Raw genomic sequence first — 56,445 nt, forward strand, 5'->3', positions numbered from 1 at the left:
TCGCGCTTGCTGCGGACGTTGTAAAGCTTCGCCCTGACGGTGACGTCGTCGCGCGGCGTCCAAAGGGCGTCCAGTTCCGTCCATGCATCCCGATAGCGGATGAGGCCGTCATCGACGTTGTAGTTCTTGCGCCGCAGCTCGTCCGCCTGCCGCCCTTCGATCAGGGGCGTGCCGAAGTAGCGCATCGGCTTCTGGCGGCCCTGGGCGTGGCTCAAGGTCAGGCGGAGGTCGCGCGTGGCGTCCCATTGCAGCGCGCCCGACACGGTCAGGTCGCGCGACTCGCCCCGGTCCACCCAATTGTCGCTGCGGCTTCCGCTCAGGTCGAAGCGATACGCCAGCTTGTCGGTCAGCGCGCCGCTGCTGTCGAAGGCGAAGCGCCCGGTGCGCTCCGTGCCGGCCGTCAATTGCAACTCGTTTTCCACCGGCCCCTGCCGGGGCCGCCTGGGAATCACGTTGACGACGCCGCCGATGGCCCCGTCGCCATACACCACCGACGCGGGCCCGCGCAGCACCTCTATGCGTTCGACCGACCATGTGTCGAACGGAAAGGTGACGCCCACCCCGCCGTACTGCCGCATGCCGTCATACAGGCGCATGACGGACGTGCTGTCGGTGAAGCCGCGCGAAGAAAGCGCGGACCCGCCGTTGCCCGGATGCCCCATTGCGCTGATCCCGCCCGACCGGGTGATGGCGTCGAGCACGCTTGCGTCCCCGCGCTCGTCCAGCTGCTCGCGGCGGATGATGTCGAGGCTGGCGGGTGTTTCCCGCGGGGACAGATTCAGATTCGAACCGGTGGAGGCCGGCGTGTCGAGGACGGCGGCCGGCCGGCTCTTGATGATGATGGCCGGCAAGGTCGCTGGGCCGCCCTGTACAGCGGGGCCGTCCTGTGCTTGCGGCGCGGCCGCGCCGAATGCCAGCATGGAAACGGCGATGCGCGAAGACACGGCCACGCGGCCGCGCCCCCGACGCTGCGGCGCCGCCGCGCCGATACGTAGGAAGTTCATGTTGATTCCGTGAAGAAGTCGTAGCGGTGCGCGCAGCCCCGAGGCTCCGCGCGAGTCGTGAGGAATCAAGCAGAAAGGGGCGGCGCCCTGCAGGGAGGCGTCTTCCAGACCCGGGATTCGCATGCGCTTTCAGCGCCCAGGGCGTGGAAGCGCGGTGGCGGGAGGTCGGCCGCCAGGATGGCGACGGCGCTGGAGGGAATGCCGCAGGGGTGAAAGCAGAGCAGGCAATGGCCCGCGTGGAGCCCGTCGCCGTCGGGCTCGGTGGCCGGATCCCCATTCTGGTCCAGCGCGACGAGCTTCCCGCCCTCGGCGGTGCAAAGATGCGCCCAGACCACCTGCGACGCGTCGCCCGCCCCGATCGCTTTGGCGGTGGGGGCAAGCACGGCAAACAGGAACGCAATCAGCAAACACCAGCTGGTGCGTCGGATGGACAGGCGGGAGGCCATGAAAAAAGTGGCTGTCAACGCGGCAAGGTGGGCGGGACACTATGTATGGACAAAATCTTAGCACGCAGGCAGGATGCCGCAGATATATGCATTTCGCATATGCCCCCCACCCTTACCCTGATTCGAATATGAAAAAAACCTCCTGGACCCCACCTTCAGACCCCTTGTTCCCCATGCAATGGCATTTGCACAACACGGGAACGTTCCCGGGCAGCGTCGCCGGGTTCGACATCAACGTGCTGCCGGTATGGCCCGATTACACCGGGCGGGGCGTCATCGTCGGCATCATGGACGACGGCATGGACGAAACGCACCCCGACCTCGTGCACAACTACCGGCGGGACCTGTCCTGGGACGTCGCGCTCGACATCCCCGGCGCGGCGGTGCGCCAGCCCGGCGACGAGCATGGCGTCGCCGTGACGGGCCTGGTGGCGGCCAGCGCCAACAACGGCATCGGCGGTGTCGGGGTCGCCTGGGATGCGCAGATCGCCGCGTATCGAAGCCTGCTGCTGCTCACCGATACCGAGCCCCTGCTTTCCTTTACACGCGCCGCGGCGAAGATGATCGACGGCGGCATTTCCGTGTCGGTGAACAGCTGGGGGGCGATGCGCTGGCCGTTCGACAAGCATGCGCAGCAGGCCGCATACTGGGAACCCGCCCGCGCCATGGCCGAGGACGGGCGCGACGGCCTTGGCATCGTCACGTTCTTCGCCGCCGGCAACGACAGGCTGGACAAGTTCAACACCAACTACGACCCCACGGACAATATTCCATGGGCCATCATCGTCGCGGCCTCGAACCAAAGGGGCGACATTGCCGTGTATTCCACGCCCGGCGCATCGGTTCTCGTCACCGCCCCGGGCTCGGAGCCCAGCGCCATGGTCACCACCGACAGGCAAGGCACCGACGGCTATAACAAGGCGTCCGGAACCGCGGGCGACTACACCGACCGGGGCGATTCTTTTTTCAACGGAACCTCCGCAGCCACCCCCGTGGCGGGCGGCGTGGCCGCACTGATGCTGCAGGCCAACCCGCGGCTGGGATACCGCGACGTCCAGGAAATCCTGGCCTATTCATCCAAACGCGCCGACTTCCTGGACCGCGGCCTCGATGCCGCATTCAACGGCGCCCGCGACTGGAACGGCGGCGCCCTGCTCGGCAGCCATGACTTCGGCTTCGGCCACCTCGACGCGCACGCGGCCGTGCGCCTGGCCGAAAGCTGGAACAAAACCAGCACCTACGCCAACCTGCTGCTGGAACAGGGCTCCGTGGCGCAACATTCCCTGACCATCGAAGCAGGCCAGGTCCAGCAGGCCAGCGCCTATTTCGCACGCGACCACCGGGTCGAGCAAGTCACCGTCACGGTGGACATCGAGGCCCCCAGGCTGCAACACGTCGTCCTCGAGCTCGTTTCGCCCGACGGCACGGTCAGCACCCTGATCAACCGGCCGCCGGTCTATGTGCCCGACGATGACGACGACGGCAGCGTGCCGGACCCTGAATTGCCCGCCGCGCTGAACTACACTCTGAACACGGTCCGCAATTGGGGCGAAGACCTGAACGGCGAATGGACGCTGCGCATACGCAACGATGCCGGCGGCGAGACGGTGCGCCTGAAAGACTGGTCCATACTGGCCTACACCGCCGGCCAGACGACCGGGGGCAGCCAGATTTTCACTGACGAATTCGCCCGGTTCGCCGAACTTCAGTCGGGCCGCGCCACCCTGGACCCGTCCAACGGCACCACCCTCAACGCGGCGGCGGTGACCAGCGACGTCCGTTTCGACTTGACGACCGGCATCTCGTGGCTGGGCGACGCCGACCTGAAGCTGGCCGATCCGTCCGGCTTCCGGGGCCTGACGTCCGGCGACGGCGACGACATCCTCATCGGCAACGGGCTGGACAACATTCTGATGGCGGGCCGCGGCAACAATCACATAGACGGCGCCGCGGGCGTGGACGTCGTCCGTCTGATCGGCGCAAAATCGGACTTCAGCATCGCCCGGCACGAGAACGCCATCTCGCTGCAAAGCCTCGCCTTGTCCGGCGGCGGCACCGACGTGCTCTACAACGTCGAGCTGCTGCACTTCGCCGACCAGGTGGTGCTGAGCAAGCAGCCGTCGAACCTCGGCCCCGATCTGTTCGATGAAACCGGCTATCTGGAGCAAAACCCCGACGTGGCCGCCGCGGTGTGGGCCGGCCATCTCTCCAGCGGAGCCGAGCATTATCGCCAGTGGGGCGCGAGCGAGGGCCGCAGTCCCAATGCCTTGTTCAATGAAAAATGGTATCTGGCCCAGAATCCCGACGTGGCGGGCGCGCTCGCACTGGGGTGGCTGCATAGCGGCTATCAGCATTACCAGGAATACGGCTGGACGGAAGGCAGGGCGCCGTCCGCCTGGATGGACGGGGCGGGCTATCTGGCGAAATACACCGACGTGGCGGAGGCGCGATTGGATCCGCTGGCGCACTATCTGCTGTATGGCGTCAACGAGGGGCGCACGATTGCCGCGCTCGATGCGGGGCTGTGGGGGGTCTGATTTCGCAAGGGGACCGTCTCGCCGAAACTGGATGAAGGACACCATCGCATTTAACCCAGGTCAAGCATTCGACATTCCAGCCTAGTTTTTCCTTGAAACACTATATGTAGTGTATTAGAGTTCGCAAAACACCATATATAGTTGATCGGAAAAACTAACCATGACACATGTCGCAGTCAAATCGTCCATAGAGGAATACCTGAGCAGAGCCGACTGGCGCGTCAACGCCAACGCCAACCAAGGCTATTCCCTGGGCGGCCTCATCCTGAACGTCTCCGGAAAAGTCATCGCCAACTACTGGCTCGACCACGTCTACCCGCCCGCCGTCGGCGCTGCGCATCGCAACGCCGACCTCCACATCCACGACCTGGACATGCTTTCCGGCTACTGCGCCGGCTGGTCCCTGCGCACCCTCCTCAACGAAGGCCTGAACGGCGTGCCCGGCAAAGTCGAATCCGGCCCGCCCCGCCACATGTCCAGCGCCATCGGCCAGATCGTCAACTTCCTGGGAACCATGCAGAACGAATGGGCGGGCGCCCAGGCGTTCAGCTCCTTCGACACCTACATGGCGCCCTTCATCCGCAAAGACCGCCTGAGCGAACGGGAAGTGCGCCAGTACATGCAGGAACTGATCTACAACCTGAACGTGCCCTCGCGCTGGGGCACGCAAACGCCGTTCACCAACCTCACCTTCGACTGGGTCTGCCCCGAAGACCTGCGCGACCAGGTGCCGGTCATCGCCGGCGAAGAAATGCCCTTCACCTATGGCGAGCTGCAGGCCGAAATGGACATGATCAACCGGGCCTACATCGAAGTGATGATGGCCGGCGACGCCAAGGGGCGGGTCTTCACCTTTCCGATCCCCACCTACAACATCACCGAAGACTTCGACTGGCACAGCCCCAACGCCGAGCTCCTGTTCGAAATGACCGCGCGCTACGGACTGCCCTATTTCCAGAACTTCATCAATTCCGAACTCAAGCCCAATATGATCCGCTCTATGTGCTGCCGGCTGCAGCTGGATCTGCGCGAGCTGCTCAAGCGGGGCAACGGCCTGTTCGGCTCCGCGGAACAAACGGGCTCGCTGGGCGTCGTCACCGTCAACTGCGCCCGCCTGGGCTATCTGCACGCCGGAGACGAAGCCGCCCTGTTCGCCCGGCTGGACGAATTGCTGTGCCTGGGGCGCGACAGCCTGGAGCTCAAGCGCAGCCTCATCCAGCAGCTGATCGACGACGGCCTGTTCCCCTATACCCGGCGCTACCTGGGCACCTTGCGCAACCATTTTTCCACGCTGGGCGTGAACGGCATCAACGAGATGATCCGCAACTTCACGGCCGGCGAGCACGACGTCACGACCGAATGGGGCCACCGTTTCGCCCTGCGCCTGCTCGACCACGTGCGCGACCGGATCACCCGCTTCCAGCAGGAAACCGGCCACATGTACAACCTGGAGGCCACGCCCGCCGAAGGCACGACCTACCGCTTCGCCAAGGAAGACCGCAAGCGCTACCCCGACATCCTGCAGGCCGGGACGGCCGACATGCCCTACTACACCAACTCGTCCCAATTGCCGGTGGGCTTCACCGACGATCCCTTCGAAGCCCTGGAACGCCAGGACGCGCTGCAGTGCAAGTACACCGGCGGAACCGTGCTGCATCTTTACATGACCGAGCCGCTGTCCAGCGCCGATGCCTGCCGCAGCCTGGTCAGGCGCGCGCTGGGCAATTTCCGGCTGCCCTACATCACGGTGACGCCCACTTTTTCCATCTGCCCCGTGCATGGCTACCTGGGCGGCAGCCATCCGTTCTGCCCCAAATGCGACGATGAAATCCTGGCGCGCAAGCAGAAAGCCGCCCGCGCCGAGCGCGCCGCCGCGCTGGCCGCCTGAGCCCGGCCGCCTCACTTTTTTCAACCAACCTCTTCGACAAGGAGTCAACACCATGATGACCGAATCCAGCCAGCAAGCCATTGCTCTCGCCGACGACGAACGCCAGCCCTGCGAAATCTGGACCCGCGTGATGGGCTACCACCGTCCGGTTTCGTCTTTCAACATCGGCAAGAAGGGTGAATTCCACGAGCGCCGGTATTTCTCCGAGCGCGCGGCCTCTTCCAGCCCGAAAGCCACGGCCGAGCCGGCGCTCGCATGAGCCGTCTCCCCGTCAAGCTGAAAGTGGGCGGCATCACGCCGTTCACGGCCACCGATTACCCCGGCAAGCTTGCCGCCGTCGTCTTCGTGCAGGGCTGCCCCTGGCGTTGCGGATACTGCCACAACCCGCACCTGCAGGTCCGCACGCCGCATAGCCCGATCGCCTGGGCGGACGTGACGGGGCTGCTCGAACGCAGGGCGGGGCTGATCGATGCCGTGGTCTTCAGCGGCGGGGAACCGACCATGGATCCGGGGCTCGAGCCCGCCATCCGCGAAGTGCGCGGGCTGGGCTTCCTGGTCGGACTGCATAGCGGCGGCACGCATCCGGCGCGCTTGCGCGAGGTGCTGCCGCTGCTGGACTGGGTGGGCCTGGACATCAAGGCCGACGCCGGCGACTATGAACGCATCACGCAAGTGGCAGGCAGCGGCGCGTCCGCGTTCGACAGCCTGCGGGCCGTGCTGGACAGCGGCGTGCGCCATGAATGCCGCACGACCATCCATCCCGCGCTGCATAGCGAAGGCCAGTTGCGCGCGCTCGCGCGCCGCCTGGCCCGAGCCGGGGTAAGGCATTACGCCTTGCAGGTGTTCCGCGCCACCGGTTGCGACGACGCGGCGCTGAACCGCGCGCCCACCTCCGGCTATCCAGGCCCGGCGCTGGTGGAAGAGCTGGCCGCGCTGTTTCCGTCCTTCACCTTGCGCCAAGGCGGCTGAGCCGTCCAGGCGCCGCGGCCGCCGCTCGATGTTTGCATCATGCCGCTTGATTTATGTGCCTTAGGCAATTAATAATATGCCTCAGGCACATAAATTCACCTGACCCATCATGCAATCCAGCGCTCTCCACGCCCGCGCCGAAGCCGTCCGCCGCTTCAACCGCTACTACACGCGCCAGATCGGCGTGCTGCATGAGCACCTCCTGAACAGCAAGTTCTCGCTCACCGAAGTGCGCATTCTCTACGAGCTCGCGCACCGCAGCGGGTTGACGGCCGCGGACCTGTGCCGCGAGCTCGGCCTGAACGCCGGCTATCTGAGCCGGGTGGTCGCCGGCTTCCAGAAAAAGGGCCTGCTCGTGAAGACACGCTCGCCGACGGATGCGCGCACTTTTCAGCTGGAATTGACCGGCCAGGGGCGCGCCACCTTCGCTCCTTTGAACGACGCCTCCCGCCACGAGGTCATCGCAATGCTGGAGCGCCTGTCGGAACCCGCGCAACAGCAGCTGGTGGACGCCATGGACCAGATCCGGCAATTGCTGGGCGGCTCCAGCGCCAATTACCTGCTGCGCGATCCGCGGCCGGGCGACATGGGCTGGATCGTCCATCGGCACGGCGCGCTGTATGCGCAGGAATATGGCTGGAACATGGAATTCGAGGCCCTGGTCGCCGAAATCGTCGCCAAGTACGTAAAAGAGCACGACCCGGCGGGCGAACGATGCTGGATCGCCGAGAAAGACGGCAAGGTCGTGGGCTCGGCGTTCGTCGTCAGGCATGACGCGGAAACCGCCAAGCTGCGGCTGCTCTATGTCGAAGCCGCCGCGCGCGGCCTGGGCATCGGGCGCCGGCTCGTGGACGAATGCCTGCGTTTCGCCCGGCAGGCCGGCTACACGCGGATGGTGCTGTGGACCAACAGCGTGCTGGTCGATGCCCGCCGCATCTATGAGCGCGCGGGCTTCCGCCTCATCGAGGAAGCGCCGCACCACAGCTTCGGCAAGGATCTGGTCGGCGAAACCTGGGCGCGCGATCTGTGACCGGCCATCGTTCGGCGACGCTGGCCGCCGCGATCACCGGCGTGCTGGTCGGCGCGGCCATGGTGTCCACCCGCGTGGTGTCCCCCGACGCCTCGCCGGCCACCCTCGCCTTCCTGCGCTATTCCATAGGGCTGTGCGTGCTCGGCGCGCCGGTCCTGCTGCTGTCGCGCACGCGCTTCCCGCTCAAGGACGCGGCCGCCATCTCCGCCATCGGAATATTCCAGTTCGCGGTGCTGATCGTGCTGCTCAACTATGCGCTGGAAACCCTGTCCGCCGCCATCTGCTCGCTGGTTTTCTCCACCATGCCTCTGTTCACCATGTGCCTGGCCATCGCCCTGGGGCACGAGGCATTCCGCCTCGGCAAGCTGGGCGGGCTGGTGCTGGCGATCTGCGGCGTCGGCTTCCTGCTGTATTCCTCGACGTCCGCCGCCGGCGCCCAGGCAAGCGATCCGGCGGCGCTGGCCGCATTGATCGGCGCGACGGCGATAGGCGCCGTTTGCAGCATTCTTTATCGTCCTTACCTGCGGCGCTATCCGGCCCTGCCGACCAGTTCGCTGGCGATGTGCGCGGCGGTGGTCTTCCTGACCGGCCTTTGCCTCGCGACCGGCGAGCCGCTGGCGCCGTCGCTGTCCACCGTCCAGTGGCTGAACGTGGGCTTCATCGGCCTGTCCAGCGGGCTGGGCTATTTCTGCTGGCTTTGGGCGCTGGCCAAGATCGACGCCAGCCAGGTGGTCGCCTTCCAGGCGCTGGGCCCGGTCACCGCCGCCGCCATAGAACTGGCGCTGTCGCGGCAACCGCCGTCATGGCAGCTGCCGGTCTCCATCGCGCTGGTGGGTTCGGGGCTGCTGCTGGCCTGCCTGCGGCCCGCCGGCGCGCCGCGCGCCCCCGCCGCCTCCGGTGGACAAGGCCATCAGCGCCAGCACGGCCAGCACGGAAACGGCGGACGACAGCCACAATGACTGCACGCCGAACGCATCGAGGCAGACGCCGAAAAGCCATGGCGCCAGTGCCTGCGCGATGCGCGCGGGAACCATGAGCACGCCCTGGCGCCTGCCATAGCCGGCCGGGCCGAATATCACCAGGGGCAGCGTGCCCTTGGCGATGGTCAGAACACCGTTGCCCGCGCCATGCAGCACCCCGAAGATCGCCGCCGCGGGCGCGCCGATGGCGCCGAAGGCGAGCGCGCCGATCGGGTGCAAAGACGCGGCGATGCGGGCGGAAATCAAAGGGTGCAGCTTGCGCAGCAGCCCGAACTCCAGCAGCCGCGCCGCCACCTGGGCTGGGCCGATGAGCGCGCCCACCATGACCGCGGTGGCCAGGCTTGCCCCGCCCTCCTGCAGTAGCCGGGGCAAATGCGCGGCCATCGCCGTGCTGATGAACCAGGTCGCCGCGAACACGAAAGAAAGCGCGCAGGACGCCCAGAAATGGCGGCTTTCAGGCACCGTTGCCGGGACGTCCTCCAAGACGCCGTCCGCCGGCGCTGCCGCGTCGGCGGCGCCTGGCGTCGCCGGGCTGGGCAGGCTCAGATTCAATGCCAGTCCGACCGTCAGATGCAGCGCCGCCCAGACGAAACAGGCATTGCGCCAGCCGACCTGCAGTTCCAGATAGCTCGACAGCGGCCAGCCGACCGTGCTGGCGAAGCCCGCGATCAGCGTGATGCCGGTGATGACCCCGCGCGACCGGGTCCCGTAGAGCGCCACCAGCGCCGAAAACGCGGCGTCGTACAGCCCGCAGCCCATTCCAACGCCAATGACCAGCCAGGCCGCCAGCATGCCCGCCGGCCCGTCGGCCAGGCCCAGACCCGCCAGCCCCAGCGCAAAGACGACGCTGGACGCCGCCAGGACGGACCGGCCCGCGGAACGGTCGATGAGGCGCCCGGCATACGGGCCCAGCATGGCGGAAACGATGAGGGCCGCGCTGAACGCGGCGAACACCATGGCCACGGACACGCCGATGTCGCGCGCCATGGACTCGGCCAGCATGGCCGGCAGGTAATAGGACGAAGCCCAGGCCAAGGTTTGCGCGATTCCCAACCTGATTGCGACACCGACATTGGGTTCAGCGGTCATTCTTTTCTTCTTCCGGGCCGAGGGTTCAGACCCATTGGGTCTGACCCCATATCCAGCCTACGTGATTGTTACGGCGCCTTGACCTCATCCCGCATCGGCTGCGGCGGCACATGGGTTTGCCATACTGATATGGACGTTCACCGACTTCCGTATTTTACGCAAGCCCCACGCCGGGCACCAAATAGACCTGTCGACCCAGACGTCGATCGAATCGGACGCCTTTTATTTTCATGTCACGTTTACCAAGACCTTGCGGCAAGACGGCAGCCTGGTCGCAAAAAAGACCTGGACGGACCACATCCCACGAAGGTATCAGCAAGCCATAGCGTGTCAACGCCGGCCCGTCCCCCGCGGGTCAGGCCGGCATGGCGCTTGACCGGCCTACCAGTATCCCCTACGCTGCAGAAAATTACACAATAAGTTTTCGCAAGTCATTATTTGCGCAGTCTGCGCGGCACATGATCAACCAGCAGAAAAAAACCGAACCAAAAAGGAGAAGACAATGGACAAAGAGGCAATACACGAGCCTAGCCTTTACAAGCTTATTATTCTTGTTGCCTGCATTGTGGTTGCAATGTTCTTTGCGACTGCGCTGGTGGCGCTTGTATTCATGCCAAACCAGCTCATTGCTGGCATGCTGTTTGAAGATATAGCGTTTCTTCTGCCTCTGGCCTTATCCACCCTATGTAGCGCAAGCGTCTTAGCCTGGTATGTTCAATCACATAGGTGCAGGTCCAAGAGGTAACGAGAAACACTGACTGCTGAACGACAAACATGCCAGGAAGCGCCGGCCGTGATGGCCGGCACCTTATCATGGCGTCACGAGCTGGATCTCTATGCTCTGGTAGTACGCTGCGAGGTTGGCCATGTCGTCGTCACTGAGTCCGGCAGCCATTAGGTTCATCACCTCGTTCTCGCGCGCCTTGGATTTGAAATCCTTCAGCGCTTTCACCAGGTACATTTCGTTCTGGCCGGCAAGATTGGGTGCGTCGGGAGCCGTTGCAATCCCTTTGGCGCCGTGACACACCGCACATTGCATGGACTTGGCCCGCCCGGCCTCGATATCCGCGCTCCACGAAGGCGCGACCAGGCCGACCAGGCCAAGAGCAACAACAAGCGAAACCAAGCCGCCCCGCCTGGGAGCGAACCCGCCATCGTCGCTCCCAGCCAGCCGCCGGATGCTGCTACTTCCCTTCATACGCGACCCGATAAATGGCGCCCACCATGTCATCCGAGATCAGCATGGAGCCGTCAGGCAAAAAGGCGACGTCGACGGGACGGCCGAGATACTCGTTCTTGTCGCTCAACCAGCCTTCCGCAAAGATCTCCGCTACGCTCGATGCTTGCTTCTAGAGCATTCTTCGTAAAGAGGCTGAATCGCCGTCCACTATTTGGCCGAGTGACAAAAGACGTTGAAGCGTGGCAAGTCGGCGGATATCAGTCTGTACAGCCCACGACCCTACGCGGTCCGGGCAGTTGGGTGTCCACGGAGGTGTTGCCCGCGAACTTTCGTATCTTCTCGGCCAGTTCCTGCGTCGGTTTCTCGTAACCGTAGCAGTACGGGGGCGTCGGAGCCGATTCGGGGCGGTAGTCCTGCAACACTGGCTTCGCATCGCCAAGATACAGGTTGTCTTTCAAGCGCAGAAAGGCCTTGTAGTCGCGGGTATAGCCATAATGGGACTTCAATTTCTCGTAGGCCCCACGATCGGATTCGCCGTTGGCCAGCGCACTGCGTTCGGGCGCGATGGGGATATAGCGGCAGTAATTCACGTCGATGCCGTGCACCGTGGGAAAGAACTTGGGCTCTGCGCACTTGCGCTGGGAATCGTTGTTGAAGATGTTTCCTTCGACCAGGGCTTTGGCCTCCAGGCTGAAGCTCATGCCGTAGAAATCCCAGTTCTCCAATAGGTTGTTGAACAAGTGGAAGGTGCCGAACTGCGCCCGGGGATTGCGCTGCACGGTGTTGAAGAAATAGTTGTGGTGCAGCGTGACGCGCGCGATCGAATCGCGCTCATAGTTGTGAAACAGGTTCTTCGAGGTAATGTTGTTCAGCAGCATGACCTTGTTTGAGTTGTGGAACTTGGTCCACGAGATCGTCACGTCGGTCGAACCGTTCTTCACATTGAGCAGGCGGTCGGACATCCGCGACAGGTCCAGGTGGTGAACCCACACGTCGCGGCTGCCGTTGGCCACATTCACGGCTTGCGTGATCCGGGTCAGACGCCCATCTATCGTCAGATGCGTCAGGATGACGTTCCGGCTTCCATATACGCCCAGCCCGTCATCGATCAAGGCCACCCGCTTGCCGCGTCCGTCTATTGTCGTGTTGGACGGCACGCGCAACTGCGAATCCAGGACGACGGTCATGTCGGAGGCGAAGCGTATCCACGTCGGCCCTTTGCGGGCCTGCTCCAGTGCCGCGCGCAGCGTGCCGGGCCCCGCGTCCTGGTCCGAGGTCACTTCAACGAACTTCCCGCCCAGCCCGCCCGTGGCCTCGGCGCCATAGCCTTCGCGCTGTTGCAGCAGCGCGGCAACGAACGGGCAGTGTTCATCCGGCGCCGCGCAGCGCTCGCCGGCCGCCGCCGAGCCGCCATACAGCGCGGCCAGTACCAGCAGCCAGTTCAACATTTTCTTTCGCGCAAACATCGAAGCCGCCCGCTATTGTTGCGCGGAGCGATCCGCGGACGTCACGTGGCGCCAGATCCCGCCGCTCAGGCGCAGGTTCTCCGGCTCGCTGGCCAAGTGTTCCCGAAGCCGTTCAAAATACGCCTTCTGCCAGCGCTGCGAATGGGCTTGCGCATCCTCGCCCGGATTGGCCGCGGGCAGCATTTCGAGCGTATAGGCCACATGGCCGTTCTCCCAGCGGGGCGCGTAGAAGACCGACGGCACGCCCAAGCGATACGCCAGATGGGACGCGAAGGCCGAGTATGTCACTTCCTGTCCTTCGAAGGTCGTGCGCGGCGCAGCCGGGTTGGCTGCGCCATCGACCGCCAGGCACAGTACATAGCCTGAGTTGATCGCGCGCATGCAGGCCTTGGCGACCTGGGCCTCGGTCTGGTCGGCGGTGGAAATCAGCGCCGCCGAATAGCTGGTCTGGGCAATGCTGGGCGCCGTTGCCAGCCAGCGCGAAGGAATGCCCAATAGTTCCAGGGCCATCAATCCGGCGTACATGGGGCCCACGTGCGCGGTGGCGACCACCACACCGCGCCCGGCCGCCAGCAGCGGCGCAAAGAAGCGCTCGCCGGTATCCAGTTCGCCCAGTAGCTGCATGGCCTCTTCGGCGCGCTCCTCGCGGCATTCGAGCCAGTCGAAGAGCAGATGATCGACCATATGTCCCCAGCGCGCCCGGCGCTCCCAGGTCGCGCGATCGATGGATGTGTCGCCGCGCAGCGACCAGGCCCAGTCCAGGCGCGCCTGCGGAATGGGAGCGGTATCCAGCCTTTCTTCCATGCGGGCCAGGGCTTCCTGGAAGGTGTCTGGAAGCTTCACGCTGCGCGTCGCGATGTATCGCGTGAACAGCGCCTCGGCCTCTTCCTTGCGGCCCGCCTGCGACAGCGCGCCGATGGCGGCCCGCTGCCACAGCGGCTTGTCCGGGGACTTTTCGACCAGTGTCATCAACTGATCCGCCGCAGCCTCATACTGCAGGGTGTAGCGCAGCGCGCGGGCATACAGGACACGCGTCTGCTCCAGTTCCGGCGCCAGCTCGATGGCCCGCGCCAGCGGCGCCACCGATTCCTTGTAGCGGCCGGCGCGCAGCAGCGTTTCCCCATAAAGCGTCAACAACCTCACGTCGTCCGGCGCCGCCTGCAACCCGGCGTCGAAATGCGCCAGCGCGTGCACCTTGCGATCTTCCTCGGTGCCGCGCCGTAGATGTGCACGCCCAAGTACCGAGCGCAGCGCCGCGCCGTCATGGCCCGCGCGCAGCGCGGCGTCGCCAAGCCGGATCGCCGCCCCGCTGCGGCCATCCTCCAATAGCGCTCGGACAGCGGTCGTCGCCACGCGTTCGTTCGGCAACTTGTCCGGATCCAGCGCCGCCGCGATGCCCGCCGCCTCGGCCACATCACCGTTGCGCATGAAAGCCGTCATCCACGAGTATGCTTCGCCCGGCTCGCTTTGAGCGACGGCGAGGGTGTTGCGGGCAAGGTCGGCCGCCTCGGCGCCTCGTCCCGCCTGCACGCGCAACTGAATCCGCGCGGCATGCAAGACCGCGTTGCCAGGCTCGATGCCGGCGGCGGCGTCCGCCTCGGCAATCGCTTTACTCCACTGCTGCGTGCGGCCGTAAAGACTGGCGAGCAGGCGGCGCTCTTCGACGCGCGAGGGATAAACGGCAATGAGCACGCCCAGCGCGGCGATGGCGGGTTCGAAGCGGCCCTCTCGGATGAAGGGTGAAACCAGCAATCGCCGGACATCGCGCCAGCCGTCCTCTGCTTGCCGCAACGCCGGTTCGAGCGCGGCCATATCGCGCTCGGGGTGGGCCGCAGCGCGGATCTGACCGATGATTTCCCGCAAGCGGACGGCGGCGCTCTGCGCGTCGGCGCCGGCCGGGGGCAGGCGGCTTTCGATAGCCGTGTCATCCATGACGCAATCCTCTCAATAAAGCCATCGCCACACGAGCGATGAACATGAGCACAAAGCCCAGCGCCAGCGCCTGCAACAGCAGGACGGTCATGCGCGGGCTGCTTGGCCGGTCCGTGGGCACCGGTTGCGCGATGATGGACAGATAGCGCTGCAAGCGCAAAGCGTCGGTCATTGCCTGTTGGTACGACTGCTGCGCCAGGGTCAGATTTGAATCCGCAAACACCTGGGCATTGCGCAGTGCCTCGTATGATTTGAGCTGCTTGGCTTCCCCATTGTTGTCCCGACTCAAACGATGGCGCACGGACGCGAGCCGCTTTTTTACCGCGGCAACTTGCTGCTCGGCGGGCTTGAGCATGAAGTGCTCTTTGTTGTCCAGGGCCCGGATCTTGTCCAGTCTAAGCTGCGCGGTGCTGAGCTCCCCTTCCAACTGGCTGGACAGATTCAACAGCATCGACACCGTGGCAGTGGGGTCGATGTTTCCATGCTCCGTGCGCCATACCGCCAGCGCGTCCCGGGCCGCGAGCGCCTTCTGCTCAGCCAGCCTGACCGTCTCTTCGCTCACCTTCAGCTTGTCGGCTACGCCCTTCTCGTTCATGGAGCTGACAAATTCCTCGGCCAGGCCGATCAGCGCCCTGGATAGCGTGGCCACGTCTTCGGACGAAAATGCGCTGACCTGCAGCACATCGATCTGCTCCAAGGCGTTAAACGAGACCTGCACCGACCTCTGGTAGGCCCGATACAGGTCGTCCTCGCTGGAATCTTCGGAAAGCCGGTTGAACGGATCCCATCCGGTATTGGTCAGATAGCGGCGCAGGCCAACCTTTTTGTCGAGCTGCTGCATGCTGTCGCGCGACTTCAAGAAGTCGGCGACCGCCCACCCGTCCACGAACCCGCCCAGCATGCCGCCCGAGTTTCCAGTGGTGAGCAGGCTGGCCGCCGCCCCGGCGCCGCCTTGCTGGCCGGACGCCGACTGCACGAAGAATCGCGACTCCGCCTCATAGCGCGGCGCGGCGATGAAACACGCGTAGACCAGGGCGAGCGCCACCGGCGCGAGGACGATAAGCACGTTGACCCAGCGATGGCGGCGGCGCTCGCGCAGCGCCGCCTGCCGCTCGCGGCGACGGCGTTCGATCTCCGACCCGCCGTCAGAACCCGAGCTGGCCTTCGTCGAAGCCGCCTCCGAGGTCGTCGTCGCGTGTGCCGGAGTCGCTGCGTGATCGCCGCGGGGGATATCGTCCGAGGCACTGGTCGAGGTCGTCGTCGATGCGAAGCGTGCTTCGTTCATAGATCAAGCCTTTAAAGCAATAGTCCGCCAACTGATTCTGGCGGTAACTAGAAAAAATGAGTGTCCGGCTCACCAGCCGTTCTTCGAACAGGGCAAGCCAGAGCCGGGTGAAACGGCAGGGCTCGAAGGGAATGCTCCCTTCAATCACGTAGACATCGAACGCCGGCGCCAGCGCCAGCGCGAAGGAAAACTCCTGCCGCGCGTAGAGCGGCCAATGCTCCATGGGCTTGCCCAGGGATCTGGGATCACTGACCAGGTCCGCGACCAGCTCGTGCGTTGCATCGGCGTCAAGTTCGTACATCTCACTGACGAAATCGATTGCGCTCAGGCCGGTCGCCTTGCCCCGGATAAAACCTTGCCGCCCAATAGCCCACGAGACGTTGCCATCGTGCTTGACGAAGCCCTGGCGCGGCGGGCGCAGGCAGCACAGCACGTCCACCAACTGGCGATGCATTTCCGGCGCGGCCGACAGCAAGGCATAGCGCCCGACCGGAATATCGAGATTGGCATTGGCCAGCAGTGCCTGCCTGCTGCCAAACGCATAAGGTTCGTCGGTAACGCCTATGAGTTGAATCATCTTTCTAGGGTCTGTTAACACGGCAAGGAGCCCCGCATGCGCCCCGGTTCACATCGGCTGGACATTGGGACGGGCCAGGCGCTCGGCCATCAGGGCGACCACCATCAGGAACACCAGCGAGGTCAGGAAATAGCCCAGGCTGGCATCGTGCGACTCGTACGCCTGGAAGTAAGCCGAACGCAGCAGTTGCATGCCATGCGCAAAGGGCGACCAGAGCATCCACGGACGCAAATGCTCCGGCAACTGCTCCGATACGAAAAAGACGGCTGCGAAGATTTGCAGGAAGCGTTCGATAATCGGCGCGAGCCGGAGAAAGAAGTGCCAGAAGGTCGCGATCGACCCGAACAGCACCCCCGTCGCAGCGCCGCAACACCCCATCAGCACGACGAAAAGAATGGAGCCGGCCCAGCTTATCGGCAAGGTGATGAGTCCTAGCGCGTGGCCTGCGCTGATCAACACCGCGAACACCACCAGATATACCGACACATAAATAAGCGACTGCACCAGGGCGCACATCAATGGCGTGACGCCCTGGAAGTTCAATAGGCCGCGGGCCGACACGTAGGCCGTGCTGCTCCGGAAGGTGATCTGCCGGAACATGATCCAGGTCGTCGCGCCCAGCAGCGAGAACGTCTGCACATCCATGCCCAGGATGTAATGGGTGCCCATCAGGATATACAGCGACGAAATCAAGGTCAGCAGCACCACGGGGCCGACCAGCGCCCACACCAGCGCGATGCGGCTCTCGCCATGCATCACGCGCAATTGGTAGATGAACATCGCCATCAGCGTGCGCCCGACGGGCCGGATCTTGCCGGCCATGTCCGGTGGGTGCCCCTCGTGCAGGACGCGCAGGCGGTCCCTCAGAATCGCCAGGTCGCTCGCTTCGTCCCGCGCCACCTCGATTTCCAGCGCAATGTCGTTGCGCGACGCATGGCGCCGCGCTTCGCGCGCCTCGTCCTGCCTGCGTCGCTCCGCGCGCCGCGCATGCGCCGCGGCCAGGCGTTCGTCCTCGGCCACCAGCTTGGCAGGCATGTAGCCGGGCGCGAACACCGCGACGCCGGCGCGGATGTCTTGTTCGAGGAGGCGCACGATGATGCGCAGGCGACGCCGGGAAAAATCGGCCAGGTTTTCGTCGACCGCGCTGCGCGCGATCTCCGCCTCCAGCTCCGCCTGCACCGCTTCGTACACCGCCCGCCGGGCCGCCACGGAGTCGTGCGGCTCTCCTTGCAAGCGGGCGAGCAGGGGCCTGAACAGCACGGCCGGCGTGGTCCTGGCTTCGAACAACGCGGCCGGATCCAGCCGCCAGTCGGTGACGCCGGATCCTACCGTGTAATTGCTGTCTTTCCGGCGCGATCGCCAGCCTTTGATCCGATCCTCGTTACTCATTGACACGCTATGGGGCTTGGAGCGAACTTGAGCCTGGATCGCTGCCGATGGCCTTCGTGGCGCTGAAGCCCGCACTCATTGTGACGCGGAACGCAGACAGGATCTTCTGCACCTGCGTGAACGGCGCGTCCGAAATGTAGATCGCCTGGCCTTCCCCCACCGCGAATTCGCGCGCCAGCGCCACCTGTTCCGGACGGGTCAGGTCGAACTGGTAGACCACGGGCAGCATGTCCGGCTTGCCTTCCACGCCGGCTTTCGCGGGCGTGAACAGGAACACGGAACGCGGATCCGCCAGCTTGTCGTCCAGCCCTCTGGCATCGGCCAGTGCATCCAGTACGCTGTAATTGCGCTTGCTGATGGCCACGCGCCCTTGGGTCCCGGCCGCGCCCAGCACAGTCAGGAACTCCTTGGCGTCATAGGCGGTAATGACATCGCCGGACCGCAGCAGGATGTCGTTGTTCTGGTTGCGATAGATGTCGGACAACCTCACCGACGCCACCTGCTTGTCGCGGCGCAGGCTGACGATCATTTGCTCGGGATTCTCTTGTACCGGCGCCGCCTGCGCCAGCGCGCTGCTCAGCCGCTGGGCCGTCTGCGTGATGGGATACATGCCGGGCTTGGTCAGGTTGCCCTGCACCGTCACCATGTGACCGCGCTCGGAGGCGGCACGCGTCACGCTGACGTCGGCGCCGACCACCAGCTTGCTCAGGCGCTTCAGCAGAGAGTCATGCAGCTGCGCAAGAGTCAGGCCTTCGGCCCGGACCTTGCCGATGATGGGCAAGGTGATATGGCCCGAGCGGTCGACTTCATGGTTGCCCAGGTCGCTCGCGCCGGATGGGTCCGCCGCGAACACGCCCAGGCCACCGCGCTCCCAGACCTTTACGTTGATGCCGTCGCCGGGCAGCAAGCGGTCGAATCCCGCTTGCGTCAGGTCGCGGTAGCGCTGGGGAAAATCGGCCACCTCGGGCACTCGGCTCTGTTCTGCTAGTTCACGCGTAACAGGCATCACGATGACGTCCTTGTCATCGTGAGCCGCCGTCATTTCCCTGAGCATGGGGCCGGAGCGCGGGAGTTGGCAACCCGAGAGCACCAGTGCGGCAAGCAGCACCATGGCAAGGGTCGTGTGGCGCCGCGGGTTCAGACCCGGCACGTTCATTTGCATAAGATCCTTTAGGGCCTGTTAACGCTAAAAGGCCCTAGCTTCAGCAACTTAAAAAAAGCAATCGCCAATCACGCTTGCTTCAGGCGCATGGGCGCGAGATCGATGCGATCGTCGTTCTCGGATACGGCAGGCATGCACAGACTCAGAAACTTGGAGAGCATTGCCTCAAGCGAAAACAGCTTCTGCGCCCGCTGGCGGCTATGCGCCTTCAAGTCTTCGCTACTGCGCACCTTATCCACCATGGACGTCACCTTCTCGCACGCCTCGTGCAGATCCGGATGATCGACGTCGCTGAGCAGGTGGCCCGTCTCGTTCTCCACGAAGCACTCTCCCGCGCCGCCGGCTGGCGTCGAGATCACCGGAACCCCAAGCAGCTGAGCCTCGATGAGCACGTTGGGCAAGCCCTCGTAGCGCGACAGCAGCACGCTGGCGTCCATCTGCGAATACCAATAGCCGACATGGTTGGACAAGCCCACCAGCAACAGCCGATCGGTCACGTCCAGCTCTTGCGCTAGCGCCTCGATGTTCTCGCGCAGGCGTCCGTCGCCCACGATGACAAAGCGCGCCTGCGGGCGCTCCTTGAGGTACAGCGCGGCCAGCTTGATCCATAGCTGCGGTCGCTTGTCCGGTTCCAGCCGGAATACGCCGCCGATCGTTTCCGTGGCATCGTCCGTGCTCGCGTGGAAAGCCTTCCACTTTTCCTTGTCGGCGGCCGACGCGTCGGTCGCCAGGTCGGGCACGCCGTTGTACAGGATGTGAAAGCGTGTGAGCGGAATGCCCAGCCAATCCGAGTATGCTTCCGCGGCCTTGCGGCTGTTGCTGACGAAGACCACGCCCGGCACCTGGGCCAGGGCCTGGTACAACTCGGGATACTCTGCGCGGAAGCGATCCTTGCGGATGTTCGGCGGCAAGCCGCGAAACACCAGGTGGATGGTCGGCGCACCCGCCAGCAACGCCGCCAGCGCGCCGAACAGGCAAGTGCCGTCCTGCCACAAGCTCACCACGTCGAACGGGTTGGCCCGCAGCACCGGCGCCAGGCGCGTCACGCCGTAGTGGACGGGCGGGGGCAATTGTTCCAGCAAACGGGCCAGATCCTCTTCAGGAACGGTCTGGTGAGCCACCGAGACGGCCGGCAAGCGGTTGATCTCCGTGACCGGAATCTGCGCCTTGATCAGGACTGGGAGGAAGAAATCGTCCTGTTTCTTGGGCGAACCCGTCGGCTCGGTGTGCTGCTTGACCAGCACTTCTACCTTCTTGGGCCGCATGAGTATGTCGGGAGGCCGCTGGTCGGGAGACTCGGCCATGCGGGTGAGTTCGCCGGCCAGGCGCGTCAATTGCCGTTCGGCGCCGCCGGGGCCCAGGCTGCCGGTGACCAGCGCCACGGAGACTGACTGGTCCGGCGCGGGTTCGGCGATCTTCCGGTCGCGAAAGTGCAGGATCGCATGTTTCATGGACACGATCCGAACGTCCTTGCCCGCCAGTGCCTCTTCGGACTCGAAGCGCTGGTAGAAGGCGTAGTCGCTTGCCAGCCGCTCGGCGAGTTCCGCCGCCTTGCTGCCGGGCGCCAGGTGCTTGGCCACCGGCGCAATCGCGTCGAACGCGTCAATCAGCAGGCCGCGCTTGCGCAGGCGCTTGGCAAACTCGACACGCATGTTTCGATCCGTATATTGCGAGATCAACCGGCGGAACAAGGCATCGGACTGCTCGTACGCACGGATGTCGCTCAGGAGCTTCGCCCGGGCGAACAAGCGGTCGGCGTCATTCTCGGACTCGGGCAGATGGTGATCGACCAGAGACATGGCCTCTTCGACGCGCCGTTCCTTCACGAGGCGCGTGGCGCAATAGCGGACGATCTGCAGATCCTCCGGGCATTCCTGCAGCAGGGTGGCCCATTGCTCGGCCATGCCCTCGTTCAGCCCCGCCGACTCCTGCAATCGAAGCAGAAGGAAGCGAACCTTCGAGTCCTCCAGGTGATCCCCGGCCAGTACCTTCGCCCGAGTCAGGTTCTCCTGTGCAACTTGAACCCGCCCCGACTCCGCAACGATTTCTTCCAATTGCGCTTGAACCTGTTGAAGATCGGACGTGGCGTCCACTCGCTCGGCATTCAGTGGCGGACTCATGCCGCCTTTCTCCGGTTGAGCTTCTCGATCCAAACCATGCAGCGCTCGATGTAATGGCCGAACTGCGCCGGGTTCTCGGAACTTTCCTGCAGCTTTTTCCAGTACCCCAAGGCCTGCTCGAAGCGGTGCAGGCGCATGGCGCCTACGGCGGCCAGGCGCAGGCCGATGGGATCATGAGGCACGAGCTTGACGATGCGCTCGCCCAGGGCCAGGCGCTCGGTCGTGCTCGACGGCTCAAGCGCGCGCGCTTCGGCGTACAGGTAGGCCAGGATGCGCCGCTTCTCGTGGTCGATCTCCGCCATCTCGGGCCACGATTGGGCGACGCGGTCCAGCAAGTTCCAGGCGGCCTGATGGTCCCCCTCAGACAGAATCTGGCGGGCGCCGCGGATCGCACGCGGTCCCAGCCTGCCTAGCTGGCGCTCCGCTTCGTCACGTGCGTTCTGGTCGGCGGAAGAATGGGCGAGCACGTCCTTGTAGGCGTCGATGGCTTCGCCGAACCAGCCGCCGTTGAACGCGGCCCGCGCGAAGTAGAGCTTGGCGCTGAACGGCGCGGAATCGCCGGCCGCCGCGTGCTCCAGATGCAGCATCGCGGTCTTCTTGTCCCCCAGCGCGTCTGCGGCGCGGCCGCGCATGGCGTGCAGTTCGGGGAAGTCCACGTTGGTGTCGATGGCCAGGTTGGTCAGGTCGATCACTTCCTTGTGATTGCCGCCCACCATCGCGGCGCGAACGCCCAGGCGCATCGCGCGTTCAAACGCTCGCTGCGCCCGCGCGCCGGCCAGCGCGTCGGGATTGAGCAGACGGTGCGCGCAGATGCGCTCGGCCGCATCGCGCAGGCGCCCGTCCTCCAGCGCGCGGTTGCCTTCCTCGGCCCAAGTCGAAGACTGTTCCTTCAGCCATGCGCCGATTTCCTCCTGCTCGCTTCTGATCAGGCCGCAAGACACCGCCAGCGTTGCCGCGGCCATGATGCATCCTCGCCACGAGGCTTCCTTGACCAGCTCCAGGATGTCAGCGTCCTCCAGGGAGGGATGCTCCGAGGCGAGGCTACGCAGCGCGTCCCGGTCGCCCGCCAACAGCCGATCACGCCACAGCACCGCGAAGCCGCGGCCATAAGCGGGGAGCGCCGCACGGACTTCATGGACCCAACGGATGGCAGCCACCATGTCGCCGGCCTCTTGCAGCAGCGACAGCACTGTGTCGGCTGCTTCCACCGCCGCCGCGTCCTGCGGCGAAGAGATGCGGAACAACTGCTTCCAGCTGCCCAGGCTTTCGTCTATGTAGCCCAGATGGCCCGCGGACACCGCCGCGATCCGGACGATTTCCGGCGTCTCGATCTCGTCGCCGAGCAGGCCGGCCGCCAACGAGTATGCCTCGTCATGGCGGCCCAGCTTGAACATGTTTCGCATCAAGACGTGCTCGGCCTTGCTGCCCGATGCCAAGACGCCGTCCATGTCGCCCAGCAGCGCCAGCGAGCCCTCGTGATCCCCCAGCTCTTCCTGGATCCGCGCGAGCAGCAGCAGGTGATCGGGCAGCCCAGGGTAGCGGCGAAGCACTTCGCGCACGCGGCAAGAGGCCTCGCGCAGCTCACCGGAATCCCATAGCTTTTCGATACGGTCGGCGCTCTCGTCGGCGGCAAGCTTTGGCACGACAGGTTGCGGGGTGGAGGTGCCCATCCGCGGGCGCATGAAGTTCTTATACCAGTCCGTGTACAGACGCTCGGCGAAGAGCGTGGTGTAGTGCGTCAGGTCGAGCCCGCCGTTCTCCATCGCCTCGGCTTGGCCAAGCTTGTTCATCAGCGGCGTCGGATCGTAGCAAGGCACGCCGATACGCTGGGCGGCTGCGGTAACGGCAGCAATCAGTTGCGCCCTCTGCCCGATCGTCACGTTGTCCGGGGTCGTGGCGTTGACGTGCGTGACGAACACCACCTTTTCCTCGTCCAGCAGTTCGACGAGCTGGCGCATTTCCTGCTCGATCTCCTCGTCCGTCTGATCGCGCTTTACGATGCGGGCAAGCAAGTCACGGTCGTCCGTGTTAAGGCTCTTGAAGACCGGATCCTGGTCCAGCATGGCGCGGCGCTCGGCAAGCGACTTGGCGTCGGCCATGGACCAGAACTGGCGGGTACGCGCCCGATCGGCGAAAAACTCGCTGAAGTAGCGGCCCAGATAGTTGGACTGGATGGGAAAGCCGTCGATGGTCACGAGTTTGCGCGAAGACAGCTCGACCATGTACAGGTCGGCCGGTTCATGCGTGCCGCGCCGAGCCTGTTCGCCATTCGAAGGCCGGAAGATCAGGCGCTGGACGTCGGCGGGAATGTCGGCCTGGCCGAACATGAATCGCGCCTGCTGAAGCGCTTCGGCGGCCGTGTGCACGAAACCGTAGTTGCGGCCTAGTTGCAGCTTGATCGGGTAGCGTCCCAGCGCATCGCGCAGCGGCGTATGGATGCGGCAGGTTCCTATCGGACCGATGGTAAAAACAGTCATTCAGGGTCTCTCCTGTGGTGATGGATAAGGAGCGTGAACTTAGAGGGTCCAGTACAAGAGGTCGGCCGGGAGCCGTTTCGCGTCCAGGACGGACTTCAAGTCGCACACCATGCCGTCGGTCTTGACCAAATGCGGCAGGTCTTCCCAGATGGAGTCCATGGTTTCGCCGTGCGGCACAGCCAGGATCAAGACGTCCATGTGACGGAACTGCTCACGCCCGACGAGCGTGATGCCGTACTCGTGCTCCATCTGGTCCGGATCGACCATCGGGTCGCAAGCGACCGGGGTGATGCCGTATTCGCCCAGTGCGTTGTAGAGATCGACGATCTTCGAATTTCGGATGTCGGGGACGTTCTCCTTGAACGTCATGCCCAGGATGCCAACGCGGGTCGACGCGCTCAGGCGGCCATTGCGCGCCAGCGTCTGCACCAGGCGCGAGGCGACGTGCGAGGCCATGCCGTCGTTGATGCGCCGGCCCGACAGGATGACTTCGGGGTGATAGCCTAGTTCCTGGGCTTTGGACGTCAGATAGTACGGATCCACGCCAATGCAGTGGCCGCCCACCAGGCCCGGCGTGAACTTCAGGAAGTTCCATTTGGTGCCGGCGGCCGCCAGGACCTCCGAAGTGCGGATGCCGACCAGATCGCAGATCTTCGACATCTCGTTCATGAGGGCGATATTGATGTCGCGCTGCGTGTTCTCCAGCACTTTTGCCGCCTCGGCCACCTTGATGGAGGAAGCACGGTGCACGCCCGCCTCAATGATTTGCTCGTAGACACCGGCGATGACTTCCAACGATTCCGCATCCTGCCCGGAGACGATCTTGACGATTTTCTCGAGCGGATGCTCGCGGTCGCCCGGATTGATCCGTTCCGGGCTGTAGCCCAGCTTGAAGTCGATGCCGCAGCGCAGGCCGGATGCCTTTTCAAGCTCCGGGCCGCAGATTTCTTCCGTGGCACCAGGGTGAACGGTCGATTCGAATACCACGATGCAGCCCGGACTCAGCACAGAGCCTATCGACCGGCAAGCCCGGACCAGCAGGGAAAAATCGGGATTGTTCTTGTCATCGACGGGCGTCGGGACGGCCACCACGAAAAAATCGCAGCCCTGAAGTTCCGACAGCTCGTCGGTGAACTGCATGGGCGACGCAAGCAGTACATCGCGCTCGATCTCGCCGGTCCAGTCATCGCCCTCTTTCAGCCGTGCGATCCTCCGCTTGTCCACATCGAAGCCGATGACATCAAAGCGCCTGGAAAGCGCCGCTGCCACGGGCAGGCCGACATATCCAAGGCCACACACTGCGATTCTCTTTACTACTACCACTTGGGACCCTCACTGTTTTCGTCGTGTCGCAGACACTAAAATGATTTCGGCCCGGTACAGAGTCACATCTCTCGGTACCGGGCCGTTGAATCCTAGAGGGTTCGCACAGCAAACTTATTTCGGGAAATTTCCATTGCTGTTGAAATACATCACGACATCAACTGATCCCTAGAAGCGCGATCTATAAAGGTTTACATCCATGACATACATAGCAACATGAAGCCTGGCCATCTGGCTTAGGCTGGCAGCACCGGGGGACAGTGGCGCATGTTCGGCATCTGGAGCCCCGCTTCGCCAGAGGCTTGCCGCAGAGCTCACCGTTGAGTCTCCAGGTGGCTCGAGTTCGTAGACTTTAAGCTGCGGATTGCCATTCTGATAGCATCGAAATGGCATAGTCGATATGCATTAATCGTATGGTTACATCTACTTCCCAGTGTGTGCTTCGGCCATCATGACGCGTACACGTGCCACGCTTCCCGAGGGCAGTCGGATCACGGACTGCATCGATCTGGGCGTGATTGCCAAGGCTTTTCCGCTGCAGCGAGTGCATCGGGTGCTTGTCGCCACGGACAAGGTCAATTTGCGTCAATGCGATCTGCCCGCGCATATGGTCGTCTGCTACGCGATCGCCTTGGCACTCTACATGCAGTCGTCTTACCGTGAGGTCTTGCAATGTCTGCTCGAAGGGTTGCAGTGGCTAAGGGACTCGGCGCTCACGGTGCGAGTGGCGCAGCTCTATTTCAACAATGCAGTAGGGGAGTAAGGCGTCCCACCATGGGTCTCCCAATCCTCATATGGAACGCGTTATCCGGCTGACCGCTCTAGGTAGGGTTGAGTCACTGATCTTCGGATAGATTTCAATCGGCTAAGTTCATAAACATCGCCATAAAAACCAAAATTCCCAAACTTGGAATACTCATCTAAAGAAAAAAAACGGTTGTAGGGCGCATCAAAATTATCTTTACGTGGTTTTACGAGTTCCAAACTGAGTGACGGAAATTCCAAACTCAATGAAAATCGACAGTTAAAAGGCCGCAGGCCAAAAGACCGCCGTTTCGCGAAATCCCCCCGGCAAATGTAACAAACACACCCTCCCCCCTTGAAGAATAAAACTTCGTCCTTATAATTAGCACTCGAAGGGGATGAGTGCTAACAACCGTCCCCCTGCCTTTTTTTGATTAATCCAATATTGAACAGGAGTTCCTCCATGGCACTGCGTCCTTTGCACGATCGCGTGATCGTCAAGCGTCTGGACAACGAGCGCACCACCGCCTCGGGTATCGTCATCCCTGATAGCGCCGCTGAAAAACCCGATCAGGGCGAAGTCGTGGCCGTCGGCCCCGGCAAGAAGACCGAAGACGGCAAAGTACTGCCTGTAGACCTCAAGGTGGGCGACAAGGTTCTGTTCGGCAAGTATGCCGGCCAGGCCGTCAAAGTCGACGGCGAAGAACTGCTCGTCATCCGTGAAGACGAAATCCTGGCCGTGGTCCAGTAATCAGACACCGAATCAATCAAGGAATTAGACAATGGCTGCTAAACAAGTACTGTTCGGCGATGACGCCCGCGTGCGCATCGTCCGTGGCGTAAACATCCTCGCCAACGCTGTTAAAACCACGCTGGGCCCCAAGGGCCGCAACGTCGTGCTCGATCGCTCCTTCGGCGCCCCCACCGTCACCAAGGACGGCGTGTCGGTTGCCAAGGAAATCGAACTGAAGGACAAGTTTGAAAACATCGGCGCCCAGCTGGTCAAGGAAGTCGCCTCCAAGACTTCCGACAACGCCGGCGACGGCACCACCACCGCCACCGTCCTGGCCCAGGCCATCGTCGAAGAAGGCCTGAAGTACGTGGCCGCCGGCATCAACCCCATGGACCTGAAGCGCGGCATCGACAAAGCGGTCGGCGTCGCCGTCGAAGAGTTGAAGAAACTGTCCAAGCCTTGCACCACCAGCAAGGAAATCGCCCAGGTCGGCTCCATCTCCGCCAACAGCGATTCCTCCATCGGTGAAATCATCGCCAACGCCATGGACAAGGTCGGCAAGGAAGGCGTCATCACCGTCGAAGACGGCAAGTCGCTGGACAATGAACTGGACGTCGTCGAAGGCATGCAGTTCGACCGCGGCTACCTGTCGCCCTACTTCATCAACAATCCGGACAAGCAAGTCGCCGTCCTGGACGATCCGTACATCCTGATTTTCGACAAGAAGATCAGCAACATCCGCGACCTGCTGCCCGTGCTGGAGCAAGTCGCCAAGTCCAGCCGCCCCTTGCTGATCGTGGCTGAAGACGTCGAAGGCGAAGCCCTGGCTACCCTGGTGGTCAACAACATCCGCGGCATCCTGAAGACGACCGCCGTCAAGGCCCCCGGCTTCGGCGACCGCCGCAAGGCCATGCTGGAAGACATCGCCATCCTGACCGGCGGCGTGGTCATCTCCGAAGAAACCGGCATGTCGCTCGAAAAAGCCACCCTGGACGACCTGGGCCAGGCCAAGCGCATCGAAGTCGGCAAGGAAAACACCACGATCATCGACGGCGCCGGCGACAGCAAGTCGATCGAAGCGCGCGTCAAGCAGATCCGCGTCCAGATCGAAGAAGCCACTTCCGACTACGACCGTGAAAAGCTGCAAGAGCGCGTGGCCAAGCTGGCCGGCGGTGTTGCCGTGATCCGCGTCGGCGCCGCGACCGAAGTCGAAATGAAGGAAAAGAAAGCACGCGTCGAAGACGCGCTGCACGCCACCCGCGCCGCGGTGGAAGAAGGCATCGTCCCCGGCGGCGGTGTTGCGCTGATCCGCGCCAAGATCGCCGTCCAGGCCGTCAAGGGCGACAACGTCGATCAAGAAGCCGGCATCAAGCTGATCCTGCGCGCGATCGAAGCCCCGCTGCGCACCATCGTCGCCAACGCCGGCGACGAGCCCAGCGTCGTGGTCAACAACGTGGCGAACGGCAAGGGCAACTATGGCTACAACGCCGCCACCGGCGAGTACGGCGACCTGGTCGAACAAGGCGTCCTGGATCCCACCAAGGTGACCCGCACCGCGCTGCAAAACGCGGCATCGGTAGCCAGCCTGCTGCTCACGACCGAAGCCGCCGTGGCTGAAATCGTGGAAGACAAGCCGGCCCCCGCCATGCCCGACATGGGCGGCATGGGTGGCATGGGCGGTTTCTAAACCCCCTCGCCACGGCCGGCGGCGCCTCGCCGCCGGCTCCGCTTGCAAATCCCGGCCTCGTGCCGGGATTTTTTTTCAAGCGACTCCGGCCGCCGCCCGCTGCACGAAGCGCCCCGTCAGGAAGCCGCCGTCGATGACGATGCACTCGCCATTGATGTAATTCGCCTCTGGCGTGAGCAGGAAGGCGACGACGCCGACGATGTCCTCGGGCGTGCCGATGCGGCCCGACGGAATCACGGTGCTGATCTGATCGCGATAGGCGGGAGACACCAAGCCCTCGCGGACCTCCACCAGGCCGGGCGCCACGGCATTGACGCGCACGCCCAGGGGGCCGAATTCCTGCGCCAGCGACTTGGTCAGCATCACCACGCCGGCCTTGGACGCCCCATAATGCGCCACGCCCGCGCGGGCCGAGAATGCGGACGTGGACGCGATGTTCACGATGCTGCCCGGCGCACCCCGCTTGGCCAGTGCCCTGGCGAGCGCCTGGCTGCAGAAGAAAGTGCCCTTGAGGTTGGTGTCCATGACCAGGTCCCAGTCGTCTTCGCCCATTTCCAGCGCGGGCTGGCTGGGATACACGCCCGCATTGTTGATCAGCACGTCGATGCCGCCCATCTCCGCCTCGACGGCGCCGAAGACGCGGGCGATGTCCGCGGCCGAACGCACGTCCAGGCGATAGGCCCGCGCGCTCGCGCCGTCCGGCGCGAGTTCGCGCGCCAGCGACTGGACCGCATCCAAGTCGCAGTCGGTTGCGGCGACGGCGTAGCCGCGCTCGTGCAGCGCCCGCGCGATCGAACGGCCTATGCTTTTTCCGGCGCCCGTCACCAATGCGAGCGGCCTGTCTGTTTGAATCATTGATTTGCTCTCCTGAAATAACGCAGGTCATCCCGACTCCAGCGCGGCGATAGTGTAAGCTCTCACCCGGACCTGCAATCCATAGAACAAGGCAATGAAAGTGCACTCACCTTATAAAAGCAAAGGCGGATTCGGCCGGCTCCTGAACGCCTTGCGCTACTCCGCCAAGGGCTTGGACGCCGCGTTCCGCCACGAGGCCGCCTTCCGCCAGGAGCTGCTGGCGGCCTGCGTGCTGATCCCCGCCGCCTTCTTCGTGGGCCGCGGCGCCGCGGAAACGCTGCTGCTGATCGGCGTGCTGGTTTTCGTGCTGGTCATCGAACTGATCAATTCGGCGATCGAAGCGGTGGCCGACGCGGTGACGCTGGAGCACCACCCCCTGATCGGCCGCGCCAAGGACTTGTGCAGCGCGGCCGTGCTGCTGGCCATCCTGTTCGCCACGGCCGTATGGGCCGTGGTGCTGGGGGCGCGCTTCGGCGCCTGGAGCTGACACCGCCCGCGGCGCTTGCGCCTATAATCCTTGGCTGCACTTCTACTTTGACGCGGCCTTCATGATCTTCACGCAAAAACTCGAATGCGCATGGTCCAGCAGCGGATCGCTGCTCACCGTGGGCCTGGACCCGGACACCAAGCGCTTTCCCGCCGAACTGCAGGGGCGGCCCGACGCCATCTTCGAGTTCTGCCGTTCCATCGTCGACGTCACCGCGCCCTATGCTTGCGCGGTCAAGCCGCAGATCGCGTATTTTTCCGCGCATCGGGCCGAGGACCAGCTGGAGGAGCTTTGCGCCTATATCCTGGCGCATCATCCCGACCTGCCCGTCATCCTGGATGCCAAGCGCGGCGACATCGGTTCGACTGCGGAACAGTACGCCCGCGAAGCCTTCGAGCGCTATCAGGCGGACGCGGTCACGGTGAATCCCTACATGGGCTTCGATTCCCTGCAGCCTTATCTGGAATGGAAGAGCAAGGGCGTGATCGTGCTGTGCCGCACTTCCAACGCGGGCGGGTCGGATTTGCAGTTCCTGGAAGACGCCGAGGGCACGCCGCTGTATCTCAAGGTGGCGAGCCTGGTCGCGGAACGCTGGAACACGAACGGCCAATGCGGGCTGGTGGTGGGCGCGACCTTTCCGGACGAAATCGCGAAGGTCAGGGCGCGCGTGGGGAGCATGCCTTTGCTGATACCCGGCATCGGCGCCCAGGGCGGCGACATATCTGCCACGGTCCGGGCGGGGCGGGATGCCGGGGGCAACGGGATGATGATCAATTCTTCCCGGGCCATTCTGTACGCCGGATCCGGCGACGACTGGCGCGAGGCCGCGGCACTGGCGGCGCGCGCCACGCGGGACGCGATCAACGCCGAGCGGGGCGGCTGACACCGCCGGCACCTGGCGGGCCGGCCCAGGAACGTCGACAGGCCCTATGCGCCGGCCGCCATGAACTCCAAGGCCGTGGCCAGCGCAAACGCCACCGCGGCGTTGCGGACCCGCCCGCGGTCGCCCTCGAACACCCGGGTGACCGCCCGGGTCACGACGCCCTGGGACGTGCGCTGCGCAAAGCCGAAACACACCATTCCCACCGGCTTGCCCGGCGTCCCGCCATCCGGCCCCGCGATGCCCGTCGTCGAAATCGCCATATGGACATCGCGCGCGACGGCCAGCACGCCCGACGCCATCTCCATGGCGGTTTCCTCGCTGACGGCGCCGAAACGCTCCAGCGTTTCCGCATTGACATGCAGATGCTGCATTTTTGCGGCATTGCTGTAAGTGACGAAGCCCCGGTCGAACCAGAAGCTCGACCCCGGCGTATCCGTCATGGCGGCCGCCAGAAGGCCGCCGGTGCAGGACTCCGCGCAGGCGAACATCCAGCCGCGCTCGCGCAAGGCATTGCCAAGTTGCGGAGCAAGAATCAATGCGTCGTGATCAATCATGCAAACACCCCGAATCGGACCAAGATGGCCATGACCAGCAAACTATAGGCCGCGGCCAGAATATCATCCCACATCACACCGAAGCCGTTCTTCAGCCGCGCATCGAAGTAGCGGACCGGCGGCGGCTTGATGATGTCGAACCCCCGGAACACGATGAACGCCGCCGCCTGCGCGGCCAGGCTGGACGGCGTCAGCCAGAGCACCAGCCAGAAGGCGACGACCTCGTCCCAGACCATGCCGCCGTGATCCGGCGTGCCCATCTCCCGCCCCGTCTTTCCGCAAGCCCAGCATCCCAGCGCGAAGGCCGCCAGAATGACCGCTCCGATATAGGGATCGGGCAGCCGCCCCACCGCCGCCGCCCACAACAGCCAGCCCAGCAACGTGCCCCAGGTGCCAGGCGCGGGACGGATGAGCCCGCTGCCCAGGCCGAACGCAACGACACGATGAAGCGCGCCGAACGCCCAGGACGGCGTCACGGCATACCCGCTTTTATTGGCTTGTCTGGTTTGCGGGCTATCGGGCATGAGCGTCAGGAGAAATGATCGAAGCCGCCCTGGGCGGGAAGCGCGACGGCGCGGTCGCCGTGGCGTAAGCGCAGGCCCGGCGCGGCAAGGATGCGCCCGACCCGCGACACCCGCTGCGCCATATGGCCGGCCAGATCGAGAATCCGTGCGCGCTCGGCGGGCGCCGCCGTAAAGCACAGCTGATAGACATCGCCGCCCGCCAGCACGGCATCGCGGATGAGCTCGTCCGCCAGGCCGGCTTCGGCCAGGGCTTCATCGACGGGCAGTTCGGCGTAGTCGAGTTCCGCGCCGCAGGCGCTTGCCTTCAGTATGTGGCCCAGATCCTGGACCAGCCCGTCCGATATGTCCAGGGCCGCGTGGGCGATTCCGGCCAGCGCCGCGGCGAACGCCAGCGGCGGCTCCGGCCATTCCAGCCGGCGCCGCGTTCCGGCCAGCAGCCGCTCGTCGGGCGGCAGGCGGCCTTGCAGCAAGCGCAAGGCGACGTCGGGCGCGCCCAGCGTGCCGGTCAGCCAGATGTCGTCGCCCGCTCGAGCGGCCGAGCGGCGCAGCGCGTCGCCGGGCGGGACTTCGCCCATGACCGTGACGCTGATCGCAATGCCGCCTTCGCTGCGCGTCGTGTCGCCGCCCACGAGCGGGCAGCCGGCGCGCTGGGCCAGCGCATGGAAGCCGCCGGCAAAGGCTTCGAGCCAGGCATGGTCGACCGACGGCACGGAAAGCCCGAGCAGGCATGCCAGCGGCCGCGCGCCCATTGCGGCCAGGTCGGACAGATTGACGGCGAGCGCCTTGTGCCCGAGCGCGCGGGGATCCATGTCGGGGAAGAAATGCCGCCCCTGGATGAGCAGATCGGTGCTGGTGGCGAGCCGGTGGCCGGGGGTCAGGGGGATGAGGGCGCAGTCATCGCCCACGCCGAGATAGCCCGGCGGGGCGGGCCGATCGAAATAGCGGGCGATGAGGTCGAATTCCGTACTCAACGGGCCCTACCGGCGCGCGGCGGCCTGCGCTTCGACGGGCCGGACGTCGGCGGCCATTTTGTCGAGGACCCCGTTCACGAACTTGAAGCCGTCCGTGCCGCCAAAGGACTTGGCCAATTCGACGGCCTCGTTGATGGCGACCTTGTAGGGGACTTCGATGTGGTGGACGAGTTCGTAGCTGCCGATGAGCAGAATGCCGTGCTCGATGGGCGAGAGTTCTTCGAGCGGCCGGTCGATGTAGGGCGTGAAGCGCTCGCGCAGCGCGGGCGCTTCGCGCAGCACGCCGTGCAGCAGCGTCTTGAACCAGGCGGCATCGGCTTCCTGGAAGTCTTCGCTGTCCCGGATGTGGGCATCGATTTCGCCGGCGTCCTGCAGGCCGGCGTCGCCGCGCAGCAGCCACGCATAGACGCCCTGCAGGGCGAACTCGCGCGCGCGCCGGCGCGCGCTGCGGGCGTTGGGGCGGGCAGGCCCGCCCGCGGCCTTCGTTTTGCTCGTGGTCAAAGTATCATTCCTCGTCTTCGTCATCCTCGTCGTCGTCCTCGTCGTAGTCGTCGTCATCGGCATCGGACTCCGGCTCGAGAGCGGCCACGAGGTTGGCCATTTCGACCGCGGCGCGGGCGCAGTCGCGGCCCTTGTCGGCCGCGCGCACCTGCGCCTGCTCTTCGGTGTCGGTCGTCAGGACGCCGTTGGAGACGGGGATGCCGGTTTCGAGGGCGACGCGGCTGATGGCCGACGCGCTTTCGTTGCTGACGACCTCGAAATGGTAGGTTTCGCCGCGGATCACGGCGCCCAGGGCGATCAGGGCGTCGAACTCGAAGGTTTCCGCCATTTGCGCCAGGGTGACGCCCAATTCCAGCGCGCCCGGCACGGTCGCGACCATGACGTCGCGCTCGTCCACGCCCAGCTCGGCCAGTTCGGCCAGGCAGGCGTCGAGTTCGGCCAGGCCGATTTCCTCATTGAAGCGCGCGCGCACAATACCTATATGCAGACCTTCCCCGTTGAGATCGGGAGACAAAGTATATGGATTCATAGTCGGTAGTTCCTGTCAGGGGTGGGAGAGAGGTTCGCTATCGTAACCTGTTATGGTCAAGGAAAAACCGGCCATGCTCGGCATTTTTCGCGGCCGGGCCAGCAAACGGGCTTTTCCGACGTTCAGGTCGCGCATGATTTGCGCGCCTATGCCGTAGGTGCGAAGACCGTAGCGGCTTTCGCGGTCGCTGAGTTTCCCGCCGGCCGCGGGTTCGCGGTTCCAGGCCTCGAACTGGCTGGCGAGCAGTTCTTCGGAGCCCTGGCAGTTGAGCATGATCATCACGCCCGAAGGCGCGGCCGAGATGGCCCGCAGCGCGCTGGGCACGCTCCAGCTGTGGGTGGTGCCGCCGTCGACGAGCACGTCGAGCAGGCTGGTCGGTTCGTGCACGCGCACCAGGGTTTCGACGTCGGGCGTGATGGCGCCGTGCGTGAGGGCGAGATGCATGGCTCCGGACGCCAGGTCGCGGTAGGCGACCGCCTTGAATTCGCCCCAGGCGGTCTTGACGTCGCGGGCGGCCAGGCGTTCGACCATGGATTCGTGCTCGCTGCGATACTGGATGAGATCGGCGATGGTGCCGATCTTCAGGCCGTGTTCGCGGGCGAAGAGCTTGAGGTCGGGCAGGCGCGCCATGGTGCCGTCCGGCTTGAGGACTTCGCAGATGACGGCGGCCGGCGTCAGGCCGGCCAATGCGGTCAGGTCGCAGCCCGCTTCGGTATGGCCCGCGCGCACCAGCACGCCGCCGCGCACGGCCTGCACCGGGAAGATGTGCCCGGGCTGGACCAGGTCGGACGGCTTGGCGTCGCGCGCGACCGCCACCTGGATGGTGCGGGCGCGGTCGGCCGCCGAAATGCCGGTTTCGACGCCTTCGGCGGCTTCGATGGACATGGTGAAATTCGTGCCGAAGCGCGTGCCGTTGCGGCTCGCCATGAGCGGCAGTTCGAGCTGCCGGCAGCGCTCTTCGGTGAGGGTGAGGCAGACCAGCCCGCGTGCGTGCGTCACCATGAAGTTGATGGCCTCGGGCGTGACGTATTCGGCCGCCATGACCAGATCGCCTTCGTTTTCGCGGTCTTCTTCGTCGACCAGAATGACCAGCCGGCCGGCGCGGAGCTCGGCGACGATTTCAGGAATCGGCGAGATGTCGAAGGACTGCGCCGCGTCCGGATCCATATCGGAAATATTGCTCATGACTATAGATTAAAGGCCCGCAGGCTCATCGGTAAGGTGAATCCCATTTTAACCCTTGAACAGGCGATGAATGCGCATTGTTGCCCAGAACGGGAATCTCCGCCTGAGGCGGCGACGGGCCGCACGGAAGCCTCATCCCCATGCCAAGCCCTGGTAATATCGCCGCTGGAACAACCTCCCGCTCGAACCATGCTCGAACCCCCCGCCCCTCCCAAACCCAACGACGGCCGCCGCAGCATCCAGTCGGTCGAAACCGGCTTTCCGCTGCTTGCCGCGCTGGTCGACGCGGGCGTGCCGCTGACCTTGCGGGACCTCGCAGCCCGGGCCGGCATGACGTCCGCCAAAGCGCATCCGTATCTCGTCAGCTTCTCGCGCGTCGGCCTGGTGCAGCAGGACCCCGCGACCAGCCAGTACGAACTGGGGCCCTTCGCCCTGCAAATGGGCCTGGTCAGCCTGCAGCGCCTGGATCCCATCCGCATCGCCCTGCCGCACGTCCAGGCGCTGGCGAACCAGATCGGCCATACGCTCGCCATCGCCGTGCTCGGCTCGCACGGGCCGACCATGGTCCACATTTCAGAGGCCAGCTACCCCGTCCATGTGAACATGCGCACGGGCACGGTCATGTCCATGCTGCACACCGCCACCGGCCACGTGTTCGCGGCCTGGCTGCCGCCCAAGGTCGCCCAGCACTACATCGAGCGGGAAATCGGCGACAAGGCGGTGGTCACCAGCATCAGCGCCCTGCAGCCCAGTCCCGCCGCCCTGAGCGCCCTGCTCGAAGACATCCGCAAGACCGGCATGGCGCGGGCGCTGGGCAACCCGCTGCCGGGCATCGACGCCCTGTCCGTGCCGGTGTTCAACCATTCGGGCAACATCGTCCTGGCGCTCACCAGCCTGGGCCCCAGCCCGCTGTTCGACGCCGGCATCACCGGGCCGACGGCCCAGGCCCTGAAAGCGTGCGCGGCGGAAATCTCGCGCCAGCTGGGCTATCGGCCGGCGCGCGAATGACTGGCGCAGTCGGTGCCAAGTATGCTATTACTATGCATAATGTCGTTCCACGACATGGTTGACACCTAAAACAATCCCGACGCATAACAACGCATCAATCGGAGACAAGCCATGAAGGTTTCAAAAGTGCTCATGCTGGCCGCTCTGGCCGCCGCCTTTGGCGCAGCCCAGCCCGCCCTCGCCCAGGACACCTGCAAGAACCGCGGTGACCTGGACACCATGTATTGCGACGAAAACAACGACCTCGTGGCCGACACGCCCACCGATTCCGCCAAGCTGAAAACGCCCTCCACCATCGTATTCACCTACACGCCCGTCGAAGACCCGGCGGTCTACGCCGAAATCTTCTCCCCTTTCACCAAGCATCTCGCCCAGTGCATGGACCGCAAGGTCGTGTTCTACCAGGTGCAGAGCAACGCCGCCGAAATCGAGGCCATGCGCTCCAACCGGCTGCACGTCGGCGGCTTTTCCACCGGCCCCACCAACTTCGCGGTCAACCTGGCGGGCGCCGTGCCCTTCGCGGTCAAGGGCAACGCCGACGGCTTCCAGGGCTACAACCTGATCCTCATCGTCAAGAAGGACAGCCCCTACAAGAAGCCGGCCGACCTGAAAGGCAAGAAGGTCGCGCACACCTCGCCCTCGTCCAACTCCGGCAACATGGCGCCCATCGCGCTCTTTCCCAAAGAAGGCCTGGTGCCGGGCAAGGACTACCAGTTCCTCTATTCCGGCAAGCACGACCAGTCCGTCATGGGCGTGAACTCGGGCGACTACGACGCCGCCGCGGTCGCATCCGACGTCTTCCACCGCATGGCGGAACGCGGCCAGGTCAAGGAAGACGACTTCCGCGTCATCTATCGCAGCGAAAAATTCCCGACCTCGTCCTTCGCCTACGCCTACGACCTGGAACCCGCCTTCCGCGACAAGATGCTCAAGTGCTTCTACGACTACCGCTTCCCCAAGGAAATGCAGGAAGCCTTCGACGGCGCCGACCGCTTCTATCCCGTCACCTACCAGAAGGACTGGGCCATCGTGCGCGACGTGGCCAAGGCGGGGGGCGAAAGCTTCACCCGCTCCGCATACGACAAAGCCAACCAGAAGAAGTAAGGCGACCATGGGGGCTTCGCTTCATATCGCCGGACTGGTCAAGGAGTACAAAGCCAATCAGCCCGTGCTCCGCCACATCGACCTGGACGTCGCCGGCGAGGGCCTCACGGCCATCATCGGCCCGTCCGGCACGGGCAAGAGCACGCTGCTGCGCTGCGTGAACCGGCTGGTGGAACCCACCGCCGGCTCCATCATCCTCGACGGCGACGGCCAGCGCATCGATCTGGCCAAGGTGCGGGGGTCGGCCCTGCGGCAGGCGCGCCGGCGCATCGGCATGGTCTTCCAGGAATACAACCTGGTCGAGCGCCTGACCGTGATGGAAAACCTGCTCACGGGCCGCTTGGGCTATACGTCCGCGTTCAACGCCTGGCGGCGCCGCTTCGAGCCCTCCGACATCCAGTACGCCTACCGCCTGCTCGAAACCGTCGGGCTGGCCGGCTTCGCCAACCAGCGGGCCGACGCGCTTTCCGGCGGCCAGCGGCAGCGCGTGGGCATTGCGCGCGCCCTGATGCAAAGGCCCCAGCTGTTGCTGGCCGACGAACCCACCTCCTCGCTCGACCCAAAGACCTCGGTCGAAATCATGGAATTGCTGATCGAACAGGGCCGGGCCTTCGGCATACCGGTCATCGTCAACATCCACGACGTCGAACTCGCCAAGCGCTACGCGACGCGCATCGTCGGCATGTCGGGCGGCCACATCGTCTACGACGGGCTGCCCGCAGACCTCGACACCGAGGTCCTCAAGCAGATCTACGGGGGCGAATCGTGGCTGGAATGAACGCGCCGGACCGGAACATCCAGCCGTTCGCGCTATCGCCGCGCGCCAAGCTCGGCCTGCTGCTGGTGGTGGTCTATGCGGTCTTCGCGGCATCGCAGCTGGGTTTTTCCTGGGACCGCTTCGAAGCCGGCCTGGGCCACGGTGCCAGGTTCCTGGGGCGCATGTTCCCGCCCAGCATCGAAAGGCTCGACGTGCTCTGGAAAGGCATTGCCGAAAGCCTGGAAATCGCCGTGCTGGCCAGCACGCTGGGCATCCTGCTGTCGCTGCCGCTCAGCCTGCTGGGCGCGCGCAACCTGATGCCGGTGTGGGCCACCTGGCCCGCGCGCACCGTGATCTCGCTTTGCCGGGCGCTGCACCCGGTCATCGTCGCCATCATCTTCGTCAAGGCGGTGGGCTTCGGCGCGCTGGCCGGCGTTCTGGCGCTCACGGTCGCTTCCATCGGCTTCATCGGCAAGCTGTTCACGGAATCCATCGAAGAAATCTCCCTCAAGCAGGTGGAAGCCGTGCGCGCCACGGGCGCCTCGTTCGCCAACGTGATCATCTTCGCGGTGCTGCCGCAGGTCTTCGCCCGTTTCGTCGGGTTCTCCACTTACCAGCTCGACTCCAACCTGCGCAATTCCACCATGGTGGGCATCGTGGGCGCCGGGGGCATAGGCGGCACGCTGTTCTCCGCCTTCCAGCGCTTCGACTACGACTTCGTCTGCACGATACTCATCTGCATCATCGCCATCATCATGATGGGCGAATTGCTGGCCGGCGTGGTCCGCTCCATTCTGCTCGACAACATGTCGCCCGCGGCCCTGTTCCGCCGCCGCAGGCAATCCGGCGCCGCGCCCCGCCCCCTCGAGGACGACGCATGACGACGGCTTACGACACCCGCTGGCAGCGGTATACGCCCGGCCAACGCCTGCTGCGCTTCGCGCTGTACCTGCTTTTCGTGCTGGCCATCGTGCAGTCGCTGCGCAGCATAGACGTCATCCCCGAATTCCTGTACGACGCGCCCACGCAAATGGCCGACCTGCTCAATCGGATGTGGCCGGTGTCGTGGGCGAGCTTTCCCGGGGCCATCCAGAAGGCCCTGATCGAAACCCTGCACATGGCCACGCTGGGCACCATACTGGCCGTCATCATGGCGGTGCCGGTGGGCCTGGCGGCCGCGACCAATCTCACCCGCAACAAGGCCGTCAACTTCCTGGCCCGGCTCATCCTGGTTTCCAGCCGCTCCATCAACTCGCTGGTCTGGGCGCTGCTCTTCATCGCGGTATTCGGTCCGGGCCCGCTCGCCGGCACCATGGCCATCGCATTCCGCTCCATCGGCTTCGTGGGCAAGCTGCTGGGCGAAGCCATCGAGGAAGCGCATCCCGGCCCCATCGAGGCCTTGACCGCCACCGGGGCCGGCACCGGCTCCATCATCGGCTACGGCTATTGGCCGCAGATCCGGCCCGCCTTCTGGTCCATCGTGCTGCTGCGCTGGGACATCAACGTCCGCGAGTCGGCGGTGCTGGGGCTGGTCGGGGCGGGCGGCATCGGCATGGCGCTCAACAGCGCCATGGATCTCTTCCAGTGGGACAAGGTCGCCCTGATCCTGGTCCTCATCTTCACCATCGTGATCGTGGCGGAAGTCGTCATCACCCGCGCGCGCAAGACGCTGCTCTGATCGCCGCCGCGGCGGCCCTGTCACAAAGAATCCGGATGAAACGGGTAAGATGCGTCTCAGTCATAGGGGTGCATCCATGCTCGAACGCGAATTGAAACTTCATGTGCCGGCCGGCGGCCGTGAAGCCCTGAAAGCCGAACTGCTGCGCGCGGGAGCGAGCGCCACGCGCCTGAGGGCCCGCTACTTCGATACCGACGACCGCCGGCTGGCGCAGGCCGGCATCGCCTTGCGGCTCCGCCTGGAAGGCGAGCAATGGGTGCAGACGATCAAAGCGCCCGGGCCGGACGAGCTCTCCCGCCTGGAGCTCAACCACCGCCGCCCGGGTCCCGAACTCGACCTGTCGGTCTACCGCGGCACGCCCGTCGAGCGTTTGCTGTCCGAAGCCGGAACCGGCTTGCCCACGCGCTACGAAACCGACGTCGAGCGCATCACGCTGCGGCTGGACACCGGCTCCGGCGTGGTCGAGCTCGCCTATGACAGCGGCTCCATCCGCGCGGGCGGCCTGGCGCTGCCGGTGCACGAGCTGGAGCTGGAACTGCTGTCGGGCGAAGCACGGAATATTTTCGTGCTGGGACAATACTGGCTGGAAAAATACGGCCTCGTCCTGGACCTGCGCAGCAAGGCCGAACGCGGCGACGCCCTGGCCCGGATAGCGGCGGCGCGCAAGCCCGGCAGGCAATCCGCTTCCCGGAAACTGACGGCGCCGGAAGCGCGGCAACTGCTCAAACCCAGGCGGGCCGAGCGCCCGCGTTACGAGGGCGAGCCGGCCATGGCGGCCATCTACCGCCAGAGCGCAAGCGAGTGCCTGAGCCAGATCATCCGCAACGCCTGCTTCCTGGCCGGCGTGGACAAGCAGCCCGGCGCTTCCGCGCTGAACGTCGATTATGTCCACCAGCTGCGCGTGGGCATCCGGCGGCTGCGTTCCTGCCGGCGCTTTTTCAGCAAATGGCTGCCCATCGAGGACCCGGCCTCCCTCCAGGAACTGAAGGGGTTTTTCAGCCTGCTGGGCCGGGAACGCGATGCCGACGTCCTGCGCCTGTCCGTGACGCCGCGCCTGCTGGACGCCGGCATGCCCGCTTTGGACCTGGCCCCGGCGGCCCGCCATGCCAGGCGCGGCGCCGCCGGCCGGCGCCTGGCCGCCGGCACGGCGTTCCAGGCTTGCCTGCTGGCTTTGCTCGAACCGCTCGTCACCCTGGAAGACCCGCCATCGCAAGATGCGGCGGCGGGCAAGCCGGCCCGCATGCTGGCCAGGCGCCTGAACGGCTGGCTGGACCGGCTTTGTGCGGACGGCGAGCATTTCCTGCGACTGTCGGTGGAGGCTCAGCACGAACAGCGCAAAAAGGTGAAGCGGCTGCGCTATTGCCTGGATTTCGCCGCGCCGCTGCTCTCGGAAAAACGCCTCAAGCGAGTGCAGGAGGCATTGACGGCGGCGCAGCAGGTGCTGGGAGACCTGAATGATCTGTATGTGGCGCAGGGCTTCTACGGCAAGCTGGCTTCGGCGCACCCCGGCGGCTTGTTCGCGCTGGGATGGCTGGCGGCCAAGCAGGAACAGCGCAAGGAGCAGGCCCAGGCGGCGTTCATCCGGCTGCGCAAGGCGGGGCGGCTGAGGGTAAAGCCCTAGGACCCGTCGACACAGGCCCTAATCCCCCAGCAACGCCGCCGCGAACTCCCTGGCAACGAAAGGCTGCAGGTCGTTCAGGCCCTCCCCGACCCCGATCCAGTACACCGGAATCGGCCGCACCCCCTGGCTGCCGGCCGCCACCGCCGCCAGCGTGCCGCCCTTGGCGGTGCCGTCCAGCTTGGTGACCACCAGGCCCGTGAGATCGATGGCGGCATCGAAGGCGCGGATCTGGGCGATCGCGTTCTGGCCGGTGTTGCCGTCCACCACCAGCAGGACCTCGTGCGGCGCGTCGCCGTCGGCCTTGCCGATGACGCGCTTGATTTTCTTGAGTTCCTCCATTAGGTGCAGTTGGGTGGGCAGGCGGCCGGCCGTATCGACCATCACCACGTCCACCACGCGCGCGCGGCCCGCGTTGACCGCATCGAAGGCCACGGCGGCGGGGTCGCCGCCCTCCTGGGCGATCACCGTCACATTGTTGCGCGCGCCCCATTCCATCAGCTGTTCGCGCGCGGCCGCGCGGAACGTGTCGCCCGCGGCCAAGAGCACCTTGGCCCCCTGGGCCTGGAAATGATTGGCGAGCTTGCCGATGGACGTGGTCTTGCCCGCGCCGTTGACACCGGCGATCATGATGACCAGCGGCTTCGCCCGGCCGAGCGGGAATGGTTTTTCCAGCGGCGCCAGATGGTCGGCCAGGATGTCGCGCAGCGCCGCCTTCACCTGCGCGGCGTCTTCCAGGCGCTCTTTGCGCACGCGGGCGCGCAGCGCCGTCAAGAGCTTGCCGGTCGCCTCCATGCCGGCGTCGGCCATGATGAGCGCCGTCTCCAGCTCTTCGAACAGCGACTCATCGACTTTGACGCCGACGAACAGCCCGCCCAGGCTCTGCCCCGTGCGGGACAGGCCTTTCTTGAGCCGCGCCAGCCAGGACTGCCTGGCGGCCGGCGCGGATGCCGGCGCGACGGACTGGGCCGCATCGGGCTCCGTCCGTTCGGCCGCAGAGGGAGCGGGCGCTTCTTCAGCCAAAGGCGGCGCGGGCACGGGCGCCGGTTGGGCCGGCGGCTTCGGCACGGCGGGCGCCAGGGGGGCGGACGCAATCGCCGCCGACTCATCGAAAGCCGGAGCGCCGGCCGCCGGAGCGCCGGCCACGGACCGATCAACCGCCGGCTCGCCGGGCAAGGGCTCGGAGGGCGCCGGCTTGTTCAACGCAGCGGAGGACGGCGCTCCGGCGGACGGCGCTCCGGCGACCGGCGGCTCCGCGGGCCCGGGCTCGGGAAGCGGCTCGGATTCCGCGGCGGCGCGATCGGGCGCCTGCTCCGGGGCGACGCTCTTTTCGGCCTCCGCGTCCGGCGCGGTTGGGGACTTCTTTCTTTTAAAAAAACTGAACATACGCTTTACACTACCCGAATATTTGACGAACCAGACGTCCGCGGCCACGCATGAAAAAACATGTAGTACGTATTGTAGGCGGTGATTACCGCAAAACCCCCATCCCCGTCATCGATGCGGCCGGCCTGCGCCCCACCCCCGATCGCGTCCGGGAAACCCTCTTCAACTGGCTGCATCATTTCTGGGGCGGCGAGTTCTCGGGCAAGCGGGTGCTGGATCTTTTCGCGGGCACGGGAGCGCTGGGCTTCGAAGCCGCCTCGCGCGGCGTGGGCCATGTGCAGATGGTGGAATCGCACCCGCCGGCGGTCGCCGCCTTGCGGGCGCTGCGCAATCGCCTGAACGCGCTGCAAGTGCGGATCCATGCGGGCGACGCCCGGGTGTTTCTCGAGCGCATGAACGACGCGCCTTACGACCTCGTCATGCTGGATCCGCCCTTCGGCCAAGGCTGGGTGGAGGCCTTGCGGGGCCGGCTGTCCTCGGTTCTCAGCCCCGACGGCTTGCTGTATATTGAGTCCGAAACGCCCCTGGAGGCGCCGGACGGCTTCGAGCCTTTGCGCCGCGCCAGGGCGGGAAACGTGCATTTCCATCTGTTTCGATTTGCTGCATTGCAAAAAACAGTCAATAATCCCGAAGACACGCCAATAAACCAGTAAGCCTCCTGCCGGCCCGGCAACGAACCCTAACTGAATAAATCGGAATTTGCATGATTACTGCAGTCTATCCCGGAACATTCGACCCTTTGACCCGCGGCCACGAAGACTTGGTGCGCCGCGCCGCCGGCCTGTTCGACCACGTGGTGGTGGGCGTGGCCCACAGCCAGGCGAAGAAGCCTTTTTTCACCGTCGATGAACGTGTGGAAATCGCCCAGGAAGTCCTGGGCCACTACCCCAATGTGGAAGTCAAGAGCTTTGCCGGCCTGCTGAAAGACTTCGTGCGCGAACAGAACGGCCGCGTGATCGTCCGGGGCCTCAGGGCGGTGTCCGATTTCGAGTACGAATTCCAGATGGCGGGCATGAACCGGCATCTGCTGCCCGAAGTCGAGACCCTGTTCATGACGCCTTCCGACCAGTACCAGTTCATCTCGGGCACCATCGTCCGTGAAATCGCGATCCTGGGCGGCGACGTCAGCAAGTTCGTCTTCCCCTCGGTCGAGCGCTGGCTGCACAGCAAGGCCAAGGCGCGGCGCGAGCAACAAGAGCACAAGCAGCAGGGATAATCGCTCGCCGAACGCCCCCGCGCGCTAAACTGGCAAGGCGTCCTGCCACGAGCGGGGCGCCTTGCCTTTTGCTTTGTTTCACCTTTGCAGGAAAAAACCATGGCTCTGCATATCACCGAGGAATGCATCAACTGCGACGTCTGCGAGCCTCAATGCCCCAACACCGCCATCTACATGGGCGCCGAAATCTACGAAATCGACCCGTCGCGCTGCACGGAATGCGTGGGCCATTTCGACGAGCCCCAATGCCAGGTCGTGTGCCCGGTCGAATGCATCGTGGTCGACCCGGCGCATACCGAGGACCACGCCGCCCTGACGGCAAAATACCGCAGGCTCACAGCTCCGGCCACAGCACCCGGCCCGCATCCGGGTGAATCTTGACCAGCCGGCACGGCCGTCCCAGGAAGTTGCTCACCCAGGCCGCGGCGACCTCGCCTTCGTCCACCACGTCGACCCGCTGACGCCCGATTTGCGCATGGGTCCGCACGCTGTCGTCGTCCTCGATCACGTCCAGGGGGATGTCCAGGCGCAGCATGCCGGGCGCGCGCAGCACCAGAAAACCCAGGCGCAGATCGACCTGGATGTCCGCGAGCTTCTCGCAGTGGCCTTGTGAAACCCAGGCGCCCTGATCGTCGATGATCAGCCAGCGCTTGTCGTAGCCGGCGGCTTCGGGGCGGCTTGCCGCGCCACAGGCGGCAATGGGGAAATACAGCGGACTCGTCATTTTCCTAACAATCCTTTCAAGGCGTCGCCTATGCTCTTCACCGGGTCGGGGCGGCGGCTTGCGGGCTCGGGTTCTTCCGCCGGCGCCGGGGGCGGCTGGGGAATGCCGATCTTGTTGTTCAGCATCTCGATCAGCCCCTCTTTCACCGCCTCCTTCACCGCCTTGCTGCCGATCTCCTTCCATTGGACCTGGTAGCCCAGGTCATTGAACGCGCCCGACACACGCACCGGCACGGTGACGTTCTGGAGGTCCGCAAGCTCTTTGCCGTCCTGGCCCGTCTTGGTATTGACCACCCGCACGTTCAGCAGGACGTCCAGCTGGTCGTTCACCAGGTCGATGCTCGCAGGCGTGCCCTGGGTCACCCTCAGCAAAGGCGACTGCACGGAAAGCTTTTTCACCGTGCCCTGGCCCTGCTGGAAATCGATGTCCGCGTCCAGCGCGGTAAAGTCCGTCTGGCGGGTGGCGTCGAAGCGGGTGGCGACCTCGGGCAACTGGGCGCTGAACACATTGCGCACGACGTCGTTGACTTCGCGCAGCGTCTGCGCCACATTGATGCCGCGCACCGCGCCGTCGCGGACCCGCGCCTGCACCATGCCCGTCAGCCCCGCTTCCAGCGCGGGGGTCGTCGTTCCCTGGCTGTGCAGCTTGGCGCTCAGCGTTCCCCGCCCCGTGAGCCGGTTCTCTTTCATGGCGTCCTGCAGGAAAGGCCCCAGGGCGATGTCGCTCAGGCTCAGATCCACGCCGACCGCGTTATGCGAATCGGCCGTCAACGTGCCGGCCAGCTTGCCTTCATAGAGATCGGCCTGGATGCCGCTGATGGTCAGCTTGCCTTCGGCGGCGCGCAGCGACGCGGCGAATTGCCTGGCTTTCAGGTCGTGCACCGTCAGGTCGCCGATGCTGATCGTGCCGCTGAGATTGGCGGAATCGAGGATGGCCAGGTCCATGGCCTGCGGGCGGGCGGGCGCGGGCGGCGGCTTGGCCGGCGCGGGGGCCGGCGCCTTGGGCTGGGCCGCCTGCCCGCCTTCGGCGGGCTGGGGCGCCGCTTCGGCGGGCGCCGGAACCGGCGGAAACAGCGTATTGAAATCCAGCTTGTCGGCCGCCAGGCTGAAATCGACCCGCGGCTGCGTGAGCTGGGTCGCCTTGACGCGGAAGTCCAGCTTGCTGCCGCTCAGGATGGCGTTGATTTCGCTGATCAATTCGTCTTTGTACAGGTCGGCCTGCAGGCTGCCGATGAAGGGGAATTCGAAGCTGCCGCCGGGCAGGGCCTCGTCTTCGATGCGGATGTCGCCTTTCATGGCCGACAAGCCGCCTTTTTCCTCGAAAACGTCCCAGTTGGCGGGCGACGTCATCTTCAACTGGACCAGCCGCTTCTCTTTCTTCAGCCCGCCGTCGATCTTCAATTCCTTCAGGCTGAGCTTGCTGGCGTTGCCGCCGATGCCGCTCATTCCCAGGGCGACGCCCAAGGTCTGGTCCTTGCCTGCGAACTTCACCGTGCCGTTGATGGGTTCGCCTTTCGCCGCCTCGGGCGACACGGACAGGCTGGGCGCGTCGAAAGCGATGTCGAAGGTCTCGTTCGGCAGGCTGCCCTTGGCGCGGTAGGCGAGCTTGTCGACACGCAATTCGGCCTGGCTGCGGTCGACCTTGAGCTGCGGCACCGTCAGCGTGGTGTCCAGGCCCTTGATCGGCGTCTTGCCGTCGACGTTGCCTTTCATGATGAGTTCCAGCGCGCTGGCGCTGAACATCTGCGAATAGGCGCTGTATGCCAGGTTGCCGCGCATCGTGACCGAACCGTCCCTGAAGGCGCCCACCTTGCCGGTGATCTGCAGATTCAGCTTTTGCGCGGAATAGGCTTTTTGATCGGGGTTCAGCTTGACCAGCGCCTGCGCTTCGATGTTCGCGCTGGCGACCGGGAAGTCGCCCCGCAAATTGCCTTTCAAGGCCACGTCGAAGGCCTGGTTGAAGGTCATGCGGCCGGTGTTGACGTCGAGCTTGACGATACGGGCCGACGAGCCGGTGATGTTGTCATACAGATGGATTTCGCCGTTCTTCAAGTCCAGCCCGGCGATGTCGATCTGGAAGTCGGTGGCGGCGCCCGGCTTTCCGGACGACGCCAACAGCACGCTGCCGATGGCCGACGCCTCGCTCGAAGGCATGGCGTCGGTGGCCGGGACCACGCCCGGCAATTCCGCCGCGGCGATCGCCGGCGCGGCCAGCGCCGCCAGCGCCGGCTGTGTCTCCATCAGGTCGCGGAAATTGAAATGGCCGTTCTCGTCGCGCTTGACCCAGGCCTTGAAGCCGGTGACGGCCACGTGGTCGACCACCAGCCGATTCGACAGCAGCGGCCAGATGGCCACCGCGAAGCGGGCGCTGTCTATGGAGGCGAAGGTGTCGGTGCTGCCGCGATTGGACAGGGAAACGTCCTGGACGGAAAGGCCGATGCGGGGAAACAGCGACAGCTGCAGGTCGCCCTTGATAGCCAAAGTCCGTTGATAGCGGTTATAAACGATTTCTTCCAGCTTGCTTTTATAGGCGTTGGGGTCGAACGTGAGAAGAAAAATCGCCGCGCCCACGAGCGTGGCGATGAACAGCACGACGAGACTGATGAGTACCCGTTTCAACCAAACTTTCATTTCCGGCCTCTAAACTACCGCGGGAGAGCCCCAGGCGCCAACGTATGGGCGAATACATAGAATGCTAACCTAAGACGCCAGGGATATAGAGTCGATCAGGCCGATTTAAAGCGCTCCGGTTTACAAACAGTAAACATTCGGCGCGGGTAAGAATGCATATGCCCAGCGGTAATATGGAAATCCCACAATAGTCTGAACATGGCCGGCCGCCGCCGGTACCATGCAGCAACGTACAACGACAGCCCTTCAACCATTTACAAGACGATACATATGAAATTCGAAACGCTCGCCATCCATGCGGGATACCAACCCGATCCAAACACCAAGTCCGTCGCCGTCCCCATCTACCAGACGACGTCCTACGCCTTCGACAGCACGCAGCACGGCGCGGACCTGTTCGATCTGAAAGTCCCCGGCAATATTTATACCCGCATCATGAATCCCACCAACGCCGTGCTGGAAGAGCGCGTCGCGGCGCTCGAAGGCGGCATCGCGGCGCTGGTCGTCGCCTCGGGCATGGCGGCCATCACCTACGCCATCCAGACCATCGCGCAGGCCGGCGACAACATCGTTTCAGTGGCCAAGCTGTACGGCGGCACCTACAACCTGTTCGCGCATACCTTTCCGCGCCAGGGCATCACCGTGAAGTTCGCGCCGCATGACGACGTCGCGGCCCTCGAAGCCTTGATCGACGAAAACACCAAGGCCGTGTTCTGCGAAACCATAGGCAACCCCGCCGGCAACATCGTCGACATCCAGGCCATCGCCGACGCCGCCCACCGCCACGGCGTGCCGCTGATCGTCGACAACACCGTGGCCTCGCCCGCGCTGTGCCGCCCCTTCGAACACGGCGCCGACATCATCGTGCACGCGCTCACCAAATACATGGGCGGCCACGGCACGACCATCGCCGGCGCCATCGTGGATTCCGGCAAATTCCCCTGGGCCGAGCACAAACAGCGCTTCCCCATGCTGAACGAGCCCGATCCCTCCTACCACGGCGTCGTCTACACCGAGGCCTTCGGCCCCGCCGCCTTCATCGGCCGCTGCCGCGTCGTGCCGCTGCGCAACACCGGCGCGGCGCTGTCGCCGTTCAACGCCTTCCTGGTGCTCCAGGGCATCGAAACGCTCGCCCTGCGCATGGAGCGCCATTGCGAAAACGCGCTCAAGGTGGCGAACTTCCTGCAAGGCCACGACAACGTATCGTGGGTCCAGTACGCGGGCCTGCCCGACCACCCCGAACACGGCCTGGCACAAAAGTACCTGGGCGGCAAGCCGGCCAGCATCCTGTCCTTCGGCATCAAGGGCGGCAGCGCCGCGGGCGCGCGTTTCATCGATGCGCTCAAGCTCGTCCTGCGGCTGGTCAATATCGGCGACGCCAAATCGCTGGCCTGCCATCCGGCCTCGACCACCCACCGCCAGCTCAGCCCCGAAGAACTCGCCGCGGCGGGCGTGGGCGAAGACATGATCCGCCTGTCCATCGGACTGGAACACATCGACGACATCCTGGCCGACCTCGGCCAGGCCCTGGAAGCCAGCCGGAAGTGATGGAAGAGGCGAGGCCCCGTCCGGGGCCCGGGGCCTGTTGACGTAAAAGGCCCTAGCCCCTTTTTTGCGCTCCGAACAGGCCCGTAACGCCGCCAAGCACGCGCAGCAGGCCGGCTTCGCCATCGGGCGTGGCCTGGTCGACCAGGCTGGGAAGCATGATGCTCAGGTTGGCCAGCACCGCGCCGGCATCCAGGCCGCTGGACCTGGCAAGACCATTCACGATTTCGTCGCCCAGCACGGCATGCAGCTGATCCGGCGAAATGGGCTCGTTCCGGCCTTCTCGTATCCATGACGCCACCACCCCGCCCAGGCCGGCTTCCTGAAACTTCCGGATCAGCCCGGACAAGCCGCCGGGATAGCGGTTCACCTGCTCGATCAGCGCCGGCAGCAGGCGGGCCTGCGCGCCCAGTTCGGGGTTGCGTTCCCCCATTGCGGAAACGATAGAAGTCAAAAGTCCCATTTTCATCTCTCAAATCTCTGCAGCAGTTCCAAAGTCTAATGGATTTTCATGCGTGGGACTGCAAAGAACCGTGATCAGTTCAGGTATAGTAGTCTGCGCCAATCAATAAATCGCCCTATTCTCAGACAAGGGGAGACAACATGCAGATAGGAATTCCACGCGAAAGCCTGGCAGGCGAAACGCGCGTGGCCGCCACACCGGAGACCGTCAAGAAATACGTCTCGGCAAAGCATACCGTGCTCATCGAGCGCGGCGCCGGCGAGTCGGCGTTCTTTCCGGACGCCGCCTACGAACAGGCCGGCGCGCAGCTCGTGGATGCCGCCCAGGCGTTGGCGAGCGACCTGGTCCTCAAAGTCCGTTCGCCCCAGGCCTCCGAACTGGCCCAAATGAAAAAAGGCGCCGTCCTGATCGGCATGCTGGACCCCTTCAACCGCGAAGGCTTGGCCGCCCTGGCCCAGGCCGGAGTCACCGCCTTCGCCCTCGAAGCCGCGCCCCGCATCACCCGCGCCCAGAGCCTGGACGTCCTGTCGTCCCAGGCCAACCTGGCCGGCTACAAGGCGGTGCTGCTGGCCGCCAACCACTATGGCCGCCTGTTTCCCATGATGATGACCGCCGCCGGCACGCTCAAGGCGGCCCGCGCCGTCGTGCTGGGCGCGGGCGTCGCCGGCCTTCAGGCCATCGCCACCGCCAAGCGGCTGGGCGCCGTGGTCGAGGCATCCGACGTGCGTCCCGCCGCCAAGGAACAAATCGAATCCCTGGGCGCCAAGTTCATCGACGTCCCGTTCGAGACCGACGAAGAACGCGAAATCGCCGAGGGCACGGGGGGCTACGCGCGGCCCATGCCGCCCGCCTGGATGGCGCGCCAGTCCAAGCTGGTCGCCGAACGCTGCCGCCAGGCCGACATCGTCATCAGCACGGCCCTCATCCCCGGGCGCCCGGCCCCCGAACTCATCAGCGCCGAAACCGTGCAAGGCATGAAGCCGGGCTCCGTCATCGTGGACCTGGCGGTGGAGCGCGGCGGCAACTGCCCGCTGTCGGAAAAAGACCGCGTCGTGCAAAAGCACGGCGTGACCCTGGTCGGGCTGTCCAACCTGCCCGCCCTGGTTCCGCACGACGCCTCCGCCCTGTACGCTCGCAACGTCCTGGATTTCATGAAGCTGGTCGCCGATTCCGAAGGGCGGCTCGCCATACAGCATGAAGACGAAATCATCGCCGCCTGCCTGGTTTGCACGGACGGCAAAGTCCTAAGGAGCGCCTGATGGAAGCGGTCAGCCCCACCCTCATCAATTTCATCATTTTCGTATTGGCCATCTACGTGGGCTTCCACGTGGTGTGGAACGTGACCCCGGCGCTGCATACGCCGCTCATGGCCGTGACCAACGCCATTTCCGCCATCGTGATCGTCGGCGCCATGCTCGCCGCCGCGCTCACCGAAGGCGGCCTGGCCCGCTACATGGGCGTGTTCGCGGTCGCCCTGGCCGCCGTGAACGTGTTCGGCGGCTTCCTCGTCACGCGCCGCATGCTTGAAATGTTCAAAAAGAAAGACAAGAAGGCCGGAGGGCAGTCATGATCTCGAACGACCTGGTCACGCTGTTCTACCTCATCGCCTCGGTGTGCTTCATCCAGGCGCTCAAAGGCCTTTCCCACCCCACCACTTCGCGCCGGGGCAATGCCTTCGGCATGGTGGGCATGGCCATCGCCGTGCTCACCACGGCCGCCCTGATCGTCAGCCTGGCCAAGCAGGGCACAGCCGGCATCGGCCTGGGCTGGGTGCTGCTCGGGCTGCTGGTCGGCGGCACGGCCGGCACGATCATGGCCAAGAAGGTCGAAATGACCAAGATGCCCGAACTCGTGGCCTTCATGCACAGCATGATCGGCCTGGCGGCCGTGGCCATCGCCGTCGCGGTCGTGGCCGAGCCGCACGCCTTCAACATCGCGGCGGCGGGCGCGCCCATTCCCTATGGCAACCGCCTGGAACTCTTCATCGGCACCTTCGTCGGCGCCATCACGTTCTCGGGCTCGGTCATCGCCTTCGGGAAACTGTCGGGCAAGTACAAGTTCCGCCTGTTCCAGGGAGCGCCCGTGGTGTTCTCCGGCCAGCACATGCTCAACCTGCTGCTGGCGCTGGCCATGCTGGCCTGCGGCTTCTGGTTCATGGCCACCCAAGCCTGGCTGCCCTTCATCATCATGACCGCCATCGCCTTCGTGCTGGGCGTGCTCATCATCATCCCCATCGGCGGGGCCGACATGCCCGTGGTCGTTTCGATGCTCAACAGCTATTCAGGGTGGGCGGCGGCGGGCATCGGCTTCTCGCTCAACAACCCCATGCTGATCATCGCGGGTTCGCTGGTGGGGTCCTCGGGCGCCATCCTGTCGTACATCATGTGCAAGGCCATGAACCGCTCGTTCTTCAACGTGATTCTCGGCGGCTTCGGGGCCGAACCCGGCGCGGCGGCAAGCGGCGCGCAGGCCCAGCGCAACGTGAAGTCCGGCAGCCCCGACGACGCCGCCTTCCTGCTCAGCAACGCAGAGTCGGTCACCATCGTTCCCGGCTACGGCCTGGCGGTGGCGCGCGCGCAGCATGCACTGAAGGAACTGGCGGAAAAACTGACCGAAAACGGGGTGACGGTGAAGTACGCCATCCACCCGGTGGCCGGCCGCATGCCGGGCCACATGAACGTGCTGCTGGCCGAGGCCGAGGTCCCCTACGACCAGGTGTTCGAAATGGACGACATCAACAGCGAGTTCTCGCAGACCGACGTCGTTCTGGTGCTGGGCGCGAACGACGTGGTCAACCCCGCGGCCAAGACCGATCCCAAGTCGCCGATCGCCGGCATGCCCATTCTGGAAGCCTACAAGGCGCGCACCATCATCGTGAACAAGCGGTCGATGGCGGCGGGCTATGCGGGCCTGGACAACGAGCTCTTCTACATGGACAAGACCATGATGGTCTTTGGCGATGCGAAGAAGGTCATCGAAGACATGGTCAAGGCCGTGGAATAAAGCCACCCGCTCCCATCGGAAATCGACGCCATGACAGATCTCCCATTACTCCGGTGCTTCGTCGACGGCCAATGGGTCGAGACCCATCACCGTTTTCCCAACATCAATCCGGTCAACGGGCAATTGATCGGCCGCGTCTGCGAGGCCGACGCGGCCACGGTCAGCCGCGCCGTCGAAGCCGCCAACCGTGCGGCGCAAGGCCCCTGGAAAACCCTCACCGTGCAGGAAAGGTCGGCCCTGCTGCACCGGATCGCCGACGGCATAGAACAGCGCTTCGAAGACTTCGTCGCGGCCGAAGTCATGGACACCGGCCGGCCCGTCCACCAGGCGCGCAGCCTGGACGTGGCGCGCGGCATCGCCAATTTCCGCATGTTCGCCGACCTGATCAAGACCGCGTCCAGCGAGCTCTATGAAAGCACGCTGCCCGACGGCGCGAAAATGCTCAACTACGTATGCCGCAAGCCGCTGGGCACCATAGGCGTGATCTCGCCCTGGAACCTGCCGCTGCTGCTGCTCACCTGGAAAGTCGCGCCGGCGCTGGCCATGGGAAACTGCGTGGTCGCCAAACCCTCTGAAGAAACGCCGTCTTCCGCCACCCTGCTGGCGGAAGTGATCCAGGCGGCCGGGCTGCCGCATGGCGTGTTCAACTTGGTGCACGGCTTCGGCCCGGGTTCGGCGGGCGAGCACCTGAGCACCAATCCCAACATAGACGCCATCACCTTCACCGGCGAATCGCGCACCGGCTCCGCCATCATGAAGGCGGCCGCCGAAGGCGTGAAGGAAGTCTCGTTCGAGCTCGGCGGCAAGAACGCGGCCGTCGTCTTCGCCGACGCCGACTTCGACGCCGCCGTCGCGGGCGTCATGCGTTCCAGCTTCACCAATTCGGGCCAGGTATGCCTGTGCACCGAAAGAGTCTATATAGAACGTCCCATCTTCGACCGCTTCGTGGAAGCGCTCAAGCGCCGCTGCGAAGCCCTGGTCGTCGGCCGCCCGGAAGACCCGGGCGTCGACATGGGGCCGCTGATTTCACTGGAGCACCGCGGCAAGGTGCATTCGTACTACCAGCTCGCGCGCGAGGAAGGCGCCGCCATCCTGTGCGGCGGCGACATCCCCGTGTTCGGCGACGAGCGCGACCAGGGCGCCTACATACAGCCCACCATCATGGCCGGCCTGCCCGACACCGCGCGCTGCATGCGCGAAGAGATCTTCGGCCCGGTCTGCCACGTCGCCCCCTTCGACACCGAGGAAGAAGTCATCCCCCGCGTGAACGACAGCGCCTACGGGCTTGCCGCCAGCATCTGGACGACCCAGCTTTCCCGGGCGCACCGCGTCGCCGGCCAGATCCGCACGGGCATCGTATGGGTCAACGCCTGGTTCGCGCGCGACCTGCGCACGCCTTTCGGCGGCACGAAGATGTCGGGCATCGGACGCGAAGGCGGCCGGTACTCGCTGGACTTCTACTCCGAGATCAGCACGATCAGCATCAGGATCTGATTCCGCCATGAAAAACACCAGCACCCAAGCCCGGACCCTGAGCGGCAAGGCCAAGCCGCGGGGAAGTTTTCCGCATATCAAACGCGCGGGCGACTTCCTGTACGTGTCGGGAACCAGCTCCCGCCGGGCCGACAACACCATCGCCGGCGCGTCGGCCGACGCCATGGGCACCGCCACGCTCGACATCCGCGCGCAGACCCGCGCCGTCATCGAGAACATACGCGACATCCTGGCCAGCGAAGGCGCGGGGCTGGAGCACCTGGTCGAGATCTCCGCCTTCCTGGTGAGCATGAACGACTTCGGCGGCTACAACGAGGTCTATGCCGAGTTCTTTTCCGAAGACGGGCCCACGCGCACCACCGTCGCCGTGCATCAACTGCCCCATCCCCATCTGCTCATCGAAATGAAAGCCGTCGCCTATTTCCCCCTCGCCGGCGCCCCCGCTGCCTGAAACGCCACGGAGACCGTCCATGCTCACTTACGGCAAGCCATTCAATTTCCAGCGCTGGATCGACGATCACGCCGACCGGCTCAAGCCGCCCGTCGGCAACCAGCAGATCTGGCAGGACAGCGATTTCATCGTCACCGTCGTCGGCGGGCCCAATCATCGCACCGACTACCACGACGACCCGCTCGAAGAATTCTTCTACCAGATGCGCGGCAACGCCTACCTGAAGCTCTGGGTGGACGGCAAATGCGAACGCGTCGACCTCAAGGAAGGCGACATCTTCCTGCTGCCGCCCCACGTCCGGCATTCGCCCCAAAGGCCCGAAGCCGGCAGCGTCTGTCTGGTCATAGAGCGCCAGCGCCCCGAAGGCCTGAAAGACGGCTTCGAATGGTATTGCGAAGCCGACGGCGGCTGCGGCGGGCTGGTCCATCGCGTCGAGACCCAGTTGCAGAGCATCGTCAAAGACCTGCCCATCCTGTTCAACGCCTTCTACGAATCCGAGGAAAAGCGCCTCTGTCCCCAATGCGGCATGCGCCATCCGGGCAAGGCGGCCTGACATGCGCAAGATCGACATGCACGCCCATTTCCTGCCGCCCATTTCGCGGCGGGACGCCGCCGGCCTGGATCCGGACAACGCTCCCTGGCTGGCCGTGGACGAAAACGGCGAGACGGGCCAGATCATGAAAGGCGACCGGCCTTTCCGGCCGGTCTACCGCGCGCTGTGGGACCCGGGCATGCGCCTGGAGGAAATGGACAAGCACGGCGTAGACGTCCAGATCATTTCGGCCACCCCGATCATGTTCGGCTACGAATTCCCCGCGCAGCGCGCGGCCGCCTGGGCGGCGCGCATGAACGACCTGGCCCTGGAGCATTGCGCGGCGGATCCGCGCCGGCTCAAGGCGCTGGCCCAGGTGCCGCTGCAAGACCTCGACCTCGCCTGCCGGGAAGCCGCACGGGCCCGCGACGACGGGCATGTCGGCATACAGATCGGCAACCACCTTGGGCCCAAGGACCTGGACGACGAGCATCTGGTGCAATTCCTGATCCATTGCGCGCAGGAAGGCATACCCATTCTCGCCCACCCCTGGGACATGATGACCGACGGCCGCATGAAGAAGTGGATGCTGCCCTGGCTGGTCGCCATGCCCGCCGAAACGCAGCTGGGCATTTTGTCCCTGATTCTCTCGGGCGCCTTCGAGCGCATTCCGCCGTCCCTGAAACTGTGCTTCGCCCATGGCGGCGGCAGCTTCGCCTTCCTGCTGGGCCGCGTCGACAACGCCTGGCACTGCCGCGACATCGTCCGGCAGGACTGCCCGAACCCGCCGTCCAGCTACGTCAAGCGCTTCTATGTGGACAGCGCGGTATTCGACCAGGGCGCGCTGCGGCTGCTGGCCGACGTCATGGGCGGCGACCGCATCATGCTCGGTTCGGACTACCCCTTCCCGCTGGGCGAGCAATCGATAGGCAAGCTGGTGAACGACAACCCCTGGCTCGCGGACGACGACAAGCGGCGCATCAATCACGGCAACGCGGCGGCCTTCTTCGGCCTGCAAGACGCGCCCGCCGCGGCATAGAAAATAAACCATAAACCGAGTAGACTTACGAAGCTTTGCTTCCAGCCTTTTGTTACAGACGATGCCGAACAATATCAAACCGTTCCAGGATGAGCTCGACGACGAACGCTATCTCGTCACGTCCAAGCTCGAGATCCGCTCCATCCTGCGCGCCATCGAGCGCAACAAAGCATTGCTGCGCCTGCAGATCACCGGCTCGTCCGTCGGCATCGTCACCACCGTCCTGAAGGTCGAAGACGACGCCACCATCATCGACGCCACCCGCAACGACGCCATCAACCGGCGCCTGATCGCCGGCGAAGACGAGATCAGGCTGGAAACCAACCTGGAACGCGTGCTGATACGTTTCTTCGCCACGAACATCACCGCCTGTGAGCACGAGGGAGCCCCGGCCCTGCGCATGGCTTTTCCGGAACGGCTGCAGCGCATTCAGCGGCGCGAGCACTACCGTATCGACGTCCCGGCCAGCAATCCGGCGAAATGCACGATCCCACGGGAAAGCGCGGGTCAGGACAAGGAAGTCACGCTCGACGTCCGGGACATCAGCTGGGACGGCAACAAGGACGTCACGGTGGAGCTGAAGGACATCAGCGCGGGCGGGGTGAGCATCGTCAGCTATGCCGCCAACTTTCCGCACGGAAAGGGCACGATCTATTCCAACTGCCGGCTGGACTTGCCGGACGTCGGTTCGATCACGGTGAATCTCAAGGTGGTCCAGGCGCGCACGGAAACGCAGGCGAACGGCAAGGAACGGGTCGTCATCGGCTGCGCGTTCGTTGATCTGGATCGCGGCGCGCAGCAGGATATCCAGCGGTATATCAACGTGCTGGAGCGCAAGCTGATTGCGAAGCGGCGGGGCCTGGAATAGGCCGAGGCGGCCGCTGCGTGGCGCGTTCGCGGCACGCAGCGGCCGCGGCGCCACGCCAGAAGCCGCCGCCGGCCGGGCGCCGTCAGGCCCGCTGCCCCTTGCGCACGCAACGGCGCGCCATCAGCGAGAACGCCAGCGCGAACACCGCCATGCCGATGGCCAAAGCCAGCAGGAAGGCCGTCAGCCAGTCCAGAAAAGAACCCAGGGACGACGGCGCGGCGTGCGTCAGGTAAGGCATCGCCCAAGTGCCCACGAATGTCGCCGCCAGCGCCACGATGATCGCTCCCGCAAGCGGCCGGCCCGCCGACCTGCCGTGACGGCGCAAAGCGCGGAAGCCCGTGACGACGCCGAGCAGCAGCAACAAGGCCACGATGATGACCGGCCAGAACCAGACGGAAAGCGTCTCCCAGGCGATGAACCAC

53 protein-coding genes and 2 pseudogenes (2 of these 55 cut by a window edge) are annotated in these 56,445 nt (G+C 64.8%); 29 read left to right on the plus strand and 26 right to left on the minus strand.

Annotated features, from left to right (window positions below; all coding sequences use genetic code 11):
- Positions 1–920 carry the start of a TonB-dependent receptor gene (locus H0A72_RS15260; RefSeq protein WP_180157219.1) on the minus strand. 1,180 nt of this gene lie to the left of the window's left edge, so only the first 920 of its 2,100 coding nucleotides appear in the window; its start codon is at positions 918–920; the stop codon falls past the left edge of the window.
- A 149-nt stretch (positions 921–1,069) separates the two neighbouring features.
- Positions 1,070–1,450 (minus strand): DUF2946 family protein, encoded by a 381-nt coding sequence (locus H0A72_RS15265; RefSeq protein ID WP_246436983.1) that lies wholly within the window; start codon positions 1,448–1,450, stop codon positions 1,070–1,072.
- A 128-nt stretch (positions 1,451–1,578) separates the two neighbouring features.
- On the opposite strand from H0A72_RS15265, the gene H0A72_RS15270 reads away from it, so the two are divergent.
- From H0A72_RS15270 to H0A72_RS22225, 6 genes and pseudogenes are all read left to right on the plus strand, one after another.
- Positions 1,579–3,987 (plus strand): S8 family serine peptidase, encoded by a 2,409-nt coding sequence (locus H0A72_RS15270; RefSeq protein ID WP_180156861.1) that lies wholly within the window; start codon positions 1,579–1,581, stop codon positions 3,985–3,987.
- 160 nt (positions 3,988–4,147) lie between these two features.
- On the plus strand, positions 4,148–5,875 hold the full coding sequence (locus H0A72_RS15275; RefSeq protein WP_180156863.1) for a ribonucleoside triphosphate reductase: 1,728 nt from the start codon (positions 4,148–4,150) through the stop codon (positions 5,873–5,875).
- 52 nt (positions 5,876–5,927) lie between these two features.
- Positions 5,928–6,134, plus strand: coding sequence for an anaerobic ribonucleoside-triphosphate reductase (gene nrdD, locus H0A72_RS15280; RefSeq protein WP_180156865.1), 207 nt, complete (start codon positions 5,928–5,930; stop codon positions 6,132–6,134).
- Positions 6,131–6,844, plus strand: coding sequence for an anaerobic ribonucleoside-triphosphate reductase activating protein (locus tag H0A72_RS15285; protein WP_180156867.1), 714 nt, complete (start codon positions 6,131–6,133; stop codon positions 6,842–6,844). Before nrdD ends, H0A72_RS15285 begins: the two co-directional genes overlap by 4 nt.
- Before the next feature lie 109 nt (positions 6,845–6,953).
- Positions 6,954–7,874 (plus strand): bifunctional helix-turn-helix transcriptional regulator/GNAT family N-acetyltransferase, encoded by a 921-nt coding sequence (locus H0A72_RS15290; RefSeq protein ID WP_180156869.1) that lies wholly within the window; start codon positions 6,954–6,956, stop codon positions 7,872–7,874.
- Positions 7,871–8,668, plus strand: a pseudogene (locus H0A72_RS22225) (DMT family transporter); the annotation flags it as partial. The gene H0A72_RS15290 and the pseudogene H0A72_RS22225, both read left to right, overlap by 4 nt.
- Positions 8,669–8,674: 6 nt before the next feature.
- On the opposite strand, the gene H0A72_RS15295 reads toward H0A72_RS22225, so the two are convergent.
- From H0A72_RS15295 to H0A72_RS15350, 12 genes and pseudogenes are all read right to left on the minus strand, one after another.
- Positions 8,675–9,943 carry an MFS transporter gene (locus H0A72_RS15295; RefSeq protein WP_180156871.1) on the minus strand — a complete coding sequence of 423 codons (1,269 nt, stop codon included), beginning with the start codon at positions 9,941–9,943 and terminating at the stop codon, positions 8,675–8,677.
- Between the two features lie 811 nt (positions 9,944–10,754).
- Entirely contained in the window at positions 10,755–11,069 is a 315-nt protein-coding gene (locus tag H0A72_RS15300) for a c-type cytochrome (protein ID WP_246436970.1), read from the minus strand.
- Between the two features lie 58 nt (positions 11,070–11,127).
- Positions 11,128–11,271, minus strand: a pseudogene (locus H0A72_RS15305) (PQQ-dependent sugar dehydrogenase); the annotation flags it as partial.
- 109 nt (positions 11,272–11,380) lie between these two features.
- Positions 11,381–12,589, minus strand: coding sequence for a pectate lyase family protein (locus H0A72_RS15310; protein WP_180156874.1), 1,209 nt, complete (start codon positions 12,587–12,589; stop codon positions 11,381–11,383).
- A 12-nt stretch (positions 12,590–12,601) separates the two neighbouring features.
- Positions 12,602–14,521 carry a tetratricopeptide repeat protein gene (locus tag H0A72_RS15315; RefSeq protein WP_180156876.1) on the minus strand — a complete coding sequence of 640 codons (1,920 nt, stop codon included), beginning with the start codon at positions 14,519–14,521 and terminating at the stop codon, positions 12,602–12,604.
- Entirely contained in the window at positions 14,514–15,566 is a 1,053-nt protein-coding gene (locus tag H0A72_RS15320) for a sugar ABC transporter (RefSeq protein ID WP_180157221.1), read from the minus strand. Before H0A72_RS15320 ends, H0A72_RS15315 begins: the two co-directional genes overlap by 8 nt.
- A gap of 100 nt (positions 15,567–15,666) precedes the next feature.
- Positions 15,667–16,383: a P-loop NTPase family protein gene (locus H0A72_RS15325; RefSeq protein WP_180156878.1), complete on the minus strand. Its 717-nt coding sequence runs from the start codon at positions 16,381–16,383 to the stop codon at positions 15,667–15,669.
- A gap of 48 nt (positions 16,384–16,431) precedes the next feature.
- Entirely contained in the window at positions 16,432–17,772 is a 1,341-nt protein-coding gene (locus H0A72_RS15330; RefSeq protein ID WP_180156880.1) for an ABC transporter permease, read from the minus strand.
- A 7-nt stretch (positions 17,773–17,779) separates the two neighbouring features.
- A complete protein-coding gene (locus tag H0A72_RS15335; RefSeq protein WP_180156882.1) occupies positions 17,780–18,934 on the minus strand; it encodes a polysaccharide biosynthesis/export family protein in 1,155 nt (384 codons plus the stop codon).
- Positions 18,935–19,002: 68 nt separating this feature from the next.
- Positions 19,003–21,054, minus strand: coding sequence for a glycosyltransferase (locus H0A72_RS15340; RefSeq protein ID WP_180156884.1), 2,052 nt, complete (start codon positions 21,052–21,054; stop codon positions 19,003–19,005).
- Entirely contained in the window at positions 21,051–23,531 is a 2,481-nt protein-coding gene (locus tag H0A72_RS15345) for a hypothetical protein (RefSeq protein ID WP_180156886.1), read from the minus strand. The genes H0A72_RS15340 and H0A72_RS15345 overlap by 4 nt, the downstream gene beginning before the upstream one ends.
- A 39-nt stretch (positions 23,532–23,570) precedes the next feature.
- On the minus strand, positions 23,571–24,830 hold the full coding sequence (locus H0A72_RS15350; protein WP_180156888.1) for a nucleotide sugar dehydrogenase: 1,260 nt from the start codon (positions 24,828–24,830) through the stop codon (positions 23,571–23,573).
- Positions 24,831–25,305: 475 nt separating this feature from the next.
- Here H0A72_RS15350 and H0A72_RS15355 point away from each other — a divergent pair, with 475 nt between their 5' ends.
- The 3 genes from H0A72_RS15355 (at position 25,306) to groL (ending at position 28,018) form a co-directional block, all read left to right on the plus strand.
- Positions 25,306–25,617 (plus strand): transposase domain-containing protein, encoded by a 312-nt coding sequence (locus H0A72_RS15355; RefSeq protein WP_180156890.1) that lies wholly within the window; start codon positions 25,306–25,308, stop codon positions 25,615–25,617.
- A 444-nt stretch (positions 25,618–26,061) separates the two neighbouring features.
- Positions 26,062–26,349 (plus strand): co-chaperone GroES, encoded by a 288-nt coding sequence (locus H0A72_RS15360; RefSeq protein ID WP_180156891.1) that lies wholly within the window; start codon positions 26,062–26,064, stop codon positions 26,347–26,349.
- A 31-nt stretch (positions 26,350–26,380) separates the two neighbouring features.
- Positions 26,381–28,018, plus strand: coding sequence for a chaperonin GroEL (gene groL, locus H0A72_RS15365; protein WP_180156893.1), 1,638 nt, complete (start codon positions 26,381–26,383; stop codon positions 28,016–28,018).
- 75 nt (positions 28,019–28,093) lie between these two features.
- Here groL and H0A72_RS15370 read toward each other — a convergent pair whose 3' ends face one another.
- On the minus strand, positions 28,094–28,873 hold the full coding sequence (locus H0A72_RS15370) for an SDR family NAD(P)-dependent oxidoreductase (protein ID WP_180156895.1): 780 nt from the start codon (positions 28,871–28,873) through the stop codon (positions 28,094–28,096).
- A gap of 94 nt (positions 28,874–28,967) precedes the next feature.
- Here H0A72_RS15370 and H0A72_RS15375 point away from each other — a divergent pair, with 94 nt between their 5' ends.
- Positions 28,968–29,360, plus strand: coding sequence for a diacylglycerol kinase (locus H0A72_RS15375; RefSeq protein WP_180156897.1), 393 nt, complete (start codon positions 28,968–28,970; stop codon positions 29,358–29,360).
- A gap of 61 nt (positions 29,361–29,421) precedes the next feature.
- Positions 29,422–30,243: an orotidine-5'-phosphate decarboxylase gene (gene pyrF / locus H0A72_RS15380; protein WP_180156899.1), complete on the plus strand. Its 822-nt coding sequence runs from the start codon at positions 29,422–29,424 to the stop codon at positions 30,241–30,243.
- Positions 30,244–30,287: 44 nt separating this feature from the next.
- On the opposite strand, the gene H0A72_RS15385 is transcribed toward pyrF, so the two are convergent.
- The 6 genes from H0A72_RS15385 to ribBA are packed head-to-tail and all read right to left on the minus strand — an operon-like array spanning position 30,288 to position 34,507.
- Positions 30,288–30,797: a CinA family protein gene (locus H0A72_RS15385; RefSeq protein ID WP_180156901.1), complete on the minus strand. Its 510-nt coding sequence runs from the start codon at positions 30,795–30,797 to the stop codon at positions 30,288–30,290.
- A complete protein-coding gene (locus H0A72_RS15390) occupies positions 30,794–31,321 on the minus strand; it encodes a phosphatidylglycerophosphatase A family protein (RefSeq protein ID WP_180156903.1) in 528 nt (175 codons plus the stop codon). The genes H0A72_RS15385 and H0A72_RS15390 overlap by 4 nt, the downstream gene beginning before the upstream one ends.
- 5 nt (positions 31,322–31,326) lie before the next feature.
- Positions 31,327–32,292, minus strand: a complete 966-nt coding sequence (gene thiL, locus H0A72_RS15395; protein ID WP_180156905.1) for a thiamine-phosphate kinase — start codon at positions 32,290–32,292, stop codon at positions 31,327–31,329.
- A 6-nt stretch (positions 32,293–32,298) separates the two neighbouring features.
- The gene (nusB, locus tag H0A72_RS15400; protein WP_180156907.1) at positions 32,299–32,817 is read right to left on the minus strand and encodes a transcription antitermination factor NusB; all 519 of its coding nucleotides are present in this window, start codon (positions 32,815–32,817) and stop codon (positions 32,299–32,301) included.
- Complete coding sequence (gene ribH, locus H0A72_RS15405; RefSeq protein ID WP_180156909.1) at positions 32,798–33,322, minus strand: 6,7-dimethyl-8-ribityllumazine synthase; 525 nt, start codon at positions 33,320–33,322, stop codon at positions 32,798–32,800. The genes nusB and ribH overlap by 20 nt, the downstream gene beginning before the upstream one ends.
- Before the next feature lie 15 nt (positions 33,323–33,337).
- The gene (gene ribBA / locus H0A72_RS15410) at positions 33,338–34,507 is read right to left on the minus strand and encodes a bifunctional 3,4-dihydroxy-2-butanone-4-phosphate synthase/GTP cyclohydrolase II (protein ID WP_180156911.1); all 1,170 of its coding nucleotides are present in this window, start codon (positions 34,505–34,507) and stop codon (positions 33,338–33,340) included.
- Positions 34,508–34,696: 189 nt separating this feature from the next.
- Between ribBA and H0A72_RS15415 the strand changes: the two genes are divergently transcribed.
- From H0A72_RS15415 to H0A72_RS15440, 6 genes are all read left to right on the plus strand, one after another.
- Positions 34,697–35,515 carry an IclR family transcriptional regulator gene (locus H0A72_RS15415; RefSeq protein WP_180156913.1) on the plus strand — a complete coding sequence of 273 codons (819 nt, stop codon included), beginning with the start codon at positions 34,697–34,699 and terminating at the stop codon, positions 35,513–35,515.
- 111 nt (positions 35,516–35,626) lie between these two features.
- Positions 35,627–36,619 (plus strand): phosphate/phosphite/phosphonate ABC transporter substrate-binding protein, encoded by a 993-nt coding sequence (gene phnD, locus H0A72_RS15420; protein ID WP_180156915.1) that lies wholly within the window; start codon positions 35,627–35,629, stop codon positions 36,617–36,619.
- A 7-nt stretch (positions 36,620–36,626) separates the two neighbouring features.
- A complete protein-coding gene (phnC, locus tag H0A72_RS15425; RefSeq protein WP_180156917.1) occupies positions 36,627–37,397 on the plus strand; it encodes a phosphonate ABC transporter ATP-binding protein in 771 nt (256 codons plus the stop codon).
- Positions 37,394–38,257, plus strand: a complete 864-nt coding sequence (phnE, locus tag H0A72_RS15430) for a phosphonate ABC transporter, permease protein PhnE (RefSeq protein WP_180157223.1) — start codon at positions 37,394–37,396, stop codon at positions 38,255–38,257. The genes phnC and phnE (H0A72_RS15430) overlap by 4 nt, the downstream gene beginning before the upstream one ends.
- Positions 38,254–39,054, plus strand: coding sequence for a phosphonate ABC transporter, permease protein PhnE (gene phnE, locus H0A72_RS15435; protein WP_180156919.1), 801 nt, complete (start codon positions 38,254–38,256; stop codon positions 39,052–39,054). The genes phnE (H0A72_RS15430) and phnE (H0A72_RS15435) overlap by 4 nt, the downstream gene beginning before the upstream one ends.
- A gap of 76 nt (positions 39,055–39,130) precedes the next feature.
- Complete coding sequence (locus H0A72_RS15440; protein WP_180156921.1) at positions 39,131–40,675, plus strand: CYTH and CHAD domain-containing protein; 1,545 nt, start codon at positions 39,131–39,133, stop codon at positions 40,673–40,675.
- An 18-nt stretch (positions 40,676–40,693) separates the two neighbouring features.
- Here H0A72_RS15440 and ftsY read toward each other — a convergent pair whose 3' ends face one another.
- On the minus strand, positions 40,694–42,058 hold the full coding sequence (gene ftsY / locus H0A72_RS15445; protein WP_246436968.1) for a signal recognition particle-docking protein FtsY: 1,365 nt from the start codon (positions 42,056–42,058) through the stop codon (positions 40,694–40,696).
- Positions 42,059–42,108: 50 nt separating this feature from the next.
- On the opposite strand from ftsY, the gene H0A72_RS15450 reads away from it, so the two are divergent.
- The 3 genes from H0A72_RS15450 (at position 42,109) to H0A72_RS15460 (ending at position 43,655) form a co-directional block, all read left to right on the plus strand.
- Entirely contained in the window at positions 42,109–42,711 is a 603-nt protein-coding gene (locus H0A72_RS15450) for an RsmD family RNA methyltransferase (protein WP_180156923.1), read from the plus strand.
- A 50-nt stretch (positions 42,712–42,761) separates the two neighbouring features.
- Positions 42,762–43,274 carry a pantetheine-phosphate adenylyltransferase gene (gene coaD / locus H0A72_RS15455; RefSeq protein WP_180156925.1) on the plus strand — a complete coding sequence of 171 codons (513 nt, stop codon included), beginning with the start codon at positions 42,762–42,764 and terminating at the stop codon, positions 43,272–43,274.
- A gap of 99 nt (positions 43,275–43,373) precedes the next feature.
- Entirely contained in the window at positions 43,374–43,655 is a 282-nt protein-coding gene (locus H0A72_RS15460) for a YfhL family 4Fe-4S dicluster ferredoxin (RefSeq protein WP_180156927.1), read from the plus strand.
- Here the strand turns inward: H0A72_RS15460 and H0A72_RS15465 are convergent.
- Together H0A72_RS15465 and H0A72_RS15470 are read right to left on the minus strand one after the other, a co-directional pair.
- Positions 43,609–43,998, minus strand: coding sequence for an MOSC N-terminal beta barrel domain-containing protein (locus H0A72_RS15465; protein WP_180156929.1), 390 nt, complete (start codon positions 43,996–43,998; stop codon positions 43,609–43,611). The two genes, H0A72_RS15460 and H0A72_RS15465, sit on opposite strands and share 47 nt — an antisense overlap.
- Entirely contained in the window at positions 43,995–46,628 is a 2,634-nt protein-coding gene (locus tag H0A72_RS15470) for an AsmA family protein (RefSeq protein WP_218953353.1), read from the minus strand. The genes H0A72_RS15465 and H0A72_RS15470 overlap by 4 nt, the downstream gene beginning before the upstream one ends.
- Before the next feature lie 270 nt (positions 46,629–46,898).
- On the opposite strand from H0A72_RS15470, the gene H0A72_RS15475 reads away from it, so the two are divergent.
- A complete protein-coding gene (locus tag H0A72_RS15475; RefSeq protein ID WP_180156933.1) occupies positions 46,899–48,176 on the plus strand; it encodes a bifunctional O-acetylhomoserine aminocarboxypropyltransferase/cysteine synthase in 1,278 nt (425 codons plus the stop codon).
- Positions 48,177–48,228: 52 nt separating this feature from the next.
- Here the strand turns inward: H0A72_RS15475 and H0A72_RS15480 are convergent, their stop codons facing one another.
- Positions 48,229–48,636, minus strand: a complete 408-nt coding sequence (locus H0A72_RS15480; protein ID WP_180156935.1) for a YidB family protein — start codon at positions 48,634–48,636, stop codon at positions 48,229–48,231.
- A 140-nt stretch (positions 48,637–48,776) separates the two neighbouring features.
- Here H0A72_RS15480 and H0A72_RS15485 point away from each other — a divergent pair, with 140 nt between their 5' ends.
- The 8 genes from H0A72_RS15485 (at position 48,777) to H0A72_RS15520 (ending at position 56,023) form a co-directional block, all read left to right on the plus strand.
- A complete protein-coding gene (locus H0A72_RS15485) occupies positions 48,777–49,895 on the plus strand; it encodes a Re/Si-specific NAD(P)(+) transhydrogenase subunit alpha (RefSeq protein WP_180156937.1) in 1,119 nt (372 codons plus the stop codon).
- Positions 49,895–50,206: an NAD(P) transhydrogenase subunit alpha part 2 gene (locus H0A72_RS15490; protein WP_180156940.1), complete on the plus strand. Its 312-nt coding sequence runs from the start codon at positions 49,895–49,897 to the stop codon at positions 50,204–50,206. Before H0A72_RS15485 ends, H0A72_RS15490 begins: the two co-directional genes overlap by 1 nt.
- Positions 50,203–51,639 (plus strand): NAD(P)(+) transhydrogenase (Re/Si-specific) subunit beta, encoded by a 1,437-nt coding sequence (locus H0A72_RS15495; RefSeq protein WP_180156942.1) that lies wholly within the window; start codon positions 50,203–50,205, stop codon positions 51,637–51,639. Before H0A72_RS15490 ends, H0A72_RS15495 begins: the two co-directional genes overlap by 4 nt.
- Positions 51,640–51,669: 30 nt before the next feature.
- Positions 51,670–53,133, plus strand: coding sequence for a 2-hydroxymuconic semialdehyde dehydrogenase (locus H0A72_RS15500; protein ID WP_180156944.1), 1,464 nt, complete (start codon positions 51,670–51,672; stop codon positions 53,131–53,133).
- 7 nt (positions 53,134–53,140) lie between these two features.
- A complete protein-coding gene (locus tag H0A72_RS15505; protein WP_180156945.1) occupies positions 53,141–53,584 on the plus strand; it encodes a RidA family protein in 444 nt (147 codons plus the stop codon).
- 19 nt (positions 53,585–53,603) lie between these two features.
- Positions 53,604–54,137: a 3-hydroxyanthranilate 3,4-dioxygenase gene (locus tag H0A72_RS15510; RefSeq protein WP_180156948.1), complete on the plus strand. Its 534-nt coding sequence runs from the start codon at positions 53,604–53,606 to the stop codon at positions 54,135–54,137.
- A 1-nt stretch (position 54,138) separates the two neighbouring features.
- The gene (locus H0A72_RS15515) at positions 54,139–55,155 is read left to right on the plus strand and encodes an amidohydrolase family protein (protein WP_180156949.1); all 1,017 of its coding nucleotides are present in this window, start codon (positions 54,139–54,141) and stop codon (positions 55,153–55,155) included.
- Between the two features lie 61 nt (positions 55,156–55,216).
- Positions 55,217–56,023: a flagellar brake protein gene (locus H0A72_RS15520; protein ID WP_180156951.1), complete on the plus strand. Its 807-nt coding sequence runs from the start codon at positions 55,217–55,219 to the stop codon at positions 56,021–56,023.
- An 82-nt stretch (positions 56,024–56,105) separates the two neighbouring features.
- Here the strand turns inward: H0A72_RS15520 and H0A72_RS15525 are convergent, their stop codons facing one another.
- Positions 56,106–56,445, minus strand: partial view of a DUF5368 family protein gene (locus H0A72_RS15525; RefSeq protein WP_180156953.1) — the 3' portion only. It continues 26 nt past the right edge of the window; the window shows 340 of its 366 coding nt (coding positions 27–366); its start codon lies beyond the right edge, outside the window; the stop codon is at positions 56,106–56,108.

Source organism: Parapusillimonas granuli, from assembly GCF_013416525.1.
GTDB classification, from domain to species: Bacteria; Pseudomonadota; Gammaproteobacteria; order Burkholderiales; family Burkholderiaceae_B; genus Parapusillimonas; species Parapusillimonas granuli.

Excerpts from the sequence above, each read along its gene's own strand:
- H0A72_RS15265 (WP_246436983.1), bottom strand. The coding sequence starts at position 1,450 with ATGGCCTCCCGCCTGTCCATCCGACGCACCAGCTGGTGTTTGCTGATT.
- H0A72_RS15270 (WP_180156861.1), top strand. The coding sequence starts at position 1,579 with ATGAAAAAAACCTCCTGGACCCCACCTTCAGACCCCTTGTTCCCCATG.
- H0A72_RS15275 (WP_180156863.1), top strand. The coding sequence starts at position 4,148 with ATGACACATGTCGCAGTCAAATCGTCCATAGAGGAATACCTGAGCAGA.
- nrdD (WP_180156865.1), top strand. The coding sequence starts at position 5,928 with ATGATGACCGAATCCAGCCAGCAAGCCATTGCTCTCGCCGACGACGAA.
- H0A72_RS15285 (WP_180156867.1), top strand. The coding sequence starts at position 6,131 with ATGAGCCGTCTCCCCGTCAAGCTGAAAGTGGGCGGCATCACGCCGTTC.
- H0A72_RS15290 (WP_180156869.1), top strand. The coding sequence starts at position 6,954 with ATGCAATCCAGCGCTCTCCACGCCCGCGCCGAAGCCGTCCGCCGCTTC.
- H0A72_RS15295 (WP_180156871.1), bottom strand. The coding sequence starts at position 9,943 with ATGACCGCTGAACCCAATGTCGGTGTCGCAATCAGGTTGGGAATCGCG.
- H0A72_RS15310 (WP_180156874.1), bottom strand. The coding sequence starts at position 12,589 with ATGTTTGCGCGAAAGAAAATGTTGAACTGGCTGCTGGTACTGGCCGCG.
- H0A72_RS15315 (WP_180156876.1), bottom strand. The coding sequence starts at position 14,521 with ATGGATGACACGGCTATCGAAAGCCGCCTGCCCCCGGCCGGCGCCGAC.
- H0A72_RS15325 (WP_180156878.1), bottom strand. The coding sequence starts at position 16,383 with ATGATTCAACTCATAGGCGTTACCGACGAACCTTATGCGTTTGGCAGC.
- H0A72_RS15330 (WP_180156880.1), bottom strand. The coding sequence starts at position 17,772 with ATGAGTAACGAGGATCGGATCAAAGGCTGGCGATCGCGCCGGAAAGAC.
- H0A72_RS15335 (WP_180156882.1), bottom strand. The coding sequence starts at position 18,934 with ATGCAAATGAACGTGCCGGGTCTGAACCCGCGGCGCCACACGACCCTT.
- H0A72_RS15340 (WP_180156884.1), bottom strand. The coding sequence starts at position 21,054 with ATGAGTCCGCCACTGAATGCCGAGCGAGTGGACGCCACGTCCGATCTT.
- H0A72_RS15345 (WP_180156886.1), bottom strand. The coding sequence starts at position 23,531 with ATGACTGTTTTTACCATCGGTCCGATAGGAACCTGCCGCATCCATACG.
- H0A72_RS15355 (WP_180156890.1), top strand. The coding sequence starts at position 25,306 with ATGACGCGTACACGTGCCACGCTTCCCGAGGGCAGTCGGATCACGGAC.
- H0A72_RS15360 (WP_180156891.1), top strand. The coding sequence starts at position 26,062 with ATGGCACTGCGTCCTTTGCACGATCGCGTGATCGTCAAGCGTCTGGAC.
- groL (WP_180156893.1), top strand. The coding sequence starts at position 26,381 with ATGGCTGCTAAACAAGTACTGTTCGGCGATGACGCCCGCGTGCGCATC.
- H0A72_RS15370 (WP_180156895.1), bottom strand. The coding sequence starts at position 28,873 with ATGATTCAAACAGACAGGCCGCTCGCATTGGTGACGGGCGCCGGAAAA.
- H0A72_RS15375 (WP_180156897.1), top strand. The coding sequence starts at position 28,968 with ATGAAAGTGCACTCACCTTATAAAAGCAAAGGCGGATTCGGCCGGCTC.
- pyrF (WP_180156899.1), top strand. The coding sequence starts at position 29,422 with ATGATCTTCACGCAAAAACTCGAATGCGCATGGTCCAGCAGCGGATCG.
- H0A72_RS15385 (WP_180156901.1), bottom strand. The coding sequence starts at position 30,797 with ATGATTGATCACGACGCATTGATTCTTGCTCCGCAACTTGGCAATGCC.
- H0A72_RS15390 (WP_180156903.1), bottom strand. The coding sequence starts at position 31,321 with ATGCCCGATAGCCCGCAAACCAGACAAGCCAATAAAAGCGGGTATGCC.
- nusB (WP_180156907.1), bottom strand. The coding sequence starts at position 32,817 with ATGACGAAGACGAGGAATGATACTTTGACCACGAGCAAAACGAAGGCC.
- ribH (WP_180156909.1), bottom strand. The coding sequence starts at position 33,322 with ATGAATCCATATACTTTGTCTCCCGATCTCAACGGGGAAGGTCTGCAT.
- ribBA (WP_180156911.1), bottom strand. The coding sequence starts at position 34,507 with ATGAGCAATATTTCCGATATGGATCCGGACGCGGCGCAGTCCTTCGAC.
- H0A72_RS15415 (WP_180156913.1), top strand. The coding sequence starts at position 34,697 with ATGCTCGAACCCCCCGCCCCTCCCAAACCCAACGACGGCCGCCGCAGC.
- phnD (WP_180156915.1), top strand. The coding sequence starts at position 35,627 with ATGAAGGTTTCAAAAGTGCTCATGCTGGCCGCTCTGGCCGCCGCCTTT.
- phnC (WP_180156917.1), top strand. The coding sequence starts at position 36,627 with ATGGGGGCTTCGCTTCATATCGCCGGACTGGTCAAGGAGTACAAAGCC.
- phnE (WP_180157223.1), top strand. The coding sequence starts at position 37,394 with ATGAACGCGCCGGACCGGAACATCCAGCCGTTCGCGCTATCGCCGCGC.
- phnE (WP_180156919.1), top strand. The coding sequence starts at position 38,254 with ATGACGACGGCTTACGACACCCGCTGGCAGCGGTATACGCCCGGCCAA.
- H0A72_RS15440 (WP_180156921.1), top strand. The coding sequence starts at position 39,131 with ATGCTCGAACGCGAATTGAAACTTCATGTGCCGGCCGGCGGCCGTGAA.
- ftsY (WP_246436968.1), bottom strand. The coding sequence starts at position 42,058 with ATGTTCAGTTTTTTTAAAAGAAAGAAGTCCCCAACCGCGCCGGACGCG.
- H0A72_RS15450 (WP_180156923.1), top strand. The coding sequence starts at position 42,109 with ATGAAAAAACATGTAGTACGTATTGTAGGCGGTGATTACCGCAAAACC.
- coaD (WP_180156925.1), top strand. The coding sequence starts at position 42,762 with ATGATTACTGCAGTCTATCCCGGAACATTCGACCCTTTGACCCGCGGC.
- H0A72_RS15460 (WP_180156927.1), top strand. The coding sequence starts at position 43,374 with ATGGCTCTGCATATCACCGAGGAATGCATCAACTGCGACGTCTGCGAG.
- H0A72_RS15465 (WP_180156929.1), bottom strand. The coding sequence starts at position 43,998 with ATGACGAGTCCGCTGTATTTCCCCATTGCCGCCTGTGGCGCGGCAAGC.
- H0A72_RS15470 (WP_218953353.1), bottom strand. The coding sequence starts at position 46,628 with ATGAAAGTTTGGTTGAAACGGGTACTCATCAGTCTCGTCGTGCTGTTC.
- H0A72_RS15475 (WP_180156933.1), top strand. The coding sequence starts at position 46,899 with ATGAAATTCGAAACGCTCGCCATCCATGCGGGATACCAACCCGATCCA.
- H0A72_RS15480 (WP_180156935.1), bottom strand. The coding sequence starts at position 48,636 with ATGGGACTTTTGACTTCTATCGTTTCCGCAATGGGGGAACGCAACCCC.
- H0A72_RS15485 (WP_180156937.1), top strand. The coding sequence starts at position 48,777 with ATGCAGATAGGAATTCCACGCGAAAGCCTGGCAGGCGAAACGCGCGTG.
- H0A72_RS15490 (WP_180156940.1), top strand. The coding sequence starts at position 49,895 with ATGGAAGCGGTCAGCCCCACCCTCATCAATTTCATCATTTTCGTATTG.
- H0A72_RS15495 (WP_180156942.1), top strand. The coding sequence starts at position 50,203 with ATGATCTCGAACGACCTGGTCACGCTGTTCTACCTCATCGCCTCGGTG.
- H0A72_RS15500 (WP_180156944.1), top strand. The coding sequence starts at position 51,670 with ATGACAGATCTCCCATTACTCCGGTGCTTCGTCGACGGCCAATGGGTC.
- H0A72_RS15505 (WP_180156945.1), top strand. The coding sequence starts at position 53,141 with ATGAAAAACACCAGCACCCAAGCCCGGACCCTGAGCGGCAAGGCCAAG.
- H0A72_RS15510 (WP_180156948.1), top strand. The coding sequence starts at position 53,604 with ATGCTCACTTACGGCAAGCCATTCAATTTCCAGCGCTGGATCGACGAT.
- H0A72_RS15515 (WP_180156949.1), top strand. The coding sequence starts at position 54,139 with ATGCGCAAGATCGACATGCACGCCCATTTCCTGCCGCCCATTTCGCGG.
- H0A72_RS15520 (WP_180156951.1), top strand. The coding sequence starts at position 55,217 with ATGCCGAACAATATCAAACCGTTCCAGGATGAGCTCGACGACGAACGC.